Below are 55,462 nucleotides of genomic sequence, written 5' to 3'. Positions count from 1 at the left end.
GGAGGCGGAGGTGTCGCCGGTGCGGCTCTCCACAGTGATGTCGGTGTCGAGCGCGACGAGGGGCGCGTTCAGCGCGAGCTCGATGTCCCGGGAGACGGCGCGCAGGGGGGTGACGTAGAGGATCTGCAGCCCCTTCTGGCGATGACGCGCGACCTCGGCGAGGGGCCCGATATAGGCGGCATAGGTCTTCCCGGCGCCGGTGGGGACATGGATGAGGCCACTCCGCCCCTGGGCGTACGCCTCCCAGGCCTCGAGCTGAAAGGGAAACGGCTCCCACCCCTGTTCCCTGAACCAGGAGAGGAGTTCCTCTCCCTCGCCCTCCGGGAGAGGGGACGGGGGTGAGGGTGCCACGTGTACTCGGGTTGAACCCTCTCCCTCCGGGAGAGGGACGGGGTGAGGGTCTACGCGGCGGCCCGTGCTGCTGCTCCGTGAGCGCCTACGCGGGGGCATGGATCAGCTCCTTGAGGCGGTCGAGCGTGTCCGCGTCACGAGGGGTCTTGTCCGAGCGCCAGCGGGCGATGCGAGGGAAGCGCAAGGCGATGCCGGACTTGTGGCGGGGAGAGGCGGCGATGCCTTCGAAGTGGAGCTCGAAGACCTGGAGGGGCTCGACGGAGCGGACGGGGCCGAACTTCTCGCGCGTATGCGCGCGGATCCACCGGTCGAGCCGGGCGATCTCCTCATCGGTGAGGCCCGAATACGCCTTGGCGATGGGGAGCAGCTCCTCGCCATTCCACACGGCGAACGTGTAGTCCGTGTAGAGCGAGGCGCGCCGCCCGTGGCCGGGATGCGCGTAGAGCAGGATGGCATCGACGGTGAAGGGATCGATCTTCCACTTCCACCAGTCCCCGCGCTTGCGGCCGTGCTGGTAGGGGGACTCGAGGCGCTTGATCATGAAGCCCTCGACGTTGCGCGAGCGGGACTCGTGCCGGACCTCGGCGAGGGCTTCCCACGTGGGGGCCGTGATGACCGGCGACACGGGAAACAGGGGCCTGTCGCGCAGCAGGGCCTCGAGCCGTGCGCGGCGCTCGCGGAGCGGAAGCGCGCGGAGGTCCTGTCCCTCCTGCTCGAGCAGGTCGTACGCCATGAAGGCGGCGGGAGCCTCGGAGAGCACCTTGGCGGTGAGCTTCTGGCGTCCGATGCGGCGCTGGAGGCGGCTGAAGGGGAGGGGCTGCCCCTCGGCGTAGGCGAGCACCTCGCCATCGAGCACGGTGCCATCGGGGAGGCTGGCGGCGGCCTCGGCGATCTCCGGGAAGCGCTCGGTGATGAGCTCCTCGCCGCGGCTCCACAGGTAGACGCCGCCCTGGCGGCGGATGAGCTGGCCGCGGATGCCATCCCACTTCCACTCGACGAGCCAGGCGTCGCGCTCGCCGAGCTGGGCCGGGGGCTGCTCCAGGGGGCTGGCGAGATAGAAGGGATAGGGGCGCGAGCGGTCGCCATCGGAGACATCCGGGGCGATGAGCTGCTCGAAGAAGGCGCGAGAGGGCGCCCAGGTGCCCATGAGGCGGTGGGACACGGCGGCCGGAGGCAGCCCGGCGTGCTGGGCCAGGGCGCGGACCACGAGCGTGTCGGAGACACCGACGCGCAGCTCACCGGTGAGCATCTTGTTGAAGAGGAACAGCTCGCGGCGGGGGAGCACGTGCCACCAGCCGGTGACGCGCTCGCGCTGCTCGGGGAGGGCGAGCCCGGCGAGGGGCAGCAGCCGCTCCTCCAACCAGCGCGACAGGGGCAGTTCCTCGGTGGCGGTGGGGCGCTCCGTCTGGTCGAGCAGGAGGGCGATGACCTCGGCGAGGTCGCCCACGACGGCGTACGTCTCGTCGAAGAGCCACTCGGGGGTGTCAGTCAGCTCGCGGACCCACTGGCGCAGGGCCTTCGAGGGGATGAGGCGCTTGAGGCGGCGGCCGGTGAGGAAGAACAGGCCCCACGCAGCGTCCTCGGGAGGCGTGTCACGGAAGTAGCCCACCAGTGCCTCGACCTTGGCGTTGGTGGAGGTGGTGGCATCGAGCGCGTCGTAGAGGTCCGCGAGCCTTCGCACGGGTCAGTCCTCCGTCTCGCCTTCGAACGGAGTGGAGAGCGGTGCCGCGTCGATGCCCAGGTTCTCGCGCAGGTACCGCGCGAGCGTGTCGCTGGAGCCATGGGTGACGAGGATGCGCGAGGCGCCCGTCTCCTTCGCGGTGCGCAGCAGTCCCGGCCAGTCCGCGTGGTCGGAGAGGACGAAGCCCCGGTCATAGCCCCGGCGGCGCCGGTTGCCGCGCACCCGCATCCACCCCGAGGCGAAGCCCGTCTCGTGCTCGCCGAAGCGGCGCATCCACGTGGAGCCGGCGGCGCTGGGCGGAGCCAGCACGAGCGCTCCGGCATAGGAGGTCCCCTTCTCCACCTCGGACACGGGCCGGGTGGGGAGCATCCGCACGCCGGCCTCGCGGTAGACCTCCACCAGCGCGTGCGTGGCGCCGTGCACCAGCACCTCGCGGTCCGTGAGCCGGGCCAGCTCGGCCAGCAGCCGCTGCGCCTTGCCCAGTGCGTAGCAGAAGAGCACCGAGGCCCGGCCCGCCTCGCGGTTGCCGTCCCACCAGCGCAGCACCTCCTCCGCGACGAGCCGCGTGTCGTCCCAGCGGTAGATGGGCAGTGCGAAGGTGGCCTCGGTGATGAAGGTGTCACAGCGCACGGGCTCGAAGGGCAGGCACGTCGGGTCCGGGTCACGCTTGTAGTCGCCGGACACCACCCACACCTCGCCCCGGTGCTCGATGCGGATTTGCGCACTGCCCAGCACGTGGCCCGCCGGGTGGAAGCTGACCGTCACCTCGCCGAGGGGCAGCCGCTCGCCGTAGCCCAGCGTGGAGATGTTCGCCTCCGCTCCCAGGCGCTTGCGCAGCAGGCCCACGGAGGGACTCGCGCCGAGGTAGCGCTGGCTTCCCCAGCGGGCATGGTCCCCGTGCGCGTGGGTGATGAGGGCGCGGGCCACGGGCCGCCAGGGGTCGATGTGGAAGTTCCCCGGCGGGCAGAAGAGCCCATCGGGGGTCACTGTCACGAGGGGCGGCCTGTCGAGCACGGGAGAGACATTCATCCGGCTTCTGGGATAACGCTCACCGGGCAGTGCGGCCACGGGGCGGGCTGGAATGCCGAGGCCTCCTCACCTGTCTGCTCTCCGGGCGGAAGAGAGTCCCGTATAAGCAGGTTGGATCCACGAGCGGTGCGAGGTGACGGTGACGGTATTGCGAGCAGGTATCGAGCGGAGCGTCTCCGGGGAAGGCTGGCGGCATGCGGCTCAATGAGGGCTACGCCTACCGTGAACAGCTCGGCGCCCGGGCGCGAGGGCAGAGCACGCTCTCCTATCTGATCGCCTCGTACCAGCACTCCCCGGAGGCGGTGTGGCGGGAGCGGCTCGCCCGGGGCGAGGTCCTGCTGGAGAACCTCCCCGCCACGGGCGAGGAGCACCTCAAGCCCGGCCAGTGGCTCGTCTGGAACCGGCCTCCCTGGGAGGAGCAGGAGGCACCGCGCGATTATTCGCTCCTGTACGAGGACGAGGCCATCCTCGGAGTCCTCAAGCCGGGCGGACTGCCGATGATGCCGGGCGGGGGCTTTCTCGCCAACACCTTGCTGGGCGTCGTCCGCGAGCGCTTCCCGGAGGCGAGTCCCCTGCACCGGCTGGGACGTGGCACCTCGGGGGTCGTGCTCTTCGCGCGCACCCACGACGCGGCGTCGAAGCTGTCACGGGCCTGGCGTGAGCATGAGGTGGACAAGCGCTACCGGGCGCTCTCGAGCGGCGTGGCCACCGAGGACCGCTACGACATCACGGCGCCCATTGGCATGGTGGCGCACCCTCGCCTGGGCATGACCCATGGCGCGACGCCGGACGGCAAGGCGTCCCGGAGCGTGGCGCGCGTGCTCGAGCGGCGCACGGCGAGCACCCTCTTCGAGGTCGACATCATGACGGGGCGGCCCCAGCAGATCCGCATCCACCTGGCCGCCATCGGTCATCCGCTCGAAGGCGACACCCTCTACGCCGCGGGGGGCGTGCCGCATGCCGGGCAGCCGGGCCTGCCCGGAGATATCGGCTACCTGCTCCACGCGGAGCGCCTGGGCTTCGTGCATCCGCTCTCGGGCGAGCGTTTGGAGTTGCGCGCCCCCGTGCCGCGCGAGCTTCAACAGGAAGGCGAAGGCTCGCTCCCCGGATGACTCACTCGTCCTTGGGCTCATCCCGTTTGGGCACCCCCCGTCCGCCGTGCTTGTCGTACTCGTCGGACAGGCCCCGCTCCAGGCTCGTATCGTTCCAGGGGACGCCGACCTCGGAGCGCTGGCCTCCGTTCTGTTCGGTCACGTCATTCAAGTGCTCGGCCCGGCCCTCGGCGGGGACCCGCTCGCCATGCTCCTCGGGGTCCTTCTGCTTGTTGGGGTCCACGGGGATGCCCATGGGTCGTTTGAGCCATTCCTTCTTGTCCATGGCGTCGCTCCGGCTGTGAGTGTCCGCGCCATGCGCTCCAGGGACGGACACGTGTCGTCCCCACATCGTGTGCATCCCGAGACATCGCGTAGGGCTTCCCGCCTTGCGCTCCGTGGATTGGCTGGAGGACAGGCATGGAGGCGAGCCATGATGTTGCGTGTTGATGGGCCGGAAACGGCCAGGGGGGACGAGATGCCACTTGTGGACCGGCTGCGGAACGAGACCCGTGCGCACCATGCTTCCGTGGAGGCCTTGCCCTGCTTCCAGGCCCTCTCGGCCCGGGCCTTGCCGCCCGAGAGCCATCGGGCCCTGCATCAGGCGCTCGCCCTCCTTCATCAGGCACTGACGCGGGCGCTCGCCGCCACGTCCCATCCCCTCCTGGCGGCGCTCGGGGCCAAGGCTCCGCCCGTGCATCCGCTTCTCGAGCCCGGTCTCGTCTCCGGTACGCCTCCGGACAAGCTGGAGAGCCAGGCCCTCATCAGCGCCATCGCGCTCGGGGAACGGATGCGTTCCGCGGCCCACCGCGAGCCCCTGTCGCTGCTCGGCTACCACTACGCCCTGCGCCTGGCCCTCCTCCCTCTTCCCGGCACGTCACCCTGGCGCGAGCTCGCGCAGCGGCTCGAAGGCGGGGCCCTGACGGCCGAGGAGGAAGAGGGGCTGCTCCGTGCGGTGGGTGAGAGCTTCACCCAGGTGCGGTGTCTGCTCGACGCGCTCCATCCTTCTCGCGAGCACCCGCCGGCCTGGTGGCTCAACCGGCGGGCCGGAGGACACCCCATCACCACGGACCTCGACGAGTTGCGAGCCGCCGTGCGCGCCGCCGAGGCCTCCTGGGCGGAGTTCCCCTACTACGCCTGGCGTTATGGCGAGCACGGCCGCCAGTTCTCCTGGAGCGACAGCGCGTGGTTGGTGACGCTCGGCGGACAGGCCGAGGCACAGGTGTGGAAACACATCTCGTGGCTGGGCGCGCTGCTGGCCGGCCGTGGCATGCCGCGCCTCATGCTCGAGCGGCACCTGCGGGTGCTCGCCCAGGAGCTCCTCCAGGCGAAGCCCACGCGCCGGCAGGCCTACGACGTGTTGGCGCGGATGGCGGAGCGCATGGCCGGGGAGCGGCGTCAGGTGCTCGACGACGAGGAGCTGCGCATGTTCGGCGAGGACTTCGACGTGCGCGTGGGGCCGGAGTGGAGCCAGCGGCTGCCGGGGGTGGGGGAGTTGCTGGCGGCCGCCGTGGCGGACGAGTGCTGGGGCCTGACCCAGGCGGTTCCGAGCCTCTCCTCGTGGATGGGCGAGCCCTCGCGTTTTTCCGCTCCATGGGTTCGCGCGGTCGATCAGACCCTCCGGCGGGCCCGCTCGCTCTGCCGGGTCCGGATGCCCTCCGGCGTGGCCGGGCGGGAGTGAACCGGCGGCTCAACGGGGCAGCGGCTCGTCCTTCCAGAGCGCGAAGCCACCCAGCAGCCCGGCGACGTTCTCGGTGATCCGCACGTTCTCGGGGAACGGGAGGTCGAGCAGCCGGGCGTTGCCGCCTCCCAGGTAGATCTTCCGTGGGTTGAAGACGGGTTGGATCTGCTCCAGCACCCGCTGCACGTGCTTGTTCCACTTCTTGCGGCCCACGCGCTTCAGCGCGGCGTTGCCCACGTACTCCTCATACGTCTTCCCACGGCGGAACGGGTGGTGGGCGAGCTCCAGGTTGGGCACGTACTTGCCATCGACGTAGAGCGCGCAGCCCATGCCGGTGCCCAGGGTGAGGACCATCTCCACGCCGCGTCCCTCGATGACGCCGAATCCCTGCACTCCGGCGTCGTTGAGCACGCGAACCGGGCGGCGCGTGAGCTTGGACAGTTCCTCGGCGAGGGGGAAGCCCGCCCATCCCTTGTGGAGGTTGGGGGCCGTCTGAGTCACGCCCTCCACCACCACGCCCGGGAAGCCCACGGAGACGCGGTCGAACGAGCCGAGGGGTTTGATCAGCTTCGTCAGCGCGCCCATCACCGCCTTGGGGGTGGCGGGCTTGGGCGTGGCCACCCGCTGGCGCTCGGTGAGCGCCGTGCCATCCGGTCCGAGCACGAGGGCCTTGAGTCCGCTTCCTCCGATATCGATGGCCAGCGTCCTGGGACCGGGGGCGTGGGTCTCCCGTGCGGTTTTCTTGCGCGGCGACGGTTCAGGGGCCTCGTCGGGGGACATCGGTTCCTCCATCGGTGGAGCGCCAGTGTAGGGCCCGGTGCCCGGACGGCAACGGTTCCGGTCCCACCGGGTGCCGGGCCGTATGCGATCGGACATGTGCCGGAGCCGTCTGCCGGTGCGCGTCCTATGGCGATGGGAGGCCATTTGCTCCTAACCTGCGGGGGTGGCACCGCGAGAGAACCCTCCCATGAAGGCACCCCCCACCAGGTCCCAGCCGGCCGCCCCGGTCCGCCAGGCCGTCCGCACGGCGTCGCGTCCCGTTCCGAAGAAGGAGGGGAGGACATGGCTGGCCAGCGCCTGGGCCCGGCATCCGCTCGTGGCGATGGTGCGGCACCGGCCGCGCCTCACCTTCTTCCTGGGGCTGCACGGCATGATCCGCGCCGGGGTGGCCCTGCCCATCGCGTTCGCGGAGCTGTCGCGGGGCGCGGCGAAGGATCCCTTCCGCCGCGCCGTGGCCCAGGTGGGCGAGGCCGTGGCGGCGGGCTCGGGGCTGGCCGAGGCGATGCGCCAGCAGCCCATGTGGTTCGAGCCCCAGGTGGTGGAGCTGCTGGGCGCGGCGGAGGCCACGGGGACGCTCGAGTCGGCCCTGGCGCGCATCACCGCGCAATTGGAGGAGGCGCAGCGGATGCGCTGGCGCGCCGTCTCGCTGTGCCTCTATCCCGCCTACCTGCTGGCCGCGTTCATCTTCGGAGGCGCCCTGCTGGGCACCGCGAGCAGCCTCCTGGCCTCGGGGAAAACGGATGACATCCTCGGGGTGTTCGTCTCGCAATTCCTCCAGAAGGTGCTGACGGTGTCGTCCTTCGGGCTGGCGTTCTTCCTGGCACCCCTGGTGCTGGCGTCGCCGGCCCTCGCGCCCCACTGGGAGGCCCTGCGCATGCGCGTCCCCGTGCTCGGCCGCGTCCACCGGGAGCTGCAGGCCAGCCGCTTCAGCCTCGTGCTGGGCGTGGCGCTCGGGGCCGGGCTGGAAGCGGGGCGCAGCCTGCAACTGGCGCTCGAGGCCACCGGAAGCCTGTGGCTGCGCGGGCGCGTCAACCTGGCCGTCCACCGCCTCCGCTCCGGCGCCAGCCTGACGGACGTGGTGGAGTGGCTCGGCGTGCTCGATTCGGAGTCGCTCCAGCAGCTCTCCACCGGGGAGCGGACAGGCGGCCTGGAGCCGGTGCTCGCCCTGGTGTCGCGGGGACACTCGGAAGCCGCGATGCGGTGGCTGCGCACGCTGATGTTCGTGGTCATCACCCTGCTGTCGGTGTTCCTCTTCGCCACCAACATCGGCAAGGTCATCGAGCTTCCAGGGGGGCTACCACCGCCAGCTCCAGGGCCTGGGCGAGTAGGCGAGGCCCGGGGGTGAGTGGTCTTGCGGCTCCGGCGCATGACGGCGTAAACAGGATGGACCTCCCGCGCCCGGCCGGATGCGCGGGCCTCATCCTGTAGAGGGGGAAGCACTCACATGTCTCATTATAATGGGAGCAGGCGTGCCGCGTGGGCGGTGGCGCTGCTGACCATGGGCCTGCTCGCGGCCTGTGGTGGTGACTCGCGGAGCGCGAGCGCCGAGTTGACGGTCATGGTTCCTCAGGGGCTCTCGGGCGCGGACGTGGCTCGCGTCCAGGTCGAGGTCTCCGGACCGGGCATCACCCCGCCCATCACGGCCGAGCTCGTCCTGGGCGCGAGCGCGTGGTCGGGCACGATCTCCGGCATCCCGGCGGGCTCGGGGCGGCTCTTCCGGGCCAGCGCCCATGACGCGGCGGCGAAGCTGCTCTACGTGGGCGAGTCGGGCCCCCTCCCCATCGAGCCGGGCAAGACGGCGAATGTCGCCATCCTGTTGCAGCAGGTGGAGCCGCAGGTGCCCTTCGAGAACGAGGCGCCGAGGATCGGCTCGGTGGCTTCCTCCTCCCTCGTGGTGGAGCCGGGCGGCAGCGTGACGCTGACGGCCAACGCGTTCGACGCCAACCCCGGGGACACCCTGCGCTATAGCTGGAGCGCGGCCGCGGGCACCTTCAGCGCGCCCGGCTCGGCGGAGACCACCTGGACGGCTCCTTCCACCGCGGGGACGCAGCGGCTCGTGCTGACGGTGGTGGACTCGCGGGGAGCGAGCGCCACCCTGAGCCTCGACATCGACGTGCTCGTGCCCGGCTCCACGGGGAGCGCCGCGGTGGACGCCTTCATCAACACCTGGCCGTCCATCACCGCGATGAATGGTGTCCCGTCCGTGCTGGTGACCGGTGGCACCACGCGGCTGTCGGCCACCGTCACGGACCTCGATGGGGACGCCCCGCGCTTCTTCTGGGAGTCCTCCTGCCCGGGCCGCTTCGACAACCCGTCGCTGCCCAGCCCCTCCTTCACCCTGGAGGCCCCGCCGTCCACCCCCCGTTGCGCCTTCACGCTGCGTGCCTCGGATGGGCGGGGTGGCCATCACTCGGGCACCCTCATCCTCCATGCGGACGGGCCTCTTCCGGGTGGCGCACCGGTCATTGATGGGGTCTGGCTGAGCACCTCGGAGGCCTCGGCGGGTGGGCTGGTGGCCCTGGGCATCTCCGCGCACGATCCGGAAGGCTCGGCCGTGCGGTTCTCCTGGACGGCGAGCCAGGGCGGCTTCTTCGGCGCTCCTCGCGAGTCTGCTTTCTCGAGCGAGGTGGACTGGCGGGCGCCCGCCTGCCTCCGCGGGCCGGTGCACATCACCGCCACCGTCACGGACGCGGTCGGCTTCTCGGCCAGCCAGCTCTTCTTCCTGTCTCCGGCCCCGGGCTCGGAGTGCACCGCGGCGACGGTCACCGGGGTGCGCAATGCCCTCCGGGTCCAGTCCGACGGCTCCGTCATCCCCGCTCCGTTCGGCCTGTCCGGCGTCACGCTCGGGGCCTGGGTGCCCACCCCTGATGGGCTCTCCTATAGCTGGCGTGCCGGCACCGGCCACGACTACGGCACCTTCGTCATCCCCGAGGTGGAAGGCTCCTCCTACCTCCTGCGCTACGCGAACACCTATATCTGGACCCACAAGCGCAGCCTCGAGCTTCGACCAGGCCGAGCTGGGCCACCGCGCGGTCCGGGTGTACGGCCCGGAGGAGGCGCAGCTCGAGCTGCAGCTCGATGGGCTCTCGCCGTGGCGGGACATGGATGACCTGCAGTTCCACTCGGAGACCGCGGGCCTCGGCTACATCTCCACGTTCGGCTGCCTCGTGTCGGGCTTCCCCCTGCCCATCGAGGGGGACACGGGCATCCTGGGCCCCACCCACTACGCCAATTTCCTGGGGCAGTGCGGCAATGGCGCGTACTGGCTCCACCCGGAGGACAACCTCTACGTGACCCAGCTCGCGAGCCGCTTCGATCCCCTCACGGGTGTCGAGGTCCAGGAGGCGCGCCGGAGCCTCCGGCCCGTCCCGGAGAACACGCCGGAGGGGAACATCCGGGTGAGGGGGACCCTGGCGCCCCTGCCCACCACCCCGCAGTCCGTGACCATTCGCGCTCCGCTGTTCGAGAGCCTGTCGCAGGCCAGCCACCCCACCGCGACGGTGTCGGAGGTCAGCTTCGGCATCAGCACGCTGCTGGCGTATGACCAGTTCGGCGCCTACGCGGGCTCGCCGGATGTGGCCACGGTCTACGGCATGAGCCCGGGCCGGGGGGACATCGCGCCGGTGCTCGAGTTCGGCAACCCCTATCCGAGCCGCTGGCCGCTGTTCTCCGCCGTCCAGGTGGGCGCCCAGGTCCGGTACACCCTCGACCTGCCCACGGGGGGGACGTCCGCGCCGTACACGCACAACGCGTACTCGAGCGCCCTGGAGCCGTTCGTGCCGGGCTCCAATCCCACGTTCGTCCCGAAGATGGGTCCGGCCCGGGAGCTGCGGCTCAATGGCCTGGATGCCACGGGGAAGCTCGCGGGCGTGGGGACGACGCCGCTGCTGAGCTGGACGGTGCCGGCCCTGGGCGCGCCGACCTACTACCAGGTGCGCCTGTACCGCCTCACCTTGCGGCCGGACGGCTTCCTCTCGCGGGCGAGCGTGGCGACCCTCTACACGCCCGAGACGCAGCTTCGCCTGCCTCCGGGGCTGCTCACGGCGGGCCAGAACTACTTCGTGCAGGTGAACGCGTACCTGAAGCCGGGAGTGGACCCGAGCAATCCCTTCAAGGATTCGCCGGTGAGCCACTACGCGCCCGCGCTCACGGGCGTCTTCACGCCCTGACGTGACGGAGGCACCCTCTCCCCTCGGGAGAGGGCGGGGGTGAGGGTGTCCGGGCCCGTTCTTCAACCCGTGGCCCGAAGTGGGGGTCGCGGGTTCAACCCGGGTTCACCCGATACCCTCACCCCGTCCCTCTCCCGGAGGGCGAGGGGAAATGGCCGCGGTGGTCAGCGCTTGTTCCTGAATGCAATCAGGTGACGACGCCCGGGACGGGGCCGGAGCGGGGCAGGGTGACGGTGACGCGGGTGCGTGCCTCGTCGGTGGTGAGGGCGAGGCTCGCGCGTCCCTCGTAGGCCAGCGCGAGCCGGCGCTCCACGGTGGGCAGGCCGCTGCTGCCCTCGCGGGGCCCCTTGGAGGCGCCGGGGTTCTCCAGGGTGAAGACGAGCGCGTCTCCCCGGGCCTGGACGGTGAGGGAGATGGGCCCGCGGTGTCCGGCGGCGGGCCCGTGCTTCACCGCGTTCTCCGCCAGCGGCAGCAGGACGAGCGGCGGCACGGGGAATGCCTCCAGCCCGGGCTCCACCTCGACGGAGAGCTGGAAGAGATCCGGGTCCCTCAGCAGGTGCAGGTTGAAGAGGGTGCGCACCAGCTCCAGCTCGCGCTCCAGGGGCCAGGTGGCGGCGCGTACTCCGGCCAGCACGCTGCGCAGCATGGCGGAGAGCCGCAGCACGGCGGCCTCGGCCACGGCGCCATCCGTCTGGCACCACTCGGCGATGGCGTTGAGGGTGTTGAAGAGGAAGTGCGGATCCAGGTGGCTGCGCAGGGCGAGCAGTTGGGCCTGCTCGGCCTCCACCTCGAGCCGGGCGGCGCGGGCGCGCTCCAGGGCGAGGCTCTCCTCGAAACCGATGTCCCGGCCCAGGCCCCAGCCGCCCACGAGGAAGAGGGCGGCGCAGACGGCGAGGCTGTAGCGGTCGGTGAGGAAGGTGGGCCCCATGTCGAGCAGCTTGGGCACCACCACGCCCACGGACAGGACGACGCCCACGCCCACGGTGGCGTAGAGCAGCAGGCGGATGCCGCCGTGGCTGAAGTCGAGGCCCTCGGGGAAGAGGACGCGGTAGGAGACGGGCGCCACGGCCACGCAGAGGGCGCACAGCAGCAGGCCCAGGGGCGCGGCCATCGGCTCGCCATCGCTGAAGCGGGCTTGGGCGGCGATCAGCGGCAGGCTGATGAGGATGATGGGGAGCAGCCGCCTGGGCACGAAGAGCGCCTTGAGGGTGGCGCGGACGATGGAGCCTTCGTTCATGGCGGACCGGGTGGGAGCATACCACCCGGCCCAGGCCCAGGCGGTGGGGCTCACGTGGAGGTGTCCCTCATCCCCGAGGCGCCGAGCGCCAGGGCGCCCAGCAGGACGAGGGGGAAGAGGAGGACGGCCAGGGGGACGAGCAGGGCACGGCGGGGCGGGGCCATGGGGTGCTCCGGGCTGGGGGGAGTCATCCCCAGAGTGTCTCGTCCGCCCCTGACATGGGGGAGCGGCCGGCCGAGCGGTCGCAACCGCCCGGTGAGCGGTCCCCCGGAGGGCCTCAGCGCGTGAGCGTCTCCGCCAGGGCCTGGGCGTTGCGGATGCAGTCGGTGAGGCCCACGCCCTTGTAGGCGTTGCCGGTGACGTACAGCCCGGGCAGGCGGGCCACGCCCTCGTCGATGGCGTCCATCCGCGCCAGGTGGCCCACGTTGTACTGGGGGATGCCCCGCTTCCAGATGAAGACCTCGGTGAAGACGGGCTCGGCGGAGACGCCGGCCAGCTCCCGCAGCTCCTCGCGTGCGAGCGCCACCAGCGCCGCCTCGTCCAGCTCCACCAGGTCCGGCCGCTTCGCCCCGCCCACCATGCACGTATAGAGGACGCGGCCACCCTCGGCGCGCCAGGGGAAGGTGGCGGAAGCATGGATGACGCCGAGCACGCGCCGCCGCTCCGCCGTGGGCACCAGGAAGCCGAAGCCGTCCTGCGGGGGCACGGAGCCCGGTGAAAAGCCCAGGTGCACCACCGCGACGGGCGCGTAGGGGATGGCCTCCACCCGCGTCGCGAGCTTCTCGTCCAACGGCCGCAGGAGCTGCGCCGCCACGTACGCCGGTACCGCCAGCACCACCTTCTCCGCGGCCAGCTCCGCCTGCTGCCCGTGCTCCTCCGCCGCGAGCCGCCAGCCGGTGCCCTCGCGCCGCAGCCCCACCACCTTCACCCCGGTGCGCGCCACCGGCCCGAGCGACCAGGCCAGGGCATCCACCAGCACCTGCAGGCCTCCGTCGAACGAGGCCACCTGGCCCGAGGGCCTCGGCGCGCCCTCACCGGGAGGCAGCGCCTTTCGCGCCTCCGCCTGCGAGCGCACCATGCCCAGCACGAGGCTGCGGTGCTTGCGCTCCAGCTCCACCACCTTGGGGAAGATGGCGCCCACGCTCAGGGCCTCCACGTCGCCCGCGTAGATGCCCGTCTGCATCGCATCCACCAGCACCGCCGTCGCCGTGCGTCCCACGTGGCGCCGCCCGAAGTCCGCCAGCGACTCCTCGCCGTCGGGGCCGCGCCGGGTGAAGAGCTCGCCCATCATCCGCAGCTTCGCCCCCAGGGGCACCACGTCCGACTTCAGCAGGGCCGGCGGTGACGTGGGCACCACCCGGATCTTGCCCCGCGAGTAGACGTAGCGCCGTTTCGCCGCGGGGTCCGCCGTGCGGATGCGCCCTTCAATCCCCAGGCTCGCCGCCAGCGTGCGCAGCGTGGGCTCCCGGTCCACGAAGCTGTTGGGCCCCGCCTCGGTGAGGAACCCGTCCCGGCTCCGGCTCTGGATGTAGCCGCCCAACCTCGGGCCCGCCTCCAGCAGCGTCACCCCGGTTCCGCGCGAGCGCAGCCCATGGGCCAGGGCCAGGCCACTGATTCCACCACCAATGATTACGACGCTCATGACTGGTTCCACTCCCGGTGCAACACGGGTTTCCACCGGCGGTCATTCCCGGGTCAAGTGCCCTGGGGGGGCGTGTCTTTCCGGGTGGAGGGCGCATTTAATGGACGTCATGCGCTACGCCATCACAGGGGCCAGCCGTGGTCTGGGCCTCGAGTTCGTTCGTCAGCTTCTCAACCGTGGAGACACCATCGAGGCCGGGGTCCGCTCTCCCCCCGAGGCCCGGCACCTCCAGGAGCTTGCCCGGGAGGCCGGGGGCCGGTTGCGGCTGCATGCCCTCGACCTCTCCAACCCCCGGAGCGTGGACGCCTTCGCCGCCACGGTGGGGCAGGGCGCGCCGCTGGACGTGCTCATCAACAACGCCGGGGTCTACGGCAAGGATGGCGCGCTGACCGAGCTGGACTACGAGTCGCTGGCCCAGACCTTCACCACCAACACGCTGGGGCCCCTGCGGCTCTCCGCGGCCCTGCTGCCCGCCCTGCGGCGCGGCTCGGCGCGGCGCATCATCCACATCACCTCGCAGATGGGCTCCATCGGCGACAACGGCATGGGCGGCTCCTACGCCTACCGCCTCTCCAAGGCCGCGCTGAACATGGCCATGCGCAACATGCACGTGGACCTGCACCCCGAGGGCTTCGTCACCATCGCCATGCACCCGGGCTGGGTGCAGACGGACATGGGCGGCCCCCAGGCGCCGCTGCGCCCCGAGGAGTCCGTGCGGGGGATGATCAACGTCATCGACCGGCTCAAGGCCGAGGATGGCGGGCGCTTCTTCAGCTACGAGGGCCAGGAGCTGCCCTGGTAGCTCACGGGTAGAGGATCTCCGTCCTCCAGCCGTTGCCCTCGCGCAGGTAGACGAGCCGGTCGTGCAGCCGGCTCGGACGCGCGTGCCAGAACTCGATGCGGTCGGGCACCACCCTCAGGCCCGACCAGTGCGGGGGCCGGGGCACCGGCTGGCCCTCGTACTCGCGGGTGAGCTCCTCCACCCGGGTCTCCAGCAGCTCGCGCGAGGGCAGGGGCTGGCTCTGCAGGCTGGCCCACGCGCCCACCTGGCTCCCACGGGGCCGGCTCTGGAAGTACGCATCCGCTTCCTCGTCGGACACCCGCTCCACGCGTCCCTCTATCCGCACCTGCCGCTCCAGGGGCTGCCAGAAGAAGCTCAGGGCCGCCCATGGGTGGCTCAGCAGCTCCTGGCCCTTGCGGCTCTCCAGGTTGGTGTAGAAGACGAAGCCCCGCGCGTCGAAGTCCTTCAACAGCACCACGCGTGTGGAGGGCCGGCCTCCGGGCCCCACCGACGCCACCGTCATGGCGTTGGGGTCCACGGGAATGACGCGCTTCGCCTCCTCGTAGAGGGCCGCGAAACGTTCGAAGGGATCCTGGGGAAGTTCCACGCCCCCCACCATACCAACCCGCTCCCGGAGTGCGAGCCGCGTGTTTGGGTTGACTCGCGCGTCACACACGGCATCGTCTCATTCCATGAAGATTCTCTACGTGGCCTCCGAAGTCGCGCCCTTCTCCAAGACGGGTGGACTCGGGGACGTGGCCGGGGCGCTGCCCGCGGAGCTCGCGGCGCTCGGCCACGAGGTGAAGGTCGTCACCCCCCGCTACGCGTCCATCAAGACGGATCGCCTCACCCCCACCGGCCACCACCTGGAGCTGCGCTTTCCCTTCGGCATCGAGCGCGGGCCCATCCTCTCGTTGCGCCCCTCGCCCAACCTGGAGGTGCTCTTCCTGGAGAACGAGCACTTCTACGGCCGCGCCGGCATCTACGGGGACACGTGGGGCGAGTTCGGCGACAACCACCGCCGCTACGCCTATCTGTCCATCGGCGCGCTCCAGGCCGCCCAGCGCGTGGGCTTCACCCCGGACATCGTCCACCTCAACGACTGGCAGACGGGATTGACGGCGGTGGCGCTGCGGCGCGCCTACCAGGCCACGGCCCTGGGGCGGGCCCGGAGCGTCCTCACCATCCACAACCTCGCGTACCAGGGCCAGTTCGGCAAGGAGATCATGGGGGACCTGGGGCTGCCCTGGGAGCTCTTCACCGCCGAGCAGGGGCTCGAGTTCTACGACACGGTCAACTTCCTCAAGGGGGCCATCCAGTTCTCCGACGCCCTCACCACCGTCTCGCCCACCTACGCCCAGGAGATTCAGCAGCCGGAGGGGGGCGCGAGCCTGGACGGGCTGCTGCGGCGGCGCCAGGGGGTGCTCACCGGCATCCTCAACGGCATCGACGTGCACGAGTGGAACCCGGAGACGGACCCGTACCTCCCGGAGCGCTACGGGGCGAACCACCTCGCGGGCAAGGCCGCCTGCCGGCGCGAGCTGCTGCGCCGCTTCGGGCTGGACCCGGACACGCAGGCCCCGGTGTTCGGCATCGTCTCGCGGCTGGCGTGGCAGAAGGGCGTGGACCTGCTGCTGGAGGTGCTGCCCCAGGCGCTCCAGTCGGACATCCGCTTCGTCGGGGTGGGCAGCGGCGAGGGCCGCTACGAGGACGGGCTGCGCACCCTGCAGCACCACTACCCCGGACAGGTGGGGACGTTCGTCGGCTTCGACCAGGGGCTGAGCCACCTGGTGGAGGCGGGGGTGGACTTCTTCATCATGCCCAGCCGCTACGAGCCGTGCGGGCTCAACCAGATGTACTCGCTGCGCTACGGCACCGTGCCCATCGTCCGGGCCACGGGAGGGCTGGTGGACACGGTGGATGGGAGCATGGACGGGGATGGCATCCTCTTCGAGGCCTTCCACCCGGCGGCGCTGCTGGCGGCCCTGCGGCGGGCCCAGGCCCTCTACGCCGAGCCGGAGCGGCTGCTGGCCTTCCGGCGCCGGGGCATGGGCCGGGACTTCTCCTGGGCCGCGTCGGCGCGCCGGTACGAACGGCTATTTGCCTCGCTGCTGACGCAATAGTGGGTGTTCAACACAAAGCGGGGTAGGCTGGAACCGTGTCGCAGCAAGCACCGGACCTGGGCGGGTATGAGGTCGTCGGCCGCCTCGCGGTAGGCGGGATGGCCGAGGTGTACCAGGCGCGGGCGAAGCCCACGACGCAGCGCTCGCCGGGAGAGCCCGACGACGTGGTGCTCAAGCGGCTGTTGCCCACGTACCGCAACGATGGCGCCTACGTGAAGGCCTTCGTCGACGAGGCGAAGCTCACCGTGCGCCTGCGCCATGCCAACATCGTCCGCACCTTCCGCCTCTTCAAGGCGGGGCCGGACTACCTGATGGTGCAGGAGCTGGTGTCGGGCCGGACGCTGGGCTTCATGCAGGAATTGCTGATGAAGGCCAGGACGGCGATGCCGCCCGAGGCCGCCTGCTACATCTGCTGGAGCATCGTCAAGGCGCTGGACTACATCCACCGCGCGAAGCTGGGGGAGGGCGGGGGCAGCATCGTCCACCGCGACGTCAACCCCTCGAACATCCTCCTGAGCGTGGCGGGGGACGTGAAGCTGACGGACTTCGGCGTGGCGGACGTGGAGGGGGGAACCCGCGGGGACACGGGCGCGCTGCGCGGCACGCTGCCGTACATGAGCCCGGAGCAGGTGCTGGGCCAGCCGGTGGACGCGCGCAGCGACTTGTACTCGGTGGGCGTCATCCTCTGGGAGCTGCTGGCCAACCGGCGCCTGCACGTGGCGGACGGCGAGGCGGAGATGATGCACCGGGTGCGGGATGCGCGGGCGCCGCTGCTGTCCACGCTCGATCCGGAGCTGCCGGACTACGCGGTGCAGGTGGTGCGCAAGGCGCTCTTCGCGGACAAGGCGCGCCGCTTCCAGTCGGCCACGGAGTTCATCCGGGCACTGGAGGTGCTGGCCCGGCGTGCCGGGTGGCCGCTCTCGGTGGAGGCGCTCAAGCCCCTCCTGGGGGGTTGATGCGCCGCTTCGCGCTCCTGCTGCTGGTGCTGCCGTGGCTGGCCGGGTGCGCCGGGGTGACGCTGCGCCCGCATGCGTTGGACAAGGCGGTGCGGGTGGAGGAGGTGGGGCTCGCCTTCGCGCCGGACGGCTCCGGAGAAGCTCACCGTGCGCCTGGAGGTGGAGAACCCCACCTTCTGGGACGGGGAGGTGACGGGGGTGGATTTCGAGCTGCGCCTGGACGGGCGGCGCTATGCGGTGGGCACGCGCGGGTTGAGCGGCCTGCCGCTGGCCGCGGACGCGCGGCGCACGCTCACGGTGTCCTTCCCGCTGCAGTCCGAGCCCACGACGGGTGAGGCGCCGCGCACGTGGCGGGTGGAGGTGGGCGGCGGGGTGGCGTTGGCCTTCGGCGAGACGGTGCGCCTGCTGCCCTTCCGCGCCGAGCGCTACGTGCGGCTGCGCAACTTCAAGCCCGGGATGCCCCGGCCGGAGTGAGGCACGCGGTCAGCTCCATCGGCCCCGGGAGCCTTCTGCTGGAGTCATGGGCCTTGACCTGACCTCGGAAGTCACGTCTCATGGCCCGGGTCCAAGGGGGGGACGGGCGTGTGTCGGCCGGACGCCTTGTGCTCGACGCTTGCCGTTGGCCCCGCTTGGTCACCGTCGAGGAGGGTCTTAGTGTGTCTACCGGCACCATGAGCGCTGATTCCTACCGCGTCGATCCAGACGATCCGCGTGCGCCTCCCCAGGAGGTCTGGGAGCGGCTCACGCCCGAGGAGCGTGCTCACGTCGTCGACAGCCTTCCCTCCGAATTTCCCGTCTCCGAGACCCAGCCTCCCGAGGGGGATTCTCATTTCGACGCCAAGGTGCGCGTGCGCGAGGTCCTCGGGGGGTTCTTCTCCCGCATCGGGCGCAAGGTGTACCTGGCCTGCGAGCTGCCCGTGTACTACCCGGGCGAGCGCATGTTCGCTCCCGATGTCCTGGCCGTCATGGACGTGGAGCCCCACTCGCGCATGCGGTGGGTGGTGGGGGTGGAGGGCAAGGGGCTCGATGTGGCCCTGGAGGTTCATGTCGCGGGTGAGCGGCGCAAGGACCTGGAGCGCAACGTGGAGCGCTTCGCGCGGCTCGGCATCCGCGAGTACTTCATCTTCGACCGGGGGCGGCTGAAGTTGACCGGCTGGCGGCTGGCCGGAGAGGGGCGGCGCGTCTACCAGCCCATCGTGCCCCAGCAGGGCTTCTACACCTCCGAGGTCCTCGGGTTGGAGTTGCAACTCGAGGGCGAGCGGCTGCGCTTCTATCTCGGCCGGGCGCCTCTGCCCGAGGCGGATGAGATGATCGCCACGCTCGAGCGGATGGTGGGGGAGGCGGAGGTCCATCGCACCGAGGAGGCCCAACTGCGCGCCGAGCTGGAGCAGCGGCTCGCGCATGAGGCTCAGCGCCGCGAGGACTCCGAGCGCAAGCTGGCCGAGGCCCTCGCCGAGCTGGAGCGGTTGCGCGGCGGCCCGCGCTGAGCCAACGGACTCAGGCCTTGCAGCTCCTGGCCCGCGGAGTCCTTGCCCGCGGAGTCCTTGGGCGGTGGTGACTCCTTGCTGGGCGTCTTGAGCTTGGTCAGCCGCACCCGGTCGATGCGCGCACCTTCCTTGGCGTGCACCGTGAAGGCCCAGCCGTTGTACGTGAAGCGCTCGCCCACGTCCGGGAGGTGCCCGGCCATCGACGACAGGAAGCCGCCCAGCGTGTCGAAGTCGCCGTCCGGCAGCGAGAAGCCGAAGGCCTGGGTGAACCGCTCCACCTCCAGGGAGGCGTCCACCAGGAAGCTCCCATCCGCCTGCTTCTCCACCTGCTTCTCCTCCACCTCGAACTCGTCGCCGATGTCGCCGACGATCTCCCGGAGGATGTCCTCCAGCGTCACAATCCCCATGAAGCCGCCGTACTCGTCCACGACGATGGCCATGTGGATCTTCTTGCGCTGCATCTCGCGCAGCAGATCTCCAATCGGCTTGAGCCACGGCACGAAGTGCGCCGGACGGATGATGTCCTGCACGACGATGCAGCTCGGGGTGCTGCAGCAGCGGAATCAAGTCCCGCGCGTGCAGCACGCCGAGGATGTGGTCCACGTCGTCGCGGTAGACCGGGATGCGCGAGTGGTTCTCCTCGGCCAGCAGGCGCAGCACCTGGTCGGGCGAGGTGGAGATGTCCACGCACACCACCTCGGTGCGGGGCACCATCACGTCGCGGCAGCGCTTGTCGGACAGCTCGAAGATGGAGCGGATGAGCTGGGGAGCGCTCTGGTCCACCTCTTCCTTGGCGGCCTGGGCGGCGAGCAGCTTCTCCAGCTCCTCGAGGGGCGGAGGAGGGGGCTCGAAGCGCAGGGTGCGGCCAAAGCCGCGGGCCACGAGGTTGACGGGCCCCATGAGCAGCCGCATGGGCGGGTAGAACAGGAAGACGAGCACCGAGACGAGCCAGGACAAACGCAGCGCCCAGCGCTCGGGGCCGGCGTTGGCCAGGCCGCGCATCGTCACCTCGATGAGGGCGGCGAGCACGCCCACCAGCAGGGCCCCCGCGAGCACCGTGGCCACTTCCAGCCAGAAGGCGTTGCCCCAGCGGGTGAAGTCGAGCAGTTGCGGCGGCACGAAGGAGCCGATGGCGGCGGCGAGGAAGCCGCACAGCACGCTGCCCATGCGCAGGGCGGTGGCGGTGGCCTCGCGCTCGGTCTTGTGGCGGAGCACCCGGCCGCCTGCGCCCGGGGTGGACGTCGCCAATTCCTGGGCGCGCAGGTCGGAGGTGCCGTAGAGGGCGGACTCGGCGGCGGCGACGAATCCCCGGAGGAGGACGAGGGCCAGGCAGGCGGTCCAAAGGACCCAGGTAGGCATAGGGTCTCTCTTCATAGCCCGTGGTAAGAGGAGACGCACACTTTCCGAGAGGGCTGGGATGCGCATGCGTCCACCAGTGAGCCGCTTCTTTCCGTTGCTCGCCCCCCTGGCCGCCCTGCTGGTGGCGCTGGCCCCCCCCCGGGTGTCCGCCTGGCCGGTGGACCTCGTGATGCCGCTGGAGCCGGGCAAGGAGCGCTTCCACAAGCTGAGCGTGGTCGACTTCGTGGAGGTGGAGGACCCGTCCATCGCCACGGCGGAGGTGCTCGAGGGCAGCAACGAGCTGCTGCTCACGGGCCTCAAACCCGGGCGCACGCTGCTGCTGCTGTACGCCGAGGGGAAGTTCGCCGTGTGGCGGCTGGTGGTGGGCACGCCTCCCCCGCCCGAGCCCTCCGTGGAGCCCCTGGTGGCCGCGGCGCGCAAGGCCTGCCCGGGCCTCAAGGTGACCGCGGGCGCCGGACGGAGCCTGTCCACCGAGGTGAAGGACGCGCGCTGCCGTGACGCCCTGCGCTCGCTGCTGAAGACGGATGCGTACCTGGCGCGCGAGCTGGAGCTGACCTTCGAGCTGCCCCTGCTCCAGGAGCAGCTCGCGGCCCTCACGCCGGTGTTGAAGGGCCTGGGCCTCGGGGTGAGCTACCGCGGGGCGGGGCTGGTACTGGAGGGCACCGCCACCCCGGAGGAGCACCGCCGGGCCCTCTGGGAGCTGTTCCGCCAGTCCGTGGGCCGCGTGCCGCTGGAGGACCGCGTCACCGTGCGCCGGCCCGCGCCTCCCGACGCGGGCACGCCCGCGGACTAGGGCACCGCGGCTTCCGGCTCCCGGGGCGCCTCGAGCACGGCCCGGGCCGCGTCGATGGCCTCGTGCGTGCCGGCCAGGGCGAGCACGTCTCCCTCCCGCAGCACCTCCTGGGCGGTGGGGACGACGGCGCCGCCTTCACCCCGCTGGATGGCGAGCACCGTGGCGCCCGTCATCCCGCGCAGGTTCAGCTCCGCGAGGCTCCGCCCCACGGCGCGGCTGGTGGCCTCGAGCCGGACGGGCGTCGGCTCTCCGAGCCCGGGGAGGATGGCGTGGAGCGTCTTCAACTGCTCGCCATGCTGCTCCTCGTCCTTGACATGGGACTGGGACGCGAGCACCGAGACGATGACCTGGGAGCCCGCGCGCACGTGCCCCTGGAGGTTGGTGGCGCTGCGCCAGAAGCCCACGGCGAGCACGATGAGCTGGACGAGCAGCACGGCCGCGCCCTGGAAGCCGGGGATGAAGGGCTGGGTGAGGGCCACGAGGGGCACGCCCACGAGGAGCAGGCTCCCCAACTGGAGCGTCACCACGAGCGCGCGGCGGGGCGCGGCGGCCCGGTCCAGCTTGCCCTCGGCCCCGGGGGGCAGGGCGAGCTCCGCGAGCAGCATGCCCAGGCCACGGGCCATCCGGACGATTCCCACGAGGAACGGCACCGCGAGCGCGGACGCCAGTCCGATGACGAGCAGGCGCGCCACCGAGGCGCCCAGTCCGCCCCGGTTCTCCACGGTCGTGGTGAGCCGCTCGAGGAAGACGGACGTGCCGATGACGAGGGCGGCGAGCATGGCCGCGTCGAGCAGCAGCAGGCGCAGCATGCGGCGCATCCTCGCGCCGGTGGTCTTCTGCGGCGGCGCGGCGCGCAGGCCCTCCACCCAGCTCCCATAGAGGGCCGCGAACGTCTGGAGCGGCTTGGGCAGCTTGCGGTCCACGAAGTTGGCGACCGGCCCCGCGGCCCGGATGAGGAAGGGGGTGGTGAGGGTGGTGATGGCGGAGACGGCCACCGCCACCGGGTAGAGGAACTGGCCCGTGGCGTTCAGCGACAGGCCCAGGGCGGCGATGATGAAGGAGAACTCGCCAATCTGCGCCAGGCTCAGGCCCGACTGCACCGCGGTGCGCGTCCCGTTGCCCGTGAGGAACACGCCCAGGGCCACGCCCACCAGCTTGCCGAGGATGACCACCACCGTCAGCACGGCCACGGCCACCCAGTGCTGGGCCACCAGCGCCGGGTCGATCATCATTCCCACCGACACGAAGAAGATGGAGGCGAACACGTCGCGCACGGGCTGCACCAGGTGCTCGACGTCCTTCTCCTTGCCGGACTCCGCCACGAGCGAGCCCGCGAGGAACGCGCCGAGCGCCACCGAGTAGCCGAACTCCTGCGCCAGCAGCGCGATGGCGAAGCAGATGCCCATGCTCGTCACCAGCAGCGTCTCCGGCCGATCCAGGCGGTGGACGGCTCGCACCACGCGCGGGATGAGCAGCAACCCGATGACCACCAGCCCCACCAGGAACAGCGCCAGCCGGCCGATGGTGACGGTGAGCTGTCCCGCCGACAGTCCCGCTCCGCTGGAGACCGCGGTGAGGGTCGCCATCAGGAGGATGGCGATGAGATCCTCGACGATGAGGACCCCGACGACGATCTCCCGCAGCTTGCCCTTGATGCCCTGCTCGTCGAAGGCCTTGGCGATGATGGTCGTGCTGGAGATGGCGATGATGGCGCCGGTGAAGAAGCTCTCGAGCGTCGTCCACCCGAAGGCCCGGCCCACGACGAAGCCGAGCCAGATCATCAGGCTGCATTGGATGACGGCGGTGACTCCCGCCGTGGGCCCCACCTGGAACAGCTTGCGCAGGCTGAACTCCAGCCCGAGCGAGAACATGAGGAGGATGACGCCCAGCTCCGACAGCGTGTGGACGATGGCGGGGTCCGCGACGAGCGGAATGGGCACGTGGGGGCCGATGATGAGGCCCGCGATGATGTACCCGAGCACGATGGGTTGGCGCAGCCGCTGGAAGAGGACCGACGTCACTGTCGCGACGCAGAGGACCATCGCCAGGGCCTTGAGGAAGTCGTGAGCACCGTGCATCGTTGAATCACCTGCTGAGAAGCTGTGGAGGAAAGGTCATCCGCGGCCACCCCCCCGGTCCGTCCGGCGCGGTGCTTCCCTGGAGAAGCAGCCACCCCGGCGAGTCCTGTGTGTGACCGTGCGTTTCTACTTCTGGGACCGGAACGTCACGCGGTCCGCGGAGGTCCTTGCGCGGGGCAGTTGGCGACGATGGGGCGATCCGCGATCCGGCCGTGGCTCGTGGGCAGGACGCACGACAGCAGCCGTCTCGTGCGTTCCTCGAGCAGGGGTTCCGGCCGGAGCGCGGGGCCGAGGCGTGCATCGGCGCGCGGGTGAAGCGGGGGCGGCTTGCTGGTGGGGCGCGGGAGCTCCAGCTGGCCCGGTACCGGCGAAGCGTGGACGCCGGCCAGCGGCTGCTGCCCGGACAGGTTCTCGGAGCGCGCGCTCGGGTGCTGCCCTTCCGGCGCCGAGGGGACCCACCGGACATCCGCGCGCCCGGCGGCATGGGCACTCATCGAGCACACGCCGGCCACCGTGGCCAGCAGAAGGGCGCAGGCCGCGCCTATCCAGGCCATCCATCGAGCGCTCGAACGCTCGTGCCAGGATGCGTGGTCAACGGTGCTCATGAGTGTTTTCGCCCAAACCCTCCTAACACCGGAGCAGTTCGAGGGAAAGCCACTCGTCAGGAGGTGCTCGTCGCGGTCCGGCCGCCCCGGCGTTCCTCATCCTTGGACGGGAGCTCTTCCGAGGGCTCCTCGAGGAGCAGCTCGCGCATCAGCCGCCGCCCCAGGGCGAGTCCCAGCCCGAGGCTGATCAGCAGTCCGCTCACCGAGGCCACCGTCGTCCAGGTCTTCCCCTGTCCCAGGGCGCTCCCGAAGAGGGCGGTGAGCATCGTCCCGGGCGCGGTGCCGACGAGCGCGCCCAGCGCGAGGGGCCAGAAGCGGGCCCCGGAAGCGGACGCCGTCGCGAGCAGCACGTCCGCCGGAATCACCGAGTTGATGCAGGCGAGGAAGCCGAGCTGGAACCCGTGCCGGCGTGCCACGTGCCGCAGGGCCGTGTGCCTCTTGCCCGCGAGCCGCCGCATGGGCTTGCGGCCGAGCCGGCTGGCCACGAGGTGGATGACGCCCGTGGCCAGCAGGCTTCCGAGGAGCGCGTAGACCGTCCCGTGCGCCATGCCGAAGAGCAGGCCGCCCACCGCGGTGAAGAACTGGCCCGGCAGCAGCGTCACGGGCCGGATCGCCAGCAGCAGGACGAAGACGAGGGGCGCCAGCAACCCGAGGGGACGCAGCCACTCGGAGAGCTGCCGCTGATCCAGGTACTCGGGCCCCAGCAGCCGGAGTGCCACCAGCAGCCCGACGGAGAAGCACAGGGGGGCGAGGAACTTGAGACTGGCGCTCATCCCTCCCCTCTCGGAGCGAGGGTGCGCGGACATGGTGCAAAGCTGGGAGTCGTCCCTCCCCGGGGCAATGGTGCCAGGGCCTCTCCCTCCACCAGGGGGCAAGGGACGCTTCGGCCCTCGGCCCCGGAAGACCCAGGGGTGCTCTGCCGCCCTCCAGGCGGGCGGCCATGGCCGGACACCGGCGCGAGAGCCCTTGCCCCCTCGCGCCAGTGCCCGGGAGGAGACGCCGTTACTTCTTCGGCTGCTGCATGCCGGAGCCGGGCTGGCCGGTCCCCGTGGTGCCGCTGCCGGTGCCCGTGCCCATGTGGCCGCCGCCCGTGTGGCCGCTGCCCATGTGGCCGCCCGTGCCCGGCTCGGTGCCCTTCTGCATGCCCGTGCCGTTGTTGCCCGTGCCCGCGCCGCCGACGCCCATGGTCTGGCCCAGCTTGCCGAGCACCGAGTAGGCCTGCTGGCGGTGCTGGGCCACGTGCTGCGTCATGTCCTCCATCAGCGAGGTCATCTCCGCGTTGGCGGTGATGGCCTGCCGGCCCGCCATCAGCTTGCCGAGCGTGGCGTCATGGTCGCCCACCTGGTTGGCGATGTAGCAGGAGTCGAACGCCTCTCCCTTGAGCGTCTGGAGGCTCCTCCATGACGGCCTTGTCGGCCGCCATCATCTTCTTCTCCATGTCGTTCATCGGCTTGGGCATGTCCGCCAGCTTCATTCCCCGGCCCTGGGCCAGCGTCATCAGCTTCTGATCCGCGGCGGTGTGCTCGCGCACCATCTGCTCGCCAAACGCCTTCACGTCCGGGTTGGCGGCGTTCCGCTGGGCGAGCTGGCCCAGCTTGATCTCCATCTGGTTGGTGTAGTGCAGCCGCTCGAGAAGGGCCTTCTCGTCGGTGGGCACCACGAAGCCCCGGTGCTCGGCCGTGCCGCCCTTGGCTCCCTGGCCCTGCGCCTTGGCGCCCTGCTGCGCGAGCGCGGAACCCCCAAGGACCAGCGCACCGGCCAGCATGAACCCCTGAATCGTCTGCTTCATGTGCGGACTTCCTTTCGGTTGGAACGCGGGCGCGCACATTGGCCGGGGACAAGGTGGACTTCATTGCACCCCGGGGCGGAGCGTGTGGAAGCGCACGCTGGGGCCTTTCTCCTGATGGCTGGCGGACGCTCCATCTGTCCCGGGTCGGACGCAACGTGCAGTCCTTGAATAGTGTGACCCTCACACACAAATTCGCCGGGTACTCGGTTGAAAGGATAGCGACGCGTATGTCCAGGGAAGTCTGGCCGGGAAAGCCGTACCCACGGGGCGCCACGTTCGACGGCACGGGGGTGAACTTCGCGGTCTTCTCGCAAGTCGCCACCCGCGTCGAGGTCTGCCTCTTCGATCCCCAGAACCCCTCCAGGGAGGTGGAGCGGTTCGATCTGCAGGCGATGACGGATGACGTGTGGCATGGCTACGTGCCGGGGCTGGAGCCGGGCACGCTCTACGGCCTGCGCGTCCACGGGCCGTACGAGCCGCAGAAGGGCCAACGCTGCAACCCCTACAAGCTGCTGGTGGACCCGTACGCCAAGGCGCTCCATGGCGAGGTGGACTGGTCCCAGCCCGTCTTCGGCTATACGCTCGGCAACGACAAGCAGGACCTGATGCGCGACGAGCGCGACAGCGCCGCGGGCGTGCCCAAGAGCGTGGTGGTGGGCGACTACTTCGACTGGGGCAACGAGCGCCGCCCGGACGTGCCCTGGCGCAAGACGGTCATCTACGAGGCCCACGTGAAGGGCCTCACCATGCGCCACCCCAAGGTGCCCGAGAACCAGCGCGGCACCTACGCGGCCCTCGGCCACCCGGCCGTCATCGAGCACCTGCTCAAGCTGGGCGTCACCTCGGTGGAGCTGCTGCCGGTGCACGCCTTCGCGGACGACTCCTTCCTCGGGGAGAAGGGCCTGTCCAACTTCTGGGGCTACAACACCCTGTGCTACTTCGCCCCCGAGGCCTCCTACGCCAGCCGCCGCACGCCGGGCAGCGCCGTCAACGAGTTCAAGGGCATGGTGAAGGCCCTGCACTCCGCGGGCATCGAGGTCCTCCTCGACGTCGTCTACAACCACTCGTGCGAGGGCAACCACCTGGGGCCCACGCTGTCGCTCAAGGGCATCGACAACGCCAGCTACTACTGGCTGATGCCCGAGGCGCGCTACTACCTGGACTTCACCGGCTGCGGTAACAGCCTCAACGCCTCCAACCCCCACACCGCGCGCCTCATCGTGGACTCCTTGCGCTACTGGGTGGAGGAGATGCACGTGGACGGGTTCCGCTTCGACCTGGCCACCGTGCTCGGCCGCGTGGGCAGGGGGGAGTACTCCCCCAACGCCCCCATCTTCCAGATCATCAACCAGGATCCGGTGCTCGGCCGGGTGAAGCTCATCTCCGAGCCGTGGGACGTGGGGCTCGGCGGCTACCAGGTGGGCGGCTTCCCCGCGCCCTGGCGCGAGTGGAACGGCAAGTACCGCGATGCCCTGCGCCGCTACTGGAAGGGCGACGAGAACCTCGCGGGCGAGGTGGGCCACCGGCTCACCGGCTCCTCGGACCTCTACCAGGAGGCGCGGCGCCGGCCCCAGGCCAGCATCAACTTCGTCACCGCCCACGACGGCTTCACCCTGCACGACCTCGTCACCTACAGCCACAAGCACAACGAGGCCAACGGCGAGCACAACCGTGACGGCGCCGACGACAACCAGGCGTGGAACTGCGGCGTGGAGGGCGAGACGGATGACCCCGGCGTCGTCTCCCTGCGCGAGCGCCAGAAGCGCAACCTGCTCGCCTCGCTCTTCCTCTCGCAGGGCGTGCCCATGATTGTCGCCGGCGACGAGATGGGGCGCACCCAGAAGGGCAACAACAACGCCTACTGCCAGGACAACGAGCTGTCCTGGGTGGACTGGAACCTCGACGAGCGCCGGCTGGCGCTGCTCGAGTTCACCTCGCGCCTCATCCAGTTCCGCCACCGCCAGCCGGTGCTGCAGCGCCGCCGCTTCTTCCAGGGCAAGCACATCTGGGACTCGGAGCACAAGGACCTCACCTGGTTCCGCCCGGATGGGACGGAGATGAGCCCGGAGGACTGGCAGAAGCCCTTCGTCCGCTCCCTCGCGTTCCTCCTGGGGGGCGACGCCATCCCCTCGCCCGACGAGCGCGGCCAGCGCATCATCGGAGATGGCCTGCTGGTGCTGCTCAATGCCCACCACGAGCCCGTGCGCTTCACCGTGCCGCCCCCGCCCCAGGGCTCCCGGTGGGTCATCGAGTTCTACACGGCGGATGACCAGCGGGGCCCCGAGGAGCCGGTACCCGCCGGCCCCTTCGAGCTGACGGGCCGCTCGCTCGCCGTCTTCCGGGAGGTACCGGCCGGCTGAGGCCCGGTGCTCCAGCGGGCGGGCGCCCACCCGCCCCTCGCGGAATAGGGGCCTGCCTCCGGCCCCGCGCTTGTCTCCCGTCCCCTCCATGCGGACTGTGTGTCCCAGGGACGACACCACCGCAGGGGGGTGGGACCCAGGAGCCATACCGTGAGCGCGATCGAATTACTCAAGCAGCAGCACCGGGAAGTCGATGGGCTGTTCCAGCGCATCAAGTCCACCACCGGGGACGAGCGCATCGCCCTGCTGGGCAAGGTGGCCGAGGCCCTCACCATCCACGCGGCGCTGGAGGAGCAGTACTTCTACCCCTTCGCCCGGCAGCAGGGGGTGGACGGCCTCATCGACGAGTCCTTCCAGGACCATGCCGAGGTGAAGCGGCTCCTCTCGGAAATCCTCCAGATGAAGCAGACCGACCCGGGGCTGGAGGGGCTGTGCCTGCGCCTGGAGCGGATGGTGACCGAGCACGTCAGCCAGGAGGAGAGCGCGCTGCTCCCCAAGGTGCAGTCCCTGGCCAACGAGGAGGACCTCGACTCCATGCGCGAGGACATGCAGCAGGCCATCGATCAGTGGCGCAACACGGAGTTGCTGCGCATGGCCGAGCACCAGGAGTCGCTCCCACCCTCGGTGTGAGCGGGCAGGCGGGGCGCCTCGAGCGGACGCCCCGAGTGGATGGGACCGAGGCGGCTCACCATCGGGAGGGGGTGAAGAGGCAGTCGATGAGCCTTGCTTCACCGAGCCCGAAGTGGGCTGTCCGTGGCACGAGGTCCGGCACGGGAGTGAGGAGGACGTCGTTGGGCAGGCGGGTGAAACCGAAGGTGGCCTGGATGAGCGTGGCCAGCCTGGCTTCGTGGGACTGGAACTCGGGGGGGAAGGGCGGAAGACGTTGCCAGTAGCCCTCTCCGGGCTCGTTCCTATCCGTATGGGAAGCGTAGAGGGCGTACACCGGGGCGAGCTGGCTCAGCAGGCAGACGACGCAGTCGTAGAGGGGCGCTCCTACCTTGAAGCCCGGGAGGGAGACACGGACGCTGTAGCAGGGGTCCAGCAAGGGCACCGTGGTGTCCCAGAGCGAGCAGTCGGGGAACTCATGACGGAGCCGCGGGATGAAGTTCTCCCAAGTGGGGGCGGGCTTCGCATGGGTGTGCAGCAGTGCGCTGAGCCGCTGGACCTCTTCTGACGTCTTGTATTGAGGTTCATCAATGAGAAGTCCCGCCGGATAGTAGAGGTGGACGAGGTGGACGAGCGCGTCGGCCGTCAGTTCTGGATTCATGAACGGGGCTCCTCGATGGGGTCGCGTTCGAGAGGGCGCCTGGAGCTTCTCACTCGCTGGATACGCGTGGAGTTTCCATTTTCATGAAAACGTCGACCGTGGGACGCCTACCGATTGGAAGCCCGTGACCCGGGCGCCAGGAATGGGACCGATGTTCGGCTTCGTCAGGATGCTCTGCATGTGTACCCTGAACTGGTGACAGGCGAGGGCTGCGTATTCCGGCGAAGTGGAACACTCGTTCCGGGCGAAGTGGAACACCCGTTCCGGCCATGTGGAACAGTCGGAGCGTCAGCGACGCTGGCCGGGGTTCACTTCGCCCCCTTCTTGGACCGGGTCAAATTCCTTTCCGGGTCGCGCACCGAGTCGCCCGTGAGCTTGAGCCGATGGGCGTTGTGCACCAGCCGGTCGAGGATGGCGTCGGCGAGGGTGGCCTCGCCAATCACCGCGTGCCAGTCCTTGGGGTCGAGTTGAGACGTCACCACGGTGGCGCCGGAGCCATACCTGTCCTCCAACACCTCGAGCAGTTCCTTGCGCTCGCTGGTGCCCAGGGGCTCCAGGCCGAAGTCGTCCAGAATCAGCACCTGGGCCTTGGCGAGCCTGCGCAGCAGGTGCGGGTAGGTGCCGTCGGCGCGAGCCTGCGCCAGCTCGTCGAAGAGACGCGAGGCACGGCGGTACACCACGCCGTAGCCGTCGCGGCACGCCTTCTGTCCGAGCGCGCACGCCAGGAAGCTCTTGCCCACGCCGGTGGGGCCCGTCACCAGCACGTTCTGCGCCTGCGCCACCCAGCGCGAGGTGGACAGCTCCAGCACCTGGGCCTTCGTCAGCCCGCGCGCCAGGCTGTAGTCGATGTCCTCCAAACACGCCGTCTGGCGCAGCCGCGCGTTGCGCAGGCGCGAGGTGAGCTTCTTGTTCTCCCGGTGCACCCACTCGGCGTCCGCCAGCAGGCCCACCAGCTCCGTCGGGCCCAGCTGCGTGTCCGCTGGCCGCTCCATCCAGGTGCGCAGATAGTTGGCCATGCCGTACAGCTTCATCGCGTTGAGCTTCTCCAGCGTCTGCTCCGTCAGCATTCTCTCGTCTCTTCGTTGGGGGTTGTTGGGTGTTGCGCCGCCTGCGCGCGCCCGAAGGGCGCGCGCAGGCGTCCTGCGTGGTAGCGGGCCGCGAGGGCCAGCACCGCGGAGAGTTGTCCGCGCACCGTGGCCGGGCGCGGGAGGCTTCAGTGGTAGTAGCTGGCGCCGCGTACATTCTCGTGCTGTGGCAGCGGGCCCTTGTCCTCGTGCGCCGCCTGCGCGTCCTCGAGGTGGTGCTGGAGGATGGCGGCCACGGACTTGTAGCTGTAGGCGCGGTGGCGCACTGCCCGCGCGCACGCCTTCTCCACGCGCTGCTGCCCGTGGCGCTGCGCCAGGCGGATGACGCCCAGGGCCGAGCGGAAGCCCTGCTCGGGGTGGGGGCGGCGCTTCATCAGCTCCTCCACCAGCGTCGCCGTGCTGGGGCCCACCGTGGCGGCCCAGGAGAGAATCCGGCTCGGCGTCCACTCCGCATGCGCGCGGTGGCTCTTGGGCATGTGCTCGGCCTGGGTGGTGAAGCGTCCGCGCTCCTCACTGCGCACGTGGCTGGCCACGCGCCGGCCCGCCTGCAACACCTCCACGCACGAGGCCGTGTAACGCACCTCCACCTGCTGCCCCACCAGCCCGTAGGGCACGCTGTAACAGTGCCCCTCCACCTCCACGTGGTAATCCACGTTGACGCGCGCCTTCTTCCATTGCGCCAGCTCGTAGGGCTTGTCCGGCAGCGGCTTGAGGGCCGCCTTCTCCACCTCCTCGAAGAGTTGCCGGCGGCTCTTGCCCAGCTTGCGCATGGGCCGCGTGTTCAACTTCTCCAGCAGCACCGCCACCGCCTCGCGCACCTCGCAGAGCGACGTGAAGCGCCGGTTGCGCAGCGCCGCCAGAATCCACCTCTCGGCCAGCAGCACCCCGTTCTCCGCCTTCGCCTTGTCCCGCGGCTTGCGCGGCCGCGCAGGCACCACCGCGAAGCCGTAGTGCCTCGCCATGTCCGCGTAGCTGGGATTGATGTCCGGCTCGTACCGGTTGGTGCGCGTCACCGCTGCCTTCAGGTTGTCGGGCACCGCCATCTCCGACACGCCTCCGAAGTACGCGAACGCCCTCTGGTTGCACCCCACCCACGTGGCCACGTCCTCGCTGAAGACGGGCTCCACGTACGTGTAGTTGCTGGCCCCCAGTACCGCCACGTACAGCTTCGCCACACGCACCTCGCCGCTCACCGCGTCGTGGACTTGCAGCCCATCGCCGCTGAAGTCCATGAAGCACTTCTCCCCGGCACGGTGCTCCTGGCGCATGGTGACGCTCACGCTCTTGGCCCACCGCGCGTAGCGCTCGCAGAACTGGCTGTACTGGTAGCCCTCCGGGTGCGTCTCCCGGTACTCCTGCCACAGCAGCGACTTGGTGACGCCCTTCTTCCTGCAGCTCCGCGTGCACGTGCGCCCAGTCCGGCTCGGGCCGGCTCGCTACCACCTTCCCCTCGTCCGCGAACAGCAGCGCCGTGAGCGCCGCGTCGTCGTCCAGCTCCGGCGCCAGCGGCCAACTCGTCAGCTTCGCCGCCTGCGCCCGGTACAGGTAGCGGTTGACCGTGCCCACGCCGATTCCCAGGCTCCGGGCTATCTCCCGCACCGACAGCTTCAGCTCCAACCTCTGCCTCAACAACTCTCTCAGCTTGCGCATGGACAGCCTCTCTGCCGCCATCAAGACCTCCTTCTTCGGGGAGATCAGAGGCGGCGGCTCGTCCAGCACCGTCAACGCTCCACTGTGTCGCCCATCCCTCGGCCTACCTGCCGGGTGCGTTCCACTTGCCCGGAATCGGTGTTCCACATGGTCGGAATGGGCGTTCCACTTGCTCCGGAATCAGTGTTCCACTTGCCCCGGAATCGGTGTTCCACATGGTCCGGTGCACGCACGAGGGCGGTTGGCAGGCGCTCTCGAAGGACGATGCGTGCGGCCTTGTCCGCTGCCTTGGCGGCTTCGGCTTGTGCGAATTCATCCACCACCCATCCGATCACATTCCTTTCCGGAACGCCGACTTCGACGTCGCAGGTGGCGGTCGAGGCAAAGATGGGAGAAATCTTGCCGAGCAGGATGAGCACCTGGGCGGCCTTCCATCCTCCTGGCTCCGTGCCAGGGCCTCTATAGGGCACGACGTTCTGGAACTGGAACATGGACGGCGGGATATGGCCGCCGACGCAAGCGAACTGAGTTGCTCCGAGAAGAGCCAGCGCCAGCAAACCCCCACGTGTGGCGACCAAGAGCCGGAGATGCATAGGGTCTCCTTTGCTGTGGACAGTTTGCGGATGGCGTCTGACCTTCCCGTCCAGGCGACGAGACCTTCATTTTCCAACGACACGACCGCCACCCGTGGTGTTTCCCTCCACTCGGAGATCCTCCAGGTGAAGCAGACGGACCCGGGGCTGGAAGGGCTGTGCCTGCGCCTGGAGCGGATGGTGACCGAGCACGTCAGCCAGGAGGAGAGTGCGCTGCTCCCCAAGGTGCAGTCCCTGGCCAATGAGGAGGACCTCGACTCCATGAGCGAGGACATGCAGCAGGCCATCGATCAGTGGCGCAACACGGAGCTGCTGCGCATGGCCGAGCACCAGGAGTCGCTCCCACCCTCGGTGTGAGCGGGCAGGCGGGAGCGTCTATCTCGCAGGAGCAACGTAGGCCCCCTTCACTCGTAGTCGACTACGAGTGGTGTGGGCGAAAGACATACACCACTCGTAGTCGACTACGAGTGGTGTACGGCGGCCCCTTCGCGCCGGAAGCTTGTGGCCTCCCGTTCCCGAGGAGCGGGCGGCGTTCTGGGCCATCTTCCATGCGGAACCCGGGACCATCGGCGCGGTGGTGGTGACGAGGAACGGGGTGCCCGAGGTGATTGCGACCGTGCGCAGCACGGAGGAGTACCTGACGCTGGCGGGCTCGGGCCAACTGCCCCCGGACCATCGCGTCTTCCTGCCCAACGACATCATCTGAGCCCTGGCTACGGGAACGTCACGCCGTCGAAGAACTCGCCCCCGCCACCAGCCTCCTCGCTCCACAGCTTCAGGGTGAAGGTGCCGCGCGCCGCATCCTCCGGCACCTCCACCTCCACCCCGACGTCGCGCTTCTCGCCCGGGGCAAGGGGTTCCTGCATCCACACGCCCAGCGCCTTCCACTCCTCTCCCTTCGGCCCCACCAGCACCGCCCCCCCGGGCATCCAGGGCGTACTCCCGTGGTTCTTCAACCGCAGCCGCACGGCCAGCCGCACCACCACGCGTCCGTCCTCCAGGCGCGTGGTGTCCGAGCGGTAGCTGTGAGCCTCCATGCTGGTGAGCGTGTTGCCTGGGCGTGAGGTGACACTCAGGTTGAGGTTCTTGCTGGGGATACCGTCCTCCCCCAACCACTCCTGGGCGAGGAGGCCCAGCAGTCCCCTCTTGCCGCCACACCCCTCCTCCAGGCGCGCCTTCTCCTCCAGGCACCGCCGCGCCTCCTCCCTCGCCTGTTGCTCCCCTTCCCGGTAGGAGGCGAGCGTGCGCGGCCGGTGGGTCAGCTCCACCTGCCGCGCGGCCTCGGACGGGTGCACCACCAGGTTGAAGGTGACACTCGCGGGGGCCGCGCCGTCCTGGAAGGAGACCGTCAGCGGCACGCGCTCCCCGGCCGCCAGGGCCCGGGTGGGCATGAGCGCGAGGCCCGTTTCATCCGCTATCACCCGGAAACGCTCCCGCCCGCTCAGCGTCACGTGCGTCAGCTTCGTGTCGAAGTAGAAGTTGGTGGAGAGCCCCGGGTGGATGCACACCGCGAGCGCCTCGCCGCGCGTGTCCTCCGCCAGCTCCAGGTGGGGCGTGCCCGCCTCGCAGGCGGGTGGCGCGGAGAGGCCAAGGGGAGCGACGAGCCATGCGAGTTGCACCAGCGTGGCGGAGGACAGCACGGGCATGGGGCGGAGACCTCCGAGGGGGGTGGACGGGACCGGAGGAGTGGGGCTCTACCACACCTCCTGCCCGGTCGTGTCCGTCCCGTCTCCGGGACGCCCCTACTTGAATCGGTCCACCACCCGAACCATCACGACGGGTTCCACCATCATCTTCCCCGGCCCGCTGCCGGGCAGGAGCCTCGAGGCCGACGTTGTCGTCCGTGTCCAACAGCTCCAGGCACACCGGGTACGTCACCCCGAGGGGCGTGCGCGCCTCGGTGAAGCGGCCGTACACCCGCCCCTGCTTGACGTAGAGCTTCCCGAAGAGGCGGGTCTCGTCCGGCAGCGCGATCTTCCAGCCCTTGCCCGTGTGGTCCGCTCCCGCCTCCCAGTGGCCCCCCACGCGGAGGGTCGCGTCCTCCTGCACGTGCACGGGCCTGCCCCGCACGTCGCTCCAGTCCACGCTCGTCATTTCCCCCAGGCTCAAGCCGAGCATGTCCGTCATGGTCTCCACGGCCCCGGCGGGGCACGCCTGGGGAAGAGGGGCGGGACGCTCGGGCGGCACCTGCTGTGGGGATGCCATGCAGGCCTGGAGGGCGGCGCCGGTGAAGCCCAGGCACGCGGTGCGCACGGCGGCTCCCCGGCGCGTGGGGGCGGCTGCTGGCTGGGGACCAGATGTCTGTTGCTGCTTTGGCTTCACGGGAGCAGGGTCCTTTCGAGGCGCCTCGGCGGGAGGCGCGGCCACGGCCCGCACAGGTTCCGGCGCGGGCCCCGCTGGCGCCACTTCCTGGCCAGGGGTGAGCCACCAGGCCGCCAGTGCCACGGCCAACCCCACGCCCACCGCCGCCAGCTCCCGCCACCCGCGCGTCCGCGGCTTCTCCGGCAGCCGCCGCTCCGGGTGCGGCACCACCGTCCAGTCCACGTCCGCCCGGGCCCTCAGCTCCTCCAGCGCCTCGTACAGCGCCACGGCGCCCGGGTAGCGCGCCTCGGGCGTCTTGGCCAGCAGCCGCAGGCACACCGCCTCCACCGCCCGGGGCACACGTGGGTTGACGAGGTGCGGTGGCAGGGGCTCCCGGTGCAGCACCGCGTCCACGTCCTCGCCTCCGTGCTCGGCGGGACGGAAGGGGAAGCGGCCCGTCAGCAACCGGTAGAAGACGACGCCCAGCGCGTAGAGGTCATCCCCCGGCCCGGCCCGGTAGTGCGCGCCCGGCTCGCCCGCGTGCGCGCGGCCATAGGCCCACGCCTCGGGAGCACGGTAGGGCAGCGTGCCGGGGGGAAACATCCCCTTCGTCAGCGTGGGGTAGGCCGGGTGGTAGCCCACCCCGAAGTCCACCAGCACCGCCTGCCCGGTGCTCTCGCGCACCAGGATGTTGGCTTCCTTCACGTCCCGGTGGAGGACGCCCGCCTCGTGCGACACCGCCAGCGCGCGTGCCACCTCCAGCACCCGGTCCACCCCCTCGCCCAGGGAGCGCCCAGGCGCCCACTCGTCCAGGTGGGCGCCGTCAATCAGCTCGAACTTCAGCCAGAGGAAGCATGGCTTGTCCGGAGGCCACTGGCCCGCGCCGAGCTGGCGCGCGAGGTTGGGGTGGCGCAGGCGCGTGCCCAGCGACAGCTCGCGCCAGGCGCGCTCGGCCCGCTCGGGTCCCTGATCCAGCGGCAGCAGCTTGAGGGCGGACACGTGGCCCTCGGGACTTCTCACCCGGTACACGGTGGCGAAGCCGCCGCTGCCCAGCACGCCCTCCACCACGTCTCCGCCAATGCGCGTGCCCACGGGGAGCGGAGCGGAGTCGAGCGCACTCAGGGCTCCCTCGCCGTGCGGGCGGACAGGGTGCTCGGGCCTTGGGGAATGCGTCTGTGTGGACACGCGGGGCCTACCTCGGAGGACCTCAACGTAGCAGGTCGAGCGCCCACCGCTTCGTCACTCGTAGTCGACTACGACTGGTGGGGGGAAATGACTTTCGTGAAGTCCCCTGGTCCCCATCCAAGAGCAAGGTCCTCGAACGCGCTGATGAGGATTTCATCGCGCTTCCCGAGGTTCTTCCCTCCACCCTCGGTGTGAGCGGGCAGGCGGGGCGGCGGGGCCTCCCGGCCGGATGTGGGCACACGGAGACATGACGGGGCCACGGGCGAGTACATTGCCCGTGGCTTTTGTCACGTGGTACCCATAGAGCCATGAGTCCTCCGACGGGGGAGTGCCGCCGGATACTGGTGGTCGACGACAACAGTGCCATCCACCAGGACTTCCGGAAGATCCTCGCCAGGTCTGGCCAGGGGGTCGAGGAGCTGGATGAGATGGAGTCCATGCTCTTCGGGGATGCCCCGCCCCGGAGCAGCACCACCCGTTTCGAGTTGGACTTCGCGCTGGGTGGGGAAGAGGGCGTGCGCCTGGTGCGCGACGCGGTGCGTGAAGGGCGCCCCTACGCCGTGGCCTTCGTGGACATCCGCATGCCCCCGGGCATGGACGGGGTGGAGGCCACGCTGGAGATGTGGCGGGAGGAGGCGGACCTGCAGGTGGTGCTCTGCTCGGCCCACTCCGACTACTCCTGGGACGAGCTGTCGCGCAAGCTGGGCACCAGCGAGCGGCTGCTCATCCTGCGCAAGCCCTTCGACAGCATCGAGGTGCGGCAGATGGCGCACGCGCTCTGCGAGAAGTGGGAGCTCCTGCGCGCCAGCCACCAGCGGATGGAGGACCTGGAGCGGATGGTGGACGAGCGGACGCGGGCGCTGGCGGAGGCCAACGCCCGGCTCCTGCACGCCCAGAAGCTCGAGGCGCTGGGCCGCATGTCGGCGGGCCTGGCCCACGAGGTCAACAACCCGCTGAGCTACATCCTGTCCAACCTGCGCCACGTGGTGCGGGGGCTGGAGACGCTGCCGTGTGCGCAGGAGGGGCTCAAGGCCCGCGATGACCTGAGGGATGCGTGCCGGGATGCGGCGCTCGGGGCCGAGCGCATCGAGCGCATCGTCCAGGACGTCCGCATCTTCGCCCGGATGGACGAGCCGCCCCGGGAGCAGGTGGACGTGCGCCAGGTGATGGAGCTGACCCTGTCCATGGCGGCGCGGGCGCTGCGTCCGGAGCTGAGCCTGGTGCGGGACTTCCAGGAGGTGCCACCCGTCTGGGGCAGTGAGCACGGCCTGGGGCAGGTGTTCCTCAACCTCATCGTCAACGCCACCCACGCCCTGGCGGGCCGCGAGGCGCCCGAGCTGCGGCTGGGCATCCGCCAGCGCGAGGACGGCATGGTGGCGGTGGAGGTGCGGGACAACGGCAGCGGCATCCGGCCGGAGCACCTCAGCCGCCTCTTCGAGCCCTTCTTCACGACGAAGCCGGTGGGGACGGGAACGGGGCTGGGCCTGTCCATCTGCCATGGCATCGTGACGAGGCTGGGCGGGGACATCCTCGTGGACAGCGCCCCGGGCCAGGGCACCACCTTCCACGTGCTGCTGCCCCGGGCCTCGGAGCACGCGCTGGAGACGGACGTGCTGGAGCGGAAGCGCTCCGGATGAGCCCTCGGACCGGAGTGGGGAGCTGAAGGGGGGACGTCCATGAGCTGGAGCCCGCGCGCATGGCTGTTGGAGCGGTTGGACGCCCGGCTGACGCCGGAGCAGCGCCGGCTGCCTCCCGGGGAGCTCTGGCGCTACCGGGTGCTGTTGGGGGCCACGGGCCTGCTGTTCCTGCTCAACGCCCTGTACCTGTTCGCCATCCCCACCTATCCGCCCGGGGAGCGCCTGCCGCAGGCGCTGGCGGCGGGGGTGTGCGTGGTGGGCTACGGCCTGGTGCCGACCCTGGTGCGCCGGCTGTCATCACCCACCCTTCCGGCCTTCTTCCTGTGCGCGTCCCTGGCCGCGGGCTTCATCCTGGGCACCGTGTCCGTGGACAGGCCGGGCGCCGTCTCGCATGCGGTGGGCATGTTGATTCCGGCCCTCGCCGTCTACCTGCTGGGGCCGCGCCGGGGCTTCTTCTTCACCGCGCTCCTCGTCCTCTACGCGGCGCTCTTCCACCAGCTCTACCACTCCGGCTTCGGCCGGGTGCGGCCGCTCTTCCGGGACCCGGGCGTCTGGATGAGCAACCTCATCACCGCCCTCAGCCTGTTGCTGAGCTGGGCGCTGAGCTGGCTCTACAGCACCGTGCGCGAGGAGTCCCACGCGGCGCTGGAGCGCGCGCTGAAGACGCTGCACGAGAGCGAAGGCAAGCTGGTCAGCCTCATCGAGAGCACCGAGGACGTGGTGATGGCGCTCGACAGGGAGGGGCGCGTGGTCACCGCCAACCAGCGGGCGAGGGAAGTGGCCGAGCACTTCTACGGCAAGGCGCTCGAGCCGGGCGAGAACCTCGAGTGGCTCTCCTCTCCGGGGCTCTGGGACATGTTCGTCGAGGCCCTGTCGGGAAAGCGGACGCGGGTGGAGATCCCCCTCGCCATGCCGACGGGGTCCTGGACGCTGGACGTCACCTTCAACCCGGTATGGCAAGGCGGGCAGGTGGTGGGGGCGACCCTCTTCAGCCGCGACATCACGGAGCACAAGGAGGCCGAGGCCCGGTTGTCGGAGCTGCACCGCAGCCTGGTGGACGTGTCGCGCCACGCGGGCATGGCAGAGATCGCCACCGGGGTGCTGCACAACGTGGGCAACACGCTCAACAGCGTCAACGTCTCGGCCAACCTCGTGGTGGAGCGGCTGCGCGCCTCGCGGGCCGCGGGCCTGGACCGGGCCGTGGAGCTGCTGCGGGAGAATGGCTCGCGGCTGGGCGCCTTCTTCGAGGAAGACCCCCGGGGCCGGCAGTTCCCCGCCTACCTGGCGGCGCTCTCGGGCCAGCTCGCCCAGGAGCGCGAGACGGTGCTGGAGGAGCTGCGGCGGCTGACCGAGAGCGTGGACCACATCAAGTCCGTGGTGAGCATGCAGCAGGAGCATGCGCGCTTCGCCGGAGTGCTGGAGCGGGTGGAGGTGCCCGGGCTGCTCGACGACGCGATGCGCCTGCACGCCGTGTCCTTCGAGCGCCTGGGCATCCAGATGCGGCGCGAGTACGGCGCCCCGGTCCCCGCGGTGATGGTGGACCGGCACAAGCTGCTGCAGATATTGGTGAACCTGCTGAGCAACGCGCGCCATGCGCTGCTGGACAGCGGGCGGCCGGACAAGCAGCTCACCCTGCGCGTGGAGCAGGCCGGGGAGCGGCTGCGCATCTCCGTGGCCGACAACGGGGTGGGCATTGCCCCGGAGCACCTGCAGCGCCTCTTCACCCAGGGCTTCACCACGAAGAAGGACGGGCACGGCTTCGGGCTGCACATCAGCGCCCTGTCCGCCGAGGAGCTGGGGGGCGGCCTCCAGTGTGAGAGCGCGGGCCCCGGCCAGGGCGCCACCTTCACCCTCGAGCTGCCCCTGGCGTGAGGCCGCTCAGGCCCCCGTCCATTTGCCGCGGCGGGTGGGCTCCTGAAGGGCCTGGTCGAGCGCCTGGAGGAAGCGTTTGCGCGGCCAGTGCTCGGCGCCGAAGCGCGTCAGGTGCTCCGTCTCCACCTGGCAGTCGATGAAGTGGAAGCCCCACGCCTGGAAGCGCTCCACCGCGGTGGTGAAGGCCACCTTCGAGGCGTCCGGCGCATGGGCGAACATGCTCTCGCCGAAGAAGGCGGCCCCCAGCGACACGCCGTAGAAGCCGCCCTTCAGCTCGCCCTCCGCCCAGGCCTCCACCGAGTGGGCGAAACCCAGCTCGTGCAGGCTGACGTAGGCCTCGCGCATCGCCTGGGTAATCCACGTGCCGTCCTGGCCGGGGCGCGGGGTGCTGGCGCACGCGGTGATGACGTCCTCGAAGGCGGTGTCCCAGCGGATGTCATAGACGCCCGCCTTGAGCGTCTTGCGCAGCGAGCGGCCCACGTGCAGCTTGTCCGGCACGAGGACGAAGCGCGGGTCCGGCGAGTGCCAGAGGATGGGCTGGCCCTGGCTGTACCAGGGGAAGATGCCCTGGGAGTACGCCGAGAGCAGCCGCTCGGGGCTCAAGTCCCCCCCGACGGCGAGCAGTCCGCCCCGGTCCGCCTTCTCCGGGGGAGGGAAGAGCTCCGGGTCTTCTCCGAGCAGATAGATGGGCACTACTGTGACACGTTGAGCTTTACGTCTCCGGACAGCGAGTAGGGGATGCGCACCAGCGGGCCCGTGAGCTCGCCCGCGATCTCATACGGCAGCGTCCCCTTGGCGATGAGCGCCCGCACGTCCTGGCCCCACGTCTCCTTCGTCACCGCCACCTCCACGGGATACACCCCGGTGGCCGACGCGTCCACGGTGTCGTACTTGCCCCGGGTGCCCTCGCCCAGCTTGCGGCCTCCCACGGAGACGGCCCAGGTGAGCTCCTCCAGCCGCAGGGGGAAGGGGTTGGGGTTCTCCACGCCCAGGCGCAGCAGCAGGTCCACCTGCTCCTCGGAGTAGCGGGCCCCATCCAGGCTCTCCAGCCGCACCACGGGCAGCCGGGGCACGCGCACCTGCCGGGAGGCGGCGAAGGGGAGCGTCCGCAGCTCGCCCCCCGCGCGCACCGTCAGCGTGCCGCGCAGCGCCACGAGCAGGGTGCCGCTGCGCTGGCTCAGCGCCCGCAGGTCCTCCGGCGTGCGCACGTAGGCGGCCTCGGCCTGGAAGGAGAAGGGCGTGGGGGCGTTGGGGGAGAGGGGGACGGCCAGGGGCGCCGAGCCCTTCTCCACCACCTGCCCATCGGAGACGAGCTCGTAGTCGGCCTTCTCCAGCACGGCGGGGCCGGGGCTGGTGAGCTGGCCGGAGTAGCGCAGCTTCACCTCGGTGAGGCCCTGGGAGGCGACGGTGGCTTCCTCGGCGCCGAGCGAGGCGGGGCCCACGGGGGGCGCGGACGGCGTGGAGGCACACCCGGCCAGCCAGGCGGCGAGCGTCAGGAGGTGGACGGTGGCACGCGGGGCGGAACGCATGGCGCCAAGGTGCGGCCGGTTCGGGCTGGTCTCAAGGGGATTTCGGGTACACTGTTGACTACACCGTGGCCCACCGTCGCCCGAACCTCAACAAGGACATCCGCGCGCTCATTCGCGACATCGCCGCGAAGATGCCCGAGTTCGCCCATGTGAAGGCCAGCCGCATCCTGGTGATAGCGGGCGAGGCGCGGCGGGCCTCGCGCGGCACGGTGAAGCCGCTGTGCTTCCGGGGAGGGCGGAGCACGGACCGCAGCGGGCGGCGCAAGCCCATCGTCCGGCTCAAGGGCAAGCGGATGCTCTACTGCATCACCCTGCGCCCGCTCTTCTTCCGCTCCTCCACGCCCAAGGCCCGCATCGAAACGGTGATGCACGAGCTCTTCCACATGTCGCGGCGCTTCGACGGCACGCTGCACGCGGGGCGCCGGCACTCGGTGCTGGGCAAGGACTTCTCCCGGCGGCTGCGGCCGCTGGTGCGCCGCTACCTCAAGCACTGCCCCAAGGAGATGCTCGACGCCTTCGCGTACTCGGGCGAGGTGAAGGTGCTGCAGTGGTTGGAGCGGCCCGGGCCCGCCTACGTCCCCGGCACGCGCGGGGTGCGCAAGGTGTACACCGAGGAGCAGCTCTACTACGGCATCACCCGCATGGTGACGCGCAAGCGGCCCCGTGCCGCGGCCGGGCCCAAGCTCCCGCGCAAGGAGCGCGTGGAGAAGGTGCGCGTGCACTAATTGAGGTACTTGGGGCGCGGCGGCACGGGCGGTTGCGGAGGCCCGGCTTCCATCATCTCCAGCCCCTGGCGGGTGAGGAGGAAGCGCACCACGCCGGAGCCGCGCTCCGTCTCGATTTCCGCCTCGAAGGCGGGGCCCGAGATGGCGCCCATCTGCACGTCCTTGCGCAGGTTGTGCACCTTGCCCGTGAGCAGATCTCCCGCCACCGGCTGCACCGAGTCGCCGCGCCGGTAGAGGCTCGTAGGCCACCTGATGCAGCGTCATGGCCAGCGCGGGCGACAGCGGCTGGGAGCTGAACAGGACCGAGATGAGGACCCAATAGGGGGGGGACTGTTCGGCCATTGCCCTCATCCTAACCCCCACCCGGCGCGCGCCCCACCCGATTTCCACGCCCGGCGCTCCAGGGGGGGAACCAAAACATCCTGACGGGATGGGAAAGGAAACGTTCTGCTGAGAATGTTTTCAATTCTGTCACTCGCCTGCCATGTAGACGGGCTGTAGAGCGCCTCCCCGCTATCGTTCGTTTCCCATGGAGAGCAGAATGTTCACGAAGAAGGTGTTTGGCGGAGTGGTGTCCCTGTCGTGGGCGCTGGGCCTGGTGGTGTCGACGGCCGCGTACGCGGGCCCGATGGATGGCAACAGCGGCGACGTGATGCTGCAGGGCTTCCACTGGCGGTCCACCGAGACGTACCCCTGGTGGGGCGTCATCCAGGGCAGGGCCTCGGACATCAAGAACAGCGGCTTCACGATGGTGTGGTTCCCGCCCTCCAGCGACGCGGCGTCCAACGAGGGCTACCTGCCGCGGCAGCTCTACGTGCAGAACAGCAAGTACGGCACGGACGCGCAGCTCAAGGGCGCCATCGGCGCGCTGCACACCTACGGGGTGAAGGCCATCGCGGACATCGTGGTCAACCACCGCGTGGGCACCAGCAACTGGGCGGACTTCACCAACCCCACCTGGGGCTCGTGGTCGGTGACGCGCGGCGACGAGTGGACCGGCGCCACCGGCAACTACGACACGGGTGACGGCTACGGCGCCGCGCGCGACCTGGACCACACCCACGTCACCGTCCAGAACGATCTGAAGGGCTGGATGAACTGGCTCAAGTCCAGCATCGGCTACGACGGCTGGCGCTATGACTACGTGAAGGGCTTCAACGGCTCGTACGTGGGCAACTACAACACCGGCACGGTGCCCTACTTCTCGGTGGGCGAGCTGTGGACGGACCTGAACCTGGGCAACCCCGACGCCCACCGCCAGCAGCTCATGAACTGGATCGACGCCACGGGCGGCAAGTCGGCGGCGTTCGACTTCACCACCAAGGGCATCCTCCAGCAGGCGGTGCAGTACAACGAGTTCTGGCGGCTGCGTGACAGCGCGGGCAAGCCCTCGGGCGCCATCGGCTGGTGGCCGGCCAGGTCGGTGACGTTCATCGACAACCACGACACGGGCCCGAGCGCGCCGAGCGGCGGCCAGAACCACTGGCCCTTCCCCAGCGACAAGGTGATGCAGGGCTACGCGTACATCCTCACGCACCCGGGCATCCCCTGCGTCTACTGGGTGCACTTCTATGACTGGGGGCACGCCGCCGCCATCAAGAGCCTCATGGCGGCGCGCAGGGAGAAGGGCGTGACGTCCACCTCCGCGGTGAGCATCCAGGCCGCGGACTCGAGCAAGTACGCCGCCATCGTCACCGGCAGCAGGGGCAGCCTGGCGATGAAGATCGGCCATGGCTCCTGGTCGCCGGGCACCGGCTGGACGCTGGTGAACTCGGGCACCAACTGGGCCGTCTGGAAGAAGTAGGCCGGGCTCGGGTAGGGTTGCGGGTGAAAGGGGGCTCGCGCCGATGGCGATGATCCAATTCACCCGTAACTACTCCGACCGCTCCAACAACTACGGCTTCCAGTTCGAGTTCCACTGCGACAAGTGCCGCAACGGGCACATGTCGCCCTTCATCGCCAACAAGATGGGGATGGCCGCGGGCTTCCTGAAGGCGGCGGGCTCCTTCTTCGGGGGCTCGCTGTCGAGGGCGGCCTACGCGGGCGATCACGTGAAGGACGCCCTGCGCGGCAGCGCGTGGGACGACGCCTACTCCGAGGCGGTGGAGGAGGGGAAGAAGCACTTCAAGCACTGCACCCGCTGTGGCCAGTGGGTGTGCCCGCAGGCGTGCTGGAACGAGTCGCGGGGCCTGTGCGAGGCGTGCGCGCCCAACCTCCAGGAGGAGGCCGCGCACATCCAGTCCAAGGTGTCGGTGGAGCAGGCCTGGGACAAGGCGCGCAAGGTGGACCAGGTGGAGTCGCTGGACATGAAGGCGCACCGCACGGCGGCGGCCGCGGCCTGTCCCCACTGCAACGCGCGGGTGGAGGGAGGCAAGTTCTGCTCCGAGTGCGGCAAGCCGCTGGCGGCGGCGAAGGTGCACTGCACCCAGTGCGGCATCGAGATGAAGCCCAACGCGCGCTTCTGCGGCGATTGCGGCACGCCCCGGGGCACCTGAGCTCCGGGTCTCAGTCCTCGCTCTTGGGAATCTTGGGCTGATCCAACAGGGGCTGCTCGGGCTCCTGGGCCGCGCCGGGATTGTTCACCTCCACGAGCAGGGCGACGGGCTCGCCCTCGGCGATCTCATACGTGGCGCGCACCTCGCCGCCCTCGCGGATCTCCGCGGGGGTCGCGGGCTGGCCGTTCACGCGCACCTCGGTCAACGAGATGACGAGCATCCGCACATCCTGTCCCTCACTGGCGGACAGCACGTGCAGCTCCTTCCCGGTGAAGGCCAGCACCTCGCCCGAGACCTGCCGTGGCTGCGTCGCGTCCGGCGCGGCTTCGTCCGGCTCCCGCTGAGCCGGTGGCTCGGTGGGACGCTGCACTTCGGCCCTCGGTGCGGGCGCCTCTCGCGGGGGCGGCTGGGCGGCCCGGGGAGGGGGAGGCGCGGCCTGGCTCTCGCTCGTGGTGCCGGGCTCCGACTGCATGGGCGCCGCCACCGTCTCCCGCTCCCGGGCCTCGCGCTTCTCGCACCCGGCCGTTACGAGCAGCGCCGCCACTCCGGCCAGCAGACCTCTCGTCCTCAATCGCATGTCGCCCCCCGTGTCCTCGCGTGCACGCGTCAAAGATGGGGAGGCGCCTTCCCGGCTCGCGCCGTGCGGGAGATGGGGAGGCTGGCCGCATGGCTCCTCCGCGAGGGCACTGGAGGGCGCACGGTGACAGGAGAGCGGGGCGGGGCCTCTCCCCTGCCTATCCTTCATGTCTGACGCCCTTTTCAGGAACACGGGATGCGACGGAGCACGATGACGCCGGGCCGGATGGACCTTCCTTCCCTGGAGTGGAAGCGGGTGCTCGTGCTGCTGCTCCTGCTCGGGGGCCTGGTCCTGCTCGCCTCGTCCGACGCGTTCCAGTCCGCCCTGGTCTGGGGCCTCGCGAAGGCCGGGCCCGTCATCGAGGCGCATCCCTTCTGGGGCGCGGCGCTCTTCATCCTCCTGTCCGCGTTCTCGGCCATGCTGGCCTTCTTCAGCAGCGCGGTGCTCGTGCCCGTGGCCATCCACACCTGGGGCGAGCCCCTCTGCGTGGTCCTGCTCTGGTGCGGGTGGATGCTCGGAGGGGCCTTCGCCTACGGCATTGCCCGCTCCTGGGGCCGGCCGGTGGTGCGCCGGTTCGTGTCCGGTGACGTGCTCGGCCGCTACGAGAAACGCATCTCCCAGCACAGCTCCTTCGGCCTGGTGCTCCTCTTCCAGCTCGCGGTCCCCTCCGAGATTCCTGGCTACGTGCTCGGACTGGCGCGCTATGGGCTGCGCAGGTACCTGGCGGTCCTGGCCATCGCGGAGCTGCCGTACGCCGTGGGCACGGTCTACCTCGGCTCCAGCCTCCTCGCGCAGCGCTCCCTCGTGCTCCTGGTCCTGGGCGTGCTCGGCATCCTCTTCAGCACGTGGGCGCTCAGCGCCTTGCGCAAGCGTCTCGGCTCGTAGCCTCCCGCTCGCGAACGCGGGCCGGGGCCCTGCTCCCGGCGGGCTCGGCCCCCTGGCGCCATGCCGAGCGGGCAGGTGTGCCGGGTCACGACCCTTGATGATCGTGGACCGGGAGGGTCAGGAGAGGAGCCCGCTGCGCAAGGCCGTCGGGGAGTAGCCGAGCATGCGGCGGCACGTGCGCGAGAAGTGGGCGAGGTCGGCGAAGCCCGCGAAGTGAGCGGCGCTCGTCGCGTCGAGCCGCGCGGACGCCGCCACCGCGACGAGCAGCCGGCGCCAGAGCTGGAAGGTGCGGATGGGCAGCCCCACGTCGCGGACGAACAGCGCCCGCAGGTGCGCCGGGGAGAGCCGGGTGCGCGTGACGGCGAGCCGCGGGTCGGCGCTGGGATCTCTCAGCGCCTCGAGGACGTGGGCGACGCGTCTGTCCGGCTCGCGGCGCGGCGCTTCCCTCGCGAGCCAGTCCGAGCACTCGCGTGCGAGGCCGGCGAGCACGTCGGGCCGGGACAGGGACGCGCGGTGCGCCGTCAGGGCCGCTCCGAGACGCTCCGCGAGCCGGCCTTCCAGCGGGAAGGCTCCGCCCCGCAGGCGCGAGTAGCCCGCGACGTGCGACGCCAGCTCCGGGTCGTAGAGGAGCCCGAGGGTGGGCCCCGGGCTGAGGACGGCGTGCTCCTGATGGGGTGGCACCACGACCACCCGTCCGCTCACGCTCGCGCGGCCCGGCTCCGTCACCGTCACGTCGCCGTCCAGCCCGACGAGCAACCCCACGCCGTGCTGGGCGTGAGGTGTCGAGGCCGTCGCCGTCGACGCGCGCACCGCGAACGCATCCGTGATGACCGCGCCGATCCGCGATTCGTTCAAGCACTCCATGCCCTGTCTCCCTACCGTATCTCCATGTTCCTCGATTCCGGGCCTGGAGGCCGTGCGCGATGGTGAACCTTTTCTCCGACGAGGTGCGCCGTAATCCCTATCCCGCGTACGCGCAGCTCCGCGGCCGCTCTCCCGTCCTTCACGAGCCGCACTCGGACCTGTGGATGGTCTTCGACTACGAGGGCGTGAAGCGCGCGCTCCACGACCATGAGGCCTTCAGCTCCATCGTGGCGCCTCCGTCCGCCATGACCTCCCAGTGGCTCGTCTTCGCCGACCCGCCGCGCCACACGAAGCTGCGCGCCCTCCTCATGCGCGCTTTCACCCCTCGGGCCGTGGCGGGCCTCGAGCCCCGCATCCACGCGCTGTCCCACGCGCTGCTGGACCAGACGATCGAGCGCGGGGAGATGGACCTGGCCGCGGACTTCTCGGTTCCGCTCCCCCTGCGGGTGATGGCGGAAATGCTCGGTGCCCCCACCGCGGACTCGCCGCGTTTCAGGCACTGGAGCGACGTCATCATGGCCCTCGGCTACACCGTCGCCGGCAGCGAGGAGGCGGACCGGGTGCAGCGTGAGTTCGCCGCCGTGACCGAGGAGATGCGCCTCTACGTCCGGGACCTCGCCGGGCAGCGGCGGGCGGCGCCGAAGGACGACCTCCTGACCCGGCTCGTCGAGGCCGAGGTGGACGGCGAGCGGCTCACGGAGGAGGAACTCCTGGGCTTCTTCCAGCTCCTCCTCTCGGCTGGTCATGAGACCACCACGAACCTGCTCAACAACGCGCTCCTGTGCCTCATCGAGCACCCGGAGCAGCTCGCCCGCCTGCGGGCGGAGCCCGGCCTGTTGCCCTCGGCCATCGAGGAGGTCCTGCGCTACCGCTCTCCCGTCCAGGCGATGTTCCGCGTGACGCGGAGCGAGGTCTCCCTGCACGGCCAGGTCATTCCCGCCGGGAAGCTGGTGCTCGCGATGATCGGCTCCGCGAACCGCGACCCGCGGAAGTTCCAGGACGCGGACCGGTTCGACATCACGCGAGAGCCCAACCCGCACATCGCCTTCGGGCACGGCATCCACTTCTGCATCGGGGCCCCGCTCTCGCGCCTGGAGGCCCGGATTGGCCTGTCCGTCCTGCTGGAGCGGGTGAAAGGGTTCCGGCTCGCGAGCGACGCGCCCTGGGAGCCACGCAAGGCCATCCACGTGCACGGGCCGGCCCGCCTCCCCATCCGCTTCGAGCCGGCAGCATGAAGGGATCCAACCCGGGAACCTCGACACCCTCACCCTGTCCCTCTCCCGGAGGGAGAGGGGATATTGGGGGATATGGGGCGAGGTGGGTTAGCGTCGCCGGAGGACGGCGTGGGCCGGGGCCGCGGCTCCCAGGCGCTCGGACTCGGGCCTCGTCCGGGGCGCCTCGGTCCGCTCGAGCGACCAGCCCGTCTTCAGGCCCACCACGAACCACGCGAGCTGCACCGCTCCCAACGCGAAGAGCACGTCCCCGGGCACCCGCAGCCAACGCAGCGTGTCCATCAGCGGCGTCTGCATGAACTCCGCGCTGCGCGCCCACCACGTGCCCTGCTCGATGGCCGCCTGTGTCTGCAGCACCCCGATGGGCAGCAGCGACAGCACCGCCATCAGCAGCAGCCCCGCGTTGAGGTTCCAGAAGGCCCACGCCAGCGTCTTCGTCTTCCACTTCGCATCCGGCTGCATCATCCGGAACGTGAAGAGCATCAACGCGATGCCCAGCATGCCGTACACCCCGAAGAGCGCCGTGTGGCCGTGCAGCGGCGTCAGGTTGAGGCCCTGCATGTAGTAGAGCGCGACCGGCGGGTTGATGAGGAAGCCGAACAGGCCCGCACCCACCAGGTTCCAGAACGCCACCCCGATGAAGAAGAGGATGGGCCAGCGGTACTGCTCCATCCACCCCGGCAGCTTCGACAGGCGGATGTGGCTCCACACCTCACGGCCCACCAGCACCAGCGGCACCACCTCCAGCGCGCTGAACGTCGCGCCCAGCGCCATCACCGCCGCCGGCGTGCCCGAGAAGTACAGGTGGTGGAACGTCCCGATGATGCCGCCGAGCAGGAAGATGGTGGTGGTGAAGAGCACCGCCGGCACCGCCGTGCGCGCCGACAGCACCCCCAGCCGCGTGAACAGGAAGGCCATCACCACCGTGGCGAACACCTCGAAGAAGCCCTCCACCCACAGGTGCACCACCCACCAGCGCCAGTACTCCACCATGCCCATGTGGCTGCGCTGCCCGTACATCAGCCCCGCTCCGTAGAAGGACGCGATCGCCAGCGACGAGATGACGAAGAGCACCAGCAGCGGCCGGCCCTCGCTCGGCTTCTTCAGCGCCGGCCACACCGCTCGCGCCGTGAGGAACAGCCACACGAAGAGGCCCACGAAGAGGAAGATCTGCCAGAAGCGGCCCAGGTCCACGTACTCCCAGCCCTGGTGCCCGAACCAGTACCAGTAGTCCCCGCTGCCCATCCGCTGCTGCACCGACGCCCACTGCCCGAAGAGCGCCCCCACCACGATGATGAGCAGGCACACGAAGAGGAAGTTGACGCCCGCGCGCTGGTACTTCGGCTCCACCCCGCTCACCGCCGGGCCGATGAAGAGACCCGTGGCCAGCCACGCCGTCGCGATCCAGAAGATGCCGAGCTGCGTGTGCCAACTCCGCGTCACCGCGTAGGGCACGTACTTCGCCAGGGGAATGCCGTAGAAGCCCCCGCCCTCCACGCCGAAGTGCGCCGTCACGCCGCCCAGCCCCACCTGCGCCAGGAACAGCGCCACCACCACCAGGAAGTACTTGCCCGTGGCCCGCTGGCTCGGGGTGAGCTCCATCCCGGAGAAGGGATCCTTCACCGGCGGCGTCAGCTCCTCGTCCTCCTTCTTTCCGCTCATGTACCAGATGAGCCCGGCCGCGCCCGCGAGCAGCAGCAGCACCGAGGCCAGGCTCCACATCAGCACGCCCGAGGCCGGCACGTTGCCCACCAGCGGCTCGTGCGGCCAGTTCTGCGTGTAGCTGATGGTGTCACCGGGCCGGTTCGTCGACGTCACCCAACTCGTCCACCAGAAGAAGGCGCCCAGGTCCTTCAGCTTCCCCGGGTCCGTGAGCGCGCCCTCGGGGATGGCGTAGGCCGAGCGGCCCTTGGCGAAGACGTCCGCGTAGTGCGCGGCGTTGAAGCGCATCGCCTCGGCGCGCACCGGGTCCAACGTCACCGTGCCCGTGCTCGCGTCATAGGTATTGGTGCGCATCATCGCGGTGAGCCGCGTCCGGAGCGCCGCCTGCCGCTCGGCCGGGGCCTCGGCATACGAGGTGGCGCCCTCCGCGCGCGCCCAGGTGTCCAGCACGAAGGTGGCCTCGCGGTGCAGCCAGTCCGCGCTCCAGTCCGGGGCCACGTACGCGCCGTGGCCCCACACCGAGCCCACCTGCTGGCCTCCGATGGATTGCCACACGTTCTGCCCGCGCATGATGGTCTCGCCCGTGAGCAGCACCGTGCCCTCGGGCGTCATCACCTTCTCGGGGATGGGGGGGAGCGTGCGCGAGATGCGGACTCCCTGGCCTCCCAGCACCAGGAAGGAGACGAGGACGACGGCGCCGAGGCCGAGCCAGAGCTTGCGGTGTTGCATGACCGGGGGCTCCTGAAAGGAGGGTGTCAGTGGGTTGGGGCGACCCAAAGCAAGCCCCGTTCCACCCCCCCTTCCCCCGGGCCCACACGCTCCGTGCGCGCAATGGGTGCGTCCCGGGACCCGGTGCCCGCAAATCGTGCATTTGCGATGCATGGTTTCGGAAGAGCGGGCGGGCGGGCAGGGGGGCCCATGCCTCAGAGCCGCACGGGCCCCTGCATGGCGGTCCTCACCTGCTCCGCGAGACGGTCGACCTCCGCGGCGACCCGGGCCGAGGTGGCCAGCCGCTCCGTCATCTCGCCCATCATCCGGGACACGTCCGCCACCGCCTGGGAGACCTGCGCGATGCCCGCGCCCTGCTGGTGGATGGTCGCGGCGATCTGCCGGGCGCTGCTGTGGCCGTCCTGCACCAGGGCGAAGAGCTGGCGCAGCGTCTCCCCCGAGGCGTCCACCCGCGCCAGGCTGTCCTGCACCCGCGCCGAGCCCTCGCGGACCATCCCGCCCGTCTCGTCGATGGCCTGGATGAGCTCCCGGAGCAGCCGGCCCGCCTCCCGCGTCTCCTGGAGGGAACGGTCCGCCAGCGTGCGCACCTCCTTGGCCACCACGCCGAAGGTCTGCCCCGGCTCCCCCGACTGCATGGCCGTGATGGCCGCGTTGAGCGCGAGCACATCCGACTCGTCCGAGAGATCCTTGATGGACGCGGTGATGTGGCGGATCTGCTGGGCGTCCTGTTCCAACAGCTTGAGCCGGGCCTCCAGGGCCGTCACCTGCCGGCGGATGCCCGTCAGCCCCTCGTATCCCCGGGCCACGGCCTCCACTCCGGCCTGGTGGAGCTTCCCCGCGCGCGTGCCTCCCTCGAGCACCGCCTCGGCGCCGCGCGAGGCATCCTTGGACATCCGCTCCACCTGTTGCGCGAGCTCCCCCGTGCGCCGCAGCAACTCCATCTGCTCGGAGAGGCCGCGCGTCTGGGCCTCGTGTGAGGCGCTCAGCGCCGCGGCGGTGCGGCCGAGCTGCCCGGCGGCTTCATGCAGGCCATCGGTGAGCTTCCAGAGCTGCTGGAAGATGGAGAGGGTGGCGACGGCGAGGCTGCCCAGCTCGTCGGTGGAGATCCACGTGGGAGGGCGCGGACTGCCCGCCGCGATGCTGGAGATGGAGGCCTCGAGCTTCCCGCGCGCCCTGGTCGAGCTGGCGCGCCATCCGCCACGCGCTCAAGCCCGCGCACAGCGTCAGGAAGGTGCCGAGAAACACCACGGTCGGCACGGCCTCGCGCAGCAACTCCCACAGGGACTGCTGGACGATCGGCGCATGGCGGGGCCCCAACTCCGCCGTCAGTCTCCGCGAGGCCTCGACGCCCATGCGCGCCAGCACGGCCACGGCCGGCACCAGCGTGCAGGTGGCGGTGAGTCCCAACTGGTACGGCAGGTGCCAGCGCAGCCTGCGCCAGTAAACGCCCGTGAAGGAGAGGGGAGGCTCGGGGTGGCGGTGGAACTCCCGGAGCGCGAGCGGACGGACGCACGCCTCCACCCAGAGCGTCTGCGGGATGCCCGCGAAGGCGCACAGCAGCATCAGCACGAGGGTACAGGGCAGGACGAGCGCGAGGCTCCGGCCGTACAACACGCAGCACGCCGCCAGGGCCGCGGAGAACGACACGGCGAGCAGCCCCAGGTGCAGCAGCAGCTTGCGCCGGGGCAGCTCCAGCAGGCGCTCGAGCCGGGCCGAGGCGGACTCCCCCGGCACCTCCGCGAGGGCCTGCGCCACCATCTGTTGATCCATCCACCAGGGAAGGAGCACTCCTCCGAGCACGCAGAGCGGGAGGAGCACGCGCACGGCGGCGGAGCGGCTCTCCGCCACCTCGAGCCCGAGGAGGACGCTCCCCAGGTACGCCAGGGGCAGCAGCACGCCTGGCAGGTAGGCCAGCCGCAACAGGAACAGCCCGCGCAGGAGCCGCTGGCGCCCAGACGCCTCGTGAGCGGAGGGCTCCGGGGCGGACACCTCCCCGCGGCCCCACTCCCGCAGGGCGGTCCGCACCTGCCCCGCGGCCTGCTCGACACGGCGGGTGACCTGGGACGAGTCCTCGAGCTGCCGGAGCGTCTCCGCCGCCGCGTGGGAGAGGCCGGCGACCGCCTGGGACAACTGGAGGATGCCCTCGCGCTGCTGGGCGGACGCGGTGGAGATCCGCTGGGCCGCATGGTTGGCGTCGATGATGATGGCGCCGAGCTGCTGGAGCGCCTCGCCCGATTTCGGCACCGTCCGCAGGCTCGCCTCCACCCGCTCGGCGCTGCGGTCCGTCAGGCGCACCGTCTCCCGGATGGCGCCGAAGAGGCCCTGGACGATGTCCGCCACCCGGTGGGTGGACTGGATGGACTGCTCGGCCAGGGCGCGCAGCTTGAGGGCCACGTGCCGGAAGCCCAGGGGGCCACCGCCCACGCGCACCGCCTCGAGTTCCGCGTTGAGCGAGAGCATCCGCGACTGGTCGGCGAAGCCCTTCACCAGGAGGGCCACGGCCCGGACCCGCCCGGCATGACGCTCGAGCTTCCCGGACGCGCGCCTTCATCGCCGAGACCTGTTCGCGGATGGCGGCCAGTCCGGTGAGGCCCTCCGCGGAGGCCGTCTCGCCCGCCTCGAGCAGCGTGCCGGCGTTGCCCGCCATGGCGAGCACCTTCTCCGCCTTCTGGGCCGCCAGCAGCGAGGCCTGCTGGATGGTCTCGGACACCACCCGGACCTCCTCGAGCGCCGCGGCCTGCCGGGACAGACTGCCCTCCTTGCTCCTGCGTGCCTCGTCCAGCTCCTGGGCGGCACGGCCGAGCGCATCCGCCGACTCGCGCACGCGCCGTGCCTGTTTCTCGATGCCCTGGAAGGCTCTCGCGGTGGCCGCCGAGAGTCGTCCCAGCTCGTCGGTGGCAATCCATTCCGGCGGGCGATAGGCGCCCAGTGCCATGCGCTCGATGGAGTCGCGGCATGCCAGCGCGCCGCGGGCGATCTGCCCCGCGGTCCACCGGGCCATCAGGGTGCCGCAGACGAGCATGAACGCGCCCAGCACGAGCAGGGGTCCGAGGCTCTCGGCCCCCATCCGCTCCACGTGCCTCGTCAGCAGCCCGGCCGCGCCGGAGAGCTGGTGGGCCTCCAGCGCCGCCGCGAGCTCCCAGAAGACCTTGCGGCCCTGGCTCCAGAGGAGGGTGGCCGACATCACCAGGGTGCAGGCGAAGGTGAGGGCGATGGTGTAGGGCAGGTACCAGCGGAAGGTGCGCCAGCGGATGCCGCCTTCCCAGGGGAGTGGGGCCTCGGGGGCCCGCTTCAACTCCTCCAGCGCGAGCGGACGCATCCGATCCTCCATCAGGAAGCCGTGCTGGATGGCGACGAAGAGGGCGAACAGGATCTGCACGAGGGTGCAGGGCACGACGAGCAGCAGGCTCCGGCCGAACCACAGGCAGTCCACCGTGCTGATGAGGACGAGGAGCAGGGCGAGCGCCGTCATGTGGGACAGCTCGAGGATCCGGGGCAGCTCGAGCAGGCGCACGAGCCGGCGTCCGGGGGGCTCGCCCGGGATGTGCGCCAGCGCATGGCGGATGGTGAAGACCTGGCACGGCACGGCGGCCAGCAGCCCATAGAGGAGCAGGAAGGAGGGCACGTTCAGCAGGAAGAGCTGACGGATGTGGTCCGGCTCCTGCAGCCCGAGCACCAGTCCCTGCAAATAGGTCTGGGGCGCCGTCCCCAGCAGGAGGGTGCCCAGGTGAGCCTTGAACTGGCTCTTCAGCAGTGCTCTCTCTTCTTCACCCATGTCCCCCCCAGGACGCGCTGGAGGGCCCGCGTGTGAATGCGGGATCACTGGCGCCGGGCGCGGGCCCGGCAGTAGCGTGCCCGGCCCGCCCGAGCCCCTGACCCCTGGAGGTGCGTTGGACTCCACGGCGCTGGTGCTGGTGCTGTCATCCGCGTTCTTCCACGCGCTGTGGAACGCGCTGCTCAAGCGTCACGAGGATCCGGAGTCCGCCGTGGTGGGCGTCATCGCCGTCACCGTGGGGTGCGGAGGGCTGTGGGCGCTCGGCCTGCGGGGGACGGCGTTTCCCACGTCCGCGGCCCTGCTCTGGTCCGTCGTGGCCGGCGTGCTGGAGAGTGGCTACCTCATCGCGCTCGCGCGGGCACTGCACCGGGCCCCGCTGGGGCTGGCGTACACGGTGTCCCGGGGTGGGGCGCTGCTGCTCGTGTGGCCCGTGTCCGTGCTGTGGCTGGGCGAGCAGCTCACCCCCTGGGCCGTGGCCGGCGCGGCGCTGGTGGCCGTGGGCATGGCGGTGATGAACCTCGTGGTGCCCCGGGGCCCGGTGGGCGAGGGGGTGCTCTGGGCCCTGGTGAGCGCCGCGTGCATCGCCGGCTTCAACCTCGGCTACAAGCGCGCCCTGGGCGAGGGCGCCCAGCCTCCGGCCCTGTTCACGCTGTCGCTCCTGGTGGCGCTGCCGTTGATGCTCCTCCTGCGCCGCCGCGAGGAGGCGGGCTGGGGCGCGCTGCGCCGCAAGGTGATGACCCGGCCCCTGCTCCTGCTGGGGGCGGGGGTGCTGTGTACGCTGTCCTTCTCGCTGTTGCTCCTGGCCCTGGTGCACAGCGGCACCGGCGCCGTGCTCACCCTGCGCAATACCTCCATCGCGTTCGCGCTGGGGCTGGGGGCGCTCCAGGGCGAGCGGATGGGGCGGCGGCAACTGCTCGGCGCCGGGCTGGTGATGCTGGGGGCCGTGCTGCTGGGGTGGCCCCGGCCGTGAATGCTCGGCGCCGGACACTGTCACCCAGAGGATGGAGCACGGCACCGGAGCCCCCTTGCGGAGACCCGCGGCCCCTGCACTCCGCTCCCCGCGTGCCAATGTTCCCGGCATGAACGCGCCTCCCCCGTCCCCCCGAACCGCCGTCGTCCTGCTCCATGACGAAGAAGAGGGTCCCGGGCAGCTCGGCCCCGCGTTGCGGCGCTCGGGCTTCACCCTGGATGTCCGCTCGCGAGAGCCGCGCCCCGAGGACACGGAGGCGGACCTGGTGGTGGTGATGGGCAAGTCGCTGGGCCACCCGGCGGCGGAGCCTCCTGCCTGGCTGGAGGAGGAACGGCGATTGCTGGCCCGCCGGTTGGAAGCGGGCCGGCCGAGCCTGGGAATCGGCGTGGGCGCGGAGCTGCTCGCCGCCGCGGCGGGCGCCCGCGTCCACCCGGGTG

Annotated in this window: 49 protein-coding genes and 5 pseudogenes (2 of these 54 cut by a window edge); 26 read left to right on the top strand and 28 right to left on the bottom strand. The window is 70.6% G+C overall.

Annotation, left to right across the window (positions count from 1 at the left end; all coding sequences use genetic code 11):
- The 3 genes and pseudogenes from ACN28I_RS20620 to ACN28I_RS20610 form a co-directional block, all read right to left on the bottom strand.
- Positions 1 to 450, bottom strand: a pseudogene (locus ACN28I_RS20620) (DEAD/DEAH box helicase) (its annotated part extends 867 nt beyond the left edge of the window); the annotation flags it as partial.
- Positions 437 to 2,032 carry an ATP-dependent DNA ligase gene (locus ACN28I_RS20615; RefSeq protein WP_420943680.1) on the bottom strand — a complete coding sequence of 532 codons (1,596 nt, stop codon included), beginning with the start codon at positions 2,030 to 2,032 and terminating at the stop codon, positions 437 to 439. The pseudogene ACN28I_RS20620 and the gene ACN28I_RS20615, both read right to left, overlap by 14 nt.
- A 3-nt stretch (positions 2,033 to 2,035) precedes the next feature.
- Entirely contained in the window at positions 2,036 to 3,061 is a 1,026-nt protein-coding gene (locus tag ACN28I_RS20610) for a ligase-associated DNA damage response exonuclease (RefSeq protein ID WP_420943679.1), read from the bottom strand.
- 194 nt (positions 3,062 to 3,255) lie between these two features.
- On the opposite strand from ACN28I_RS20610, the gene ACN28I_RS20605 reads away from it, so the two are divergent.
- Entirely contained in the window at positions 3,256 to 4,173 is a 918-nt protein-coding gene (locus tag ACN28I_RS20605) for an RluA family pseudouridine synthase (RefSeq protein WP_420943678.1), read from the top strand.
- A gap of 1 nt (position 4,174) precedes the next feature.
- Here the strand turns inward: ACN28I_RS20605 and ACN28I_RS20600 are convergent, their stop codons facing one another.
- A complete protein-coding gene (locus ACN28I_RS20600) occupies positions 4,175 to 4,438 on the bottom strand; it encodes a hypothetical protein (RefSeq protein ID WP_420943677.1) in 264 nt (87 codons plus the stop codon).
- 192 nt (positions 4,439 to 4,630) lie between these two features.
- Here ACN28I_RS20600 and ACN28I_RS20595 point away from each other — a divergent pair, with 192 nt between their 5' ends.
- Positions 4,631 to 5,833 carry a hypothetical protein gene (locus ACN28I_RS20595; RefSeq protein WP_420943676.1) on the top strand — a complete coding sequence of 401 codons (1,203 nt, stop codon included), beginning with the start codon at positions 4,631 to 4,633 and terminating at the stop codon, positions 5,831 to 5,833.
- Between the two features lie 9 nt (positions 5,834 to 5,842).
- Here ACN28I_RS20595 and ACN28I_RS20590 read toward each other — a convergent pair whose 3' ends face one another.
- Positions 5,843 to 6,613, bottom strand: coding sequence for an ROK family protein (locus ACN28I_RS20590; RefSeq protein WP_420943675.1), 771 nt, complete (start codon positions 6,611 to 6,613; stop codon positions 5,843 to 5,845).
- Between the two features lie 187 nt (positions 6,614 to 6,800).
- Between ACN28I_RS20590 and ACN28I_RS20585 the strand changes: the two genes are divergently transcribed.
- From ACN28I_RS20585 to ACN28I_RS20575, 3 genes are all read left to right on the top strand, one after another.
- Positions 6,801 to 7,958 (top strand): type II secretion system F family protein, encoded by a 1,158-nt coding sequence (locus ACN28I_RS20585; protein WP_420943674.1) that lies wholly within the window; start codon positions 6,801 to 6,803, stop codon positions 7,956 to 7,958.
- A 99-nt stretch (positions 7,959 to 8,057) separates the two neighbouring features.
- Positions 8,058 to 9,722, top strand: coding sequence for an Ig-like domain-containing protein (locus ACN28I_RS20580; RefSeq protein WP_420943673.1), 1,665 nt, complete (start codon positions 8,058 to 8,060; stop codon positions 9,720 to 9,722).
- Positions 9,652 to 10,782 carry a hypothetical protein gene (locus ACN28I_RS20575; protein ID WP_420943672.1) on the top strand — a complete coding sequence of 377 codons (1,131 nt, stop codon included), beginning with the start codon at positions 9,652 to 9,654 and terminating at the stop codon, positions 10,780 to 10,782. Before ACN28I_RS20580 ends, ACN28I_RS20575 begins: the two co-directional genes overlap by 71 nt.
- A gap of 187 nt (positions 10,783 to 10,969) precedes the next feature.
- Here the strand turns inward: ACN28I_RS20575 and ACN28I_RS20570 are convergent, their stop codons facing one another.
- Together ACN28I_RS20570 and hemG are read right to left on the bottom strand one after the other, a co-directional pair.
- Positions 10,970 to 12,019: a sensor histidine kinase gene (locus ACN28I_RS20570; RefSeq protein ID WP_420943671.1), complete on the bottom strand. Its 1,050-nt coding sequence runs from the start codon at positions 12,017 to 12,019 to the stop codon at positions 10,970 to 10,972.
- A gap of 277 nt (positions 12,020 to 12,296) precedes the next feature.
- Positions 12,297 to 13,661, bottom strand: a complete 1,365-nt coding sequence (hemG, locus tag ACN28I_RS20565) for a protoporphyrinogen oxidase (protein ID WP_420943670.1) — start codon at positions 13,659 to 13,661, stop codon at positions 12,297 to 12,299.
- Positions 13,662 to 13,770: 109 nt separating this feature from the next.
- Here hemG and ACN28I_RS20560 point away from each other — a divergent pair, with 109 nt between their 5' ends.
- Complete coding sequence (locus ACN28I_RS20560; RefSeq protein ID WP_420943669.1) at positions 13,771 to 14,463, top strand: SDR family oxidoreductase; 693 nt, start codon at positions 13,771 to 13,773, stop codon at positions 14,461 to 14,463.
- A gap of 1 nt (position 14,464) precedes the next feature.
- On the opposite strand, the gene pdxH is transcribed toward ACN28I_RS20560, so the two are convergent.
- On the bottom strand, positions 14,465 to 15,061 hold the full coding sequence (pdxH, locus tag ACN28I_RS20555) for a pyridoxamine 5'-phosphate oxidase (RefSeq protein WP_420943668.1): 597 nt from the start codon (positions 15,059 to 15,061) through the stop codon (positions 14,465 to 14,467).
- 73 nt (positions 15,062 to 15,134) lie between these two features.
- On the opposite strand from pdxH, the gene glgA reads away from it, so the two are divergent.
- The 4 genes from glgA to ACN28I_RS20535 all read left to right on the top strand — a co-directional run bounded on the left by glgA (position 15,135) and on the right by ACN28I_RS20535 (position 19,008).
- Positions 15,135 to 16,565 (top strand): glycogen synthase GlgA, encoded by a 1,431-nt coding sequence (gene glgA, locus ACN28I_RS20550; protein ID WP_420943667.1) that lies wholly within the window; start codon positions 15,135 to 15,137, stop codon positions 16,563 to 16,565.
- Positions 16,566 to 16,600: 35 nt separating this feature from the next.
- The gene (locus ACN28I_RS20545; protein WP_420943666.1) at positions 16,601 to 17,521 is read left to right on the top strand and encodes a serine/threonine protein kinase; all 921 of its coding nucleotides are present in this window, start codon (positions 16,601 to 16,603) and stop codon (positions 17,519 to 17,521) included.
- Between the two features lie 147 nt (positions 17,522 to 17,668).
- Entirely contained in the window at positions 17,669 to 17,995 is a 327-nt protein-coding gene (locus ACN28I_RS20540) for a hypothetical protein (RefSeq protein WP_420943665.1), read from the top strand.
- 197 nt (positions 17,996 to 18,192) lie between these two features.
- On the top strand, positions 18,193 to 19,008 hold the full coding sequence (locus ACN28I_RS20535; RefSeq protein ID WP_420943664.1) for a Uma2 family endonuclease: 816 nt from the start codon (positions 18,193 to 18,195) through the stop codon (positions 19,006 to 19,008).
- On the opposite strand, the pseudogene ACN28I_RS20530 reads toward ACN28I_RS20535, so the two are convergent.
- Positions 18,930 to 20,367 (bottom strand): annotated as a pseudogene (locus ACN28I_RS20530) (hemolysin family protein). The gene ACN28I_RS20535 and the pseudogene ACN28I_RS20530 sit on opposite strands and share 79 nt — an antisense overlap.
- A gap of 64 nt (positions 20,368 to 20,431) precedes the next feature.
- On the opposite strand from ACN28I_RS20530, the gene ACN28I_RS20525 reads away from it, so the two are divergent.
- The gene (locus tag ACN28I_RS20525; protein ID WP_420943663.1) at positions 20,432 to 21,160 is read left to right on the top strand and encodes a pilus assembly protein N-terminal domain-containing protein; all 729 of its coding nucleotides are present in this window, start codon (positions 20,432 to 20,434) and stop codon (positions 21,158 to 21,160) included.
- On the opposite strand, the gene ACN28I_RS20520 is transcribed toward ACN28I_RS20525, so the two are convergent.
- The 5 genes from ACN28I_RS20520 to ACN28I_RS20500 all read right to left on the bottom strand — a co-directional run bounded on the left by ACN28I_RS20520 (position 21,157) and on the right by ACN28I_RS20500 (position 25,632).
- A complete protein-coding gene (locus tag ACN28I_RS20520; protein ID WP_420943662.1) occupies positions 21,157 to 23,238 on the bottom strand; it encodes a cation:proton antiporter in 2,082 nt (693 codons plus the stop codon). The two genes, ACN28I_RS20525 and ACN28I_RS20520, sit on opposite strands and share 4 nt — an antisense overlap.
- Before the next feature lie 146 nt (positions 23,239 to 23,384).
- Complete coding sequence (locus ACN28I_RS20515; RefSeq protein ID WP_420943661.1) at positions 23,385 to 23,843, bottom strand: hypothetical protein; 459 nt, start codon at positions 23,841 to 23,843, stop codon at positions 23,385 to 23,387.
- Between the two features lie 56 nt (positions 23,844 to 23,899).
- Entirely contained in the window at positions 23,900 to 24,616 is a 717-nt protein-coding gene (locus ACN28I_RS20510; RefSeq protein ID WP_420943660.1) for a TVP38/TMEM64 family protein, read from the bottom strand.
- Between the two features lie 229 nt (positions 24,617 to 24,845).
- On the bottom strand, positions 24,846 to 25,184 hold the full coding sequence (locus ACN28I_RS20505) for a hypothetical protein (RefSeq protein WP_420943659.1): 339 nt from the start codon (positions 25,182 to 25,184) through the stop codon (positions 24,846 to 24,848).
- Positions 25,171 to 25,632, bottom strand: a complete 462-nt coding sequence (locus tag ACN28I_RS20500) for a DUF4142 domain-containing protein (protein ID WP_420943658.1) — start codon at positions 25,630 to 25,632, stop codon at positions 25,171 to 25,173. Before ACN28I_RS20500 ends, ACN28I_RS20505 begins: the two co-directional genes overlap by 14 nt.
- Before the next feature lie 227 nt (positions 25,633 to 25,859).
- On the opposite strand from ACN28I_RS20500, the gene glgX reads away from it, so the two are divergent.
- Together glgX and ACN28I_RS20490 are read left to right on the top strand one after the other, a co-directional pair.
- Entirely contained in the window at positions 25,860 to 27,992 is a 2,133-nt protein-coding gene (gene glgX, locus ACN28I_RS20495) for a glycogen debranching protein GlgX (protein ID WP_420943657.1), read from the top strand.
- 150 nt (positions 27,993 to 28,142) lie between these two features.
- A complete protein-coding gene (locus ACN28I_RS20490; RefSeq protein WP_420943656.1) occupies positions 28,143 to 28,622 on the top strand; it encodes a hemerythrin domain-containing protein in 480 nt (159 codons plus the stop codon).
- Between the two features lie 55 nt (positions 28,623 to 28,677).
- Here ACN28I_RS20490 and ACN28I_RS20485 read toward each other — a convergent pair whose 3' ends face one another.
- From ACN28I_RS20485 to ACN28I_RS20470, 4 genes and pseudogenes are all read right to left on the bottom strand, one after another.
- Positions 28,678 to 29,259 carry a hypothetical protein gene (locus ACN28I_RS20485; protein WP_420943655.1) on the bottom strand — a complete coding sequence of 194 codons (582 nt, stop codon included), beginning with the start codon at positions 29,257 to 29,259 and terminating at the stop codon, positions 28,678 to 28,680.
- A gap of 308 nt (positions 29,260 to 29,567) precedes the next feature.
- Positions 29,568 to 30,326, bottom strand: coding sequence for an IS21-like element helper ATPase IstB (gene istB / locus ACN28I_RS20480; protein ID WP_420943654.1), 759 nt, complete (start codon positions 30,324 to 30,326; stop codon positions 29,568 to 29,570).
- Positions 30,327 to 30,472: 146 nt separating this feature from the next.
- Positions 30,473 to 31,994: pseudogene (gene istA / locus ACN28I_RS20475) on the bottom strand (IS21 family transposase).
- Positions 31,995 to 32,065: 71 nt separating this feature from the next.
- Entirely contained in the window at positions 32,066 to 32,587 is a 522-nt protein-coding gene (locus ACN28I_RS20470) for a hypothetical protein (RefSeq protein WP_420943653.1), read from the bottom strand.
- A 30-nt stretch (positions 32,588 to 32,617) separates the two neighbouring features.
- Here ACN28I_RS20470 and ACN28I_RS20465 point away from each other — a divergent pair, with 30 nt between their 5' ends.
- A complete protein-coding gene (locus ACN28I_RS20465; protein WP_420943652.1) occupies positions 32,618 to 32,944 on the top strand; it encodes a hypothetical protein in 327 nt (108 codons plus the stop codon).
- 142 nt (positions 32,945 to 33,086) lie between these two features.
- Positions 33,087 to 33,293, top strand: a complete 207-nt coding sequence (locus ACN28I_RS20460; RefSeq protein ID WP_420943651.1) for a hypothetical protein — start codon at positions 33,087 to 33,089, stop codon at positions 33,291 to 33,293.
- Positions 33,294 to 33,300: 7 nt separating this feature from the next.
- Here ACN28I_RS20460 and ACN28I_RS20455 read toward each other — a convergent pair whose 3' ends face one another.
- Together ACN28I_RS20455 and ACN28I_RS20450 are read right to left on the bottom strand one after the other, a co-directional pair.
- Positions 33,301 to 34,095, bottom strand: a complete 795-nt coding sequence (locus ACN28I_RS20455; RefSeq protein ID WP_420943650.1) for a DUF2381 family protein — start codon at positions 34,093 to 34,095, stop codon at positions 33,301 to 33,303.
- The gene (locus tag ACN28I_RS20450) at positions 33,995 to 36,073 is read right to left on the bottom strand and encodes a serine/threonine protein kinase (RefSeq protein WP_420943649.1); all 2,079 of its coding nucleotides are present in this window, start codon (positions 36,071 to 36,073) and stop codon (positions 33,995 to 33,997) included. Before ACN28I_RS20450 ends, ACN28I_RS20455 begins: the two co-directional genes overlap by 101 nt.
- 308 nt (positions 36,074 to 36,381) lie before the next feature.
- Between ACN28I_RS20450 and ACN28I_RS20445 the strand changes: the two genes are divergently transcribed.
- Complete coding sequence (locus ACN28I_RS20445; protein WP_420943648.1) at positions 36,382 to 37,710, top strand: sensor histidine kinase; 1,329 nt, start codon at positions 36,382 to 36,384, stop codon at positions 37,708 to 37,710.
- 39 nt (positions 37,711 to 37,749) lie between these two features.
- Positions 37,750 to 39,582, top strand: coding sequence for a sensor histidine kinase (locus ACN28I_RS20440; RefSeq protein ID WP_420943647.1), 1,833 nt, complete (start codon positions 37,750 to 37,752; stop codon positions 39,580 to 39,582).
- Positions 39,583 to 39,588: 6 nt separating this feature from the next.
- On the opposite strand, the gene aat is transcribed toward ACN28I_RS20440, so the two are convergent.
- Together aat and ACN28I_RS20430 are read right to left on the bottom strand one after the other, a co-directional pair.
- Entirely contained in the window at positions 39,589 to 40,275 is a 687-nt protein-coding gene (gene aat, locus ACN28I_RS20435; protein WP_420943646.1) for a leucyl/phenylalanyl-tRNA--protein transferase, read from the bottom strand.
- A complete protein-coding gene (locus ACN28I_RS20430) occupies positions 40,275 to 41,111 on the bottom strand; it encodes an LEA type 2 family protein (protein WP_420943645.1) in 837 nt (278 codons plus the stop codon). Before ACN28I_RS20430 ends, aat begins: the two co-directional genes overlap by 1 nt.
- Positions 41,112 to 41,176: 65 nt before the next feature.
- On the opposite strand from ACN28I_RS20430, the gene ACN28I_RS20425 reads away from it, so the two are divergent.
- Positions 41,177 to 41,836 (top strand): hypothetical protein, encoded by a 660-nt coding sequence (locus ACN28I_RS20425; protein WP_420943644.1) that lies wholly within the window; start codon positions 41,177 to 41,179, stop codon positions 41,834 to 41,836.
- Here ACN28I_RS20425 and ACN28I_RS20420 read toward each other — a convergent pair.
- Positions 41,833 to 42,178: pseudogene (locus ACN28I_RS20420) on the bottom strand (hypothetical protein). The gene ACN28I_RS20425 and the pseudogene ACN28I_RS20420 overlap by 4 nt on opposite strands.
- 199 nt (positions 42,179 to 42,377) lie before the next feature.
- Between ACN28I_RS20420 and ACN28I_RS20415 the strand changes: the two are divergent.
- Both ACN28I_RS20415 and ACN28I_RS20410 read left to right on the top strand, forming a co-directional pair.
- The gene (locus ACN28I_RS20415; protein ID WP_420943643.1) at positions 42,378 to 43,640 is read left to right on the top strand and encodes a glucan 1,4-alpha-maltotetraohydrolase domain-containing protein; all 1,263 of its coding nucleotides are present in this window, start codon (positions 42,378 to 42,380) and stop codon (positions 43,638 to 43,640) included.
- 43 nt (positions 43,641 to 43,683) lie between these two features.
- Complete coding sequence (locus ACN28I_RS20410) at positions 43,684 to 44,331, top strand: zinc ribbon domain-containing protein (RefSeq protein WP_420943642.1); 648 nt, start codon at positions 43,684 to 43,686, stop codon at positions 44,329 to 44,331.
- 10 nt (positions 44,332 to 44,341) lie between these two features.
- Here the strand turns inward: ACN28I_RS20410 and ACN28I_RS20405 are convergent, their stop codons facing one another.
- Positions 44,342 to 44,908: a hypothetical protein gene (locus ACN28I_RS20405; protein ID WP_420943641.1), complete on the bottom strand. Its 567-nt coding sequence runs from the start codon at positions 44,906 to 44,908 to the stop codon at positions 44,342 to 44,344.
- Positions 44,909 to 45,103: 195 nt separating this feature from the next.
- Between ACN28I_RS20405 and ACN28I_RS20400 the strand changes: the two genes are divergently transcribed.
- The gene (locus ACN28I_RS20400) at positions 45,104 to 45,793 is read left to right on the top strand and encodes a TVP38/TMEM64 family protein (RefSeq protein ID WP_420943640.1); all 690 of its coding nucleotides are present in this window, start codon (positions 45,104 to 45,106) and stop codon (positions 45,791 to 45,793) included.
- 117 nt (positions 45,794 to 45,910) lie between these two features.
- On the opposite strand, the gene ACN28I_RS20395 is transcribed toward ACN28I_RS20400, so the two are convergent.
- On the bottom strand, positions 45,911 to 46,657 hold the full coding sequence (locus ACN28I_RS20395; RefSeq protein ID WP_420943639.1) for an AraC family transcriptional regulator: 747 nt from the start codon (positions 46,655 to 46,657) through the stop codon (positions 45,911 to 45,913).
- Positions 46,658 to 46,716: 59 nt separating this feature from the next.
- Here ACN28I_RS20395 and ACN28I_RS20390 point away from each other — a divergent pair, with 59 nt between their 5' ends.
- A complete protein-coding gene (locus ACN28I_RS20390) occupies positions 46,717 to 47,892 on the top strand; it encodes a cytochrome P450 (protein WP_420943638.1) in 1,176 nt (391 codons plus the stop codon).
- 87 nt (positions 47,893 to 47,979) lie between these two features.
- Here ACN28I_RS20390 and ACN28I_RS20385 read toward each other — a convergent pair whose 3' ends face one another.
- From ACN28I_RS20385 to ACN28I_RS20375, 3 genes and pseudogenes are all read right to left on the bottom strand, one after another.
- Entirely contained in the window at positions 47,980 to 50,280 is a 2,301-nt protein-coding gene (locus ACN28I_RS20385; RefSeq protein ID WP_420943637.1) for a nitric-oxide reductase large subunit, read from the bottom strand.
- A gap of 194 nt (positions 50,281 to 50,474) precedes the next feature.
- Positions 50,475 to 51,221 carry a methyl-accepting chemotaxis protein gene (locus ACN28I_RS20380; RefSeq protein WP_420943636.1) on the bottom strand — a complete coding sequence of 249 codons (747 nt, stop codon included), beginning with the start codon at positions 51,219 to 51,221 and terminating at the stop codon, positions 50,475 to 50,477.
- Positions 51,222 to 51,300: 79 nt separating this feature from the next.
- A pseudogene (locus ACN28I_RS20375) lies at positions 51,301 to 52,800 on the bottom strand (methyl-accepting chemotaxis protein); the annotation flags it as partial.
- A 413-nt stretch (positions 52,801 to 53,213) separates the two neighbouring features.
- Here ACN28I_RS20375 and ACN28I_RS20370 point away from each other — a divergent pair.
- The 4 genes from ACN28I_RS20370 to ACN28I_RS20355 all read left to right on the top strand — a co-directional run.
- A complete protein-coding gene (locus ACN28I_RS20370; protein ID WP_420943635.1) occupies positions 53,214 to 53,501 on the top strand; it encodes a hypothetical protein in 288 nt (95 codons plus the stop codon).
- Between the two features lie 119 nt (positions 53,502 to 53,620).
- Positions 53,621 to 54,091 (top strand): hypothetical protein, encoded by a 471-nt coding sequence (locus tag ACN28I_RS20365; protein ID WP_420943634.1) that lies wholly within the window; start codon positions 53,621 to 53,623, stop codon positions 54,089 to 54,091.
- A 79-nt stretch (positions 54,092 to 54,170) separates the two neighbouring features.
- The gene (locus tag ACN28I_RS20360; RefSeq protein WP_420943633.1) at positions 54,171 to 55,025 is read left to right on the top strand and encodes an EamA family transporter; all 855 of its coding nucleotides are present in this window, start codon (positions 54,171 to 54,173) and stop codon (positions 55,023 to 55,025) included.
- A gap of 109 nt (positions 55,026 to 55,134) precedes the next feature.
- A protein-coding gene (locus ACN28I_RS20355) for a glutamine amidotransferase-related protein (protein ID WP_420943632.1) crosses the window boundary here: on the top strand, positions 55,135 to 55,462 show its beginning. Its footprint extends 680 nt past the window's final position; 328 of the gene's 1,008 nt are visible here — the first part of the coding sequence; it begins with the start codon at positions 55,135 to 55,137; its stop codon lies off the right edge, out of view.

The sequence above is a fragment of the Archangium gephyra genome (assembly GCF_049060025.1).
In the GTDB taxonomy this organism is placed as follows: Bacteria; Myxococcota; Myxococcia; order Myxococcales; family Myxococcaceae; genus Archangium; species Archangium gephyra_A.
The sequence above is the reverse complement of the archived record's forward strand: the minus strand, read 5'-3'. Positions and strand labels throughout refer to the sequence as shown.

Excerpts from the sequence above, each read along its gene's own strand:
- ACN28I_RS20610 (WP_420943679.1), bottom strand. The coding sequence starts at position 3,061 with ATGAATGTCTCTCCCGTGCTCGACAGGCCGCCCCTCGTGACAGTGACC.
- ACN28I_RS20605 (WP_420943678.1), top strand. The coding sequence starts at position 3,256 with ATGCGGCTCAATGAGGGCTACGCCTACCGTGAACAGCTCGGCGCCCGG.
- ACN28I_RS20600 (WP_420943677.1), bottom strand. The coding sequence starts at position 4,438 with ATGGACAAGAAGGAATGGCTCAAACGACCCATGGGCATCCCCGTGGAC.
- ACN28I_RS20595 (WP_420943676.1), top strand. The coding sequence starts at position 4,631 with ATGCCACTTGTGGACCGGCTGCGGAACGAGACCCGTGCGCACCATGCT.
- ACN28I_RS20590 (WP_420943675.1), bottom strand. The coding sequence starts at position 6,613 with ATGTCCCCCGACGAGGCCCCTGAACCGTCGCCGCGCAAGAAAACCGCA.
- ACN28I_RS20585 (WP_420943674.1), top strand. The coding sequence starts at position 6,801 with ATGAAGGCACCCCCCACCAGGTCCCAGCCGGCCGCCCCGGTCCGCCAG.
- ACN28I_RS20580 (WP_420943673.1), top strand. The coding sequence starts at position 8,058 with ATGTCTCATTATAATGGGAGCAGGCGTGCCGCGTGGGCGGTGGCGCTG.
- ACN28I_RS20570 (WP_420943671.1), bottom strand. The coding sequence starts at position 12,019 with ATGAACGAAGGCTCCATCGTCCGCGCCACCCTCAAGGCGCTCTTCGTG.
- hemG (WP_420943670.1), bottom strand. The coding sequence starts at position 13,661 with ATGAGCGTCGTAATCATTGGTGGTGGAATCAGTGGCCTGGCCCTGGCC.
- ACN28I_RS20560 (WP_420943669.1), top strand. The coding sequence starts at position 13,771 with ATGCGCTACGCCATCACAGGGGCCAGCCGTGGTCTGGGCCTCGAGTTC.
- pdxH (WP_420943668.1), bottom strand. The coding sequence starts at position 15,061 with ATGGTGGGGGGCGTGGAACTTCCCCAGGATCCCTTCGAACGTTTCGCG.
- glgA (WP_420943667.1), top strand. The coding sequence starts at position 15,135 with ATGAAGATTCTCTACGTGGCCTCCGAAGTCGCGCCCTTCTCCAAGACG.
- ACN28I_RS20535 (WP_420943664.1), top strand. The coding sequence starts at position 18,193 with ATGAGCGCTGATTCCTACCGCGTCGATCCAGACGATCCGCGTGCGCCT.
- ACN28I_RS20525 (WP_420943663.1), top strand. The coding sequence starts at position 20,432 with ATGCGTCCACCAGTGAGCCGCTTCTTTCCGTTGCTCGCCCCCCTGGCC.
- ACN28I_RS20520 (WP_420943662.1), bottom strand. The coding sequence starts at position 23,238 with ATGCACGGTGCTCACGACTTCCTCAAGGCCCTGGCGATGGTCCTCTGC.
- ACN28I_RS20515 (WP_420943661.1), bottom strand. The coding sequence starts at position 23,843 with ATGAGCACCGTTGACCACGCATCCTGGCACGAGCGTTCGAGCGCTCGA.
- ACN28I_RS20510 (WP_420943660.1), bottom strand. The coding sequence starts at position 24,616 with ATGAGCGCCAGTCTCAAGTTCCTCGCCCCCCTGTGCTTCTCCGTCGGG.
- ACN28I_RS20500 (WP_420943658.1), bottom strand. The coding sequence starts at position 25,632 with ATGAAGCAGACGATTCAGGGGTTCATGCTGGCCGGTGCGCTGGTCCTT.
- glgX (WP_420943657.1), top strand. The coding sequence starts at position 25,860 with ATGTCCAGGGAAGTCTGGCCGGGAAAGCCGTACCCACGGGGCGCCACG.
- ACN28I_RS20485 (WP_420943655.1), bottom strand. The coding sequence starts at position 29,259 with ATGAATCCAGAACTGACGGCCGACGCGCTCGTCCACCTCGTCCACCTC.
- istB (WP_420943654.1), bottom strand. The coding sequence starts at position 30,326 with ATGCTGACGGAGCAGACGCTGGAGAAGCTCAACGCGATGAAGCTGTAC.
- ACN28I_RS20470 (WP_420943653.1), bottom strand. The coding sequence starts at position 32,587 with ATGCATCTCCGGCTCTTGGTCGCCACACGTGGGGGTTTGCTGGCGCTG.
- ACN28I_RS20465 (WP_420943652.1), top strand. The coding sequence starts at position 32,618 with ATGGCGTCTGACCTTCCCGTCCAGGCGACGAGACCTTCATTTTCCAAC.
- ACN28I_RS20445 (WP_420943648.1), top strand. The coding sequence starts at position 36,382 with ATGAGTCCTCCGACGGGGGAGTGCCGCCGGATACTGGTGGTCGACGAC.
- ACN28I_RS20440 (WP_420943647.1), top strand. The coding sequence starts at position 37,750 with ATGAGCTGGAGCCCGCGCGCATGGCTGTTGGAGCGGTTGGACGCCCGG.
- ACN28I_RS20430 (WP_420943645.1), bottom strand. The coding sequence starts at position 41,111 with ATGCGTTCCGCCCCGCGTGCCACCGTCCACCTCCTGACGCTCGCCGCC.
- ACN28I_RS20415 (WP_420943643.1), top strand. The coding sequence starts at position 42,378 with ATGTTCACGAAGAAGGTGTTTGGCGGAGTGGTGTCCCTGTCGTGGGCG.
- ACN28I_RS20410 (WP_420943642.1), top strand. The coding sequence starts at position 43,684 with ATGGCGATGATCCAATTCACCCGTAACTACTCCGACCGCTCCAACAAC.
- ACN28I_RS20405 (WP_420943641.1), bottom strand. The coding sequence starts at position 44,908 with ATGCGATTGAGGACGAGAGGTCTGCTGGCCGGAGTGGCGGCGCTGCTC.
- ACN28I_RS20400 (WP_420943640.1), top strand. The coding sequence starts at position 45,104 with ATGCGACGGAGCACGATGACGCCGGGCCGGATGGACCTTCCTTCCCTG.
- ACN28I_RS20395 (WP_420943639.1), bottom strand. The coding sequence starts at position 46,657 with ATGGAGTGCTTGAACGAATCGCGGATCGGCGCGGTCATCACGGATGCG.
- ACN28I_RS20390 (WP_420943638.1), top strand. The coding sequence starts at position 46,717 with ATGGTGAACCTTTTCTCCGACGAGGTGCGCCGTAATCCCTATCCCGCG.
- ACN28I_RS20385 (WP_420943637.1), bottom strand. The coding sequence starts at position 50,280 with ATGCAACACCGCAAGCTCTGGCTCGGCCTCGGCGCCGTCGTCCTCGTC.
- ACN28I_RS20380 (WP_420943636.1), bottom strand. The coding sequence starts at position 51,221 with ATGGAGTTGCTGCGGCGCACGGGGGAGCTCGCGCAACAGGTGGAGCGG.
- ACN28I_RS20370 (WP_420943635.1), top strand. The coding sequence starts at position 53,214 with ATGCGCTCGATGGAGTCGCGGCATGCCAGCGCGCCGCGGGCGATCTGC.